The 57671-nt window shown below is 41.8% G+C and carries 56 protein-coding genes and 1 tRNA gene (2 of these 57 cut by a window edge); 37 read left to right on the forward strand and 20 right to left on the reverse strand.

The window, feature by feature from the left end:
* A protein-coding gene (locus tag FHW88_RS12130; RefSeq protein WP_176625629.1) for a hypothetical protein crosses the window boundary here: on the reverse strand, positions 1-27 show its 5' end (the start). Its footprint begins 240 nt before the window's first position; only the first 27 of its 267 coding nucleotides appear in the window; it begins with the start codon at positions 25-27; the stop codon falls past the left edge of the window.
* A 140-nt stretch (positions 28-167) separates the two neighbouring features.
* Positions 168-1712 carry a hypothetical protein gene (locus tag FHW88_RS12135; RefSeq protein ID WP_176625631.1) on the reverse strand — a complete coding sequence of 515 codons (1545 nt, stop codon included), beginning with the start codon at positions 1710-1712 and terminating at the stop codon, positions 168-170.
* A gap of 111 nt (positions 1713-1823) precedes the next feature.
* Here FHW88_RS12135 and FHW88_RS12140 point away from each other — a divergent pair, with 111 nt between their 5' ends.
* The 5 genes from FHW88_RS12140 to FHW88_RS12160 all read left to right on the forward strand — a co-directional run bounded on the left by FHW88_RS12140 (position 1824) and on the right by FHW88_RS12160 (position 5839).
* Positions 1824-2222 (forward strand): hypothetical protein, encoded by a 399-nt coding sequence (locus tag FHW88_RS12140; protein WP_176625633.1) that lies wholly within the window; start codon positions 1824-1826, stop codon positions 2220-2222.
* 64 nt (positions 2223-2286) lie between these two features.
* The gene (locus FHW88_RS12145; protein ID WP_176625635.1) at positions 2287-2919 is read left to right on the forward strand and encodes a hypothetical protein; all 633 of its coding nucleotides are present in this window, start codon (positions 2287-2289) and stop codon (positions 2917-2919) included.
* Between the two features lie 83 nt (positions 2920-3002).
* Positions 3003-3854 (forward strand): hypothetical protein, encoded by an 852-nt coding sequence (locus FHW88_RS12150; RefSeq protein WP_176625636.1) that lies wholly within the window; start codon positions 3003-3005, stop codon positions 3852-3854.
* 7 nt (positions 3855-3861) lie between these two features.
* Positions 3862-4545 carry a hypothetical protein gene (locus FHW88_RS12155; RefSeq protein WP_176625638.1) on the forward strand — a complete coding sequence of 228 codons (684 nt, stop codon included), beginning with the start codon at positions 3862-3864 and terminating at the stop codon, positions 4543-4545.
* A gap of 13 nt (positions 4546-4558) precedes the next feature.
* Entirely contained in the window at positions 4559-5839 is a 1281-nt protein-coding gene (locus tag FHW88_RS12160; protein WP_176625640.1) for a hypothetical protein, read from the forward strand.
* Positions 5840-5841: 2 nt separating this feature from the next.
* Here FHW88_RS12160 and FHW88_RS12165 read toward each other — a convergent pair whose 3' ends face one another.
* The gene (locus FHW88_RS12165) at positions 5842-7254 is read right to left on the reverse strand and encodes a protein kinase domain-containing protein (protein WP_176625642.1); all 1413 of its coding nucleotides are present in this window, start codon (positions 7252-7254) and stop codon (positions 5842-5844) included.
* Between the two features lie 51 nt (positions 7255-7305).
* Here FHW88_RS12165 and FHW88_RS12170 point away from each other — a divergent pair, with 51 nt between their 5' ends.
* Positions 7306-7869 (forward strand): hypothetical protein, encoded by a 564-nt coding sequence (locus tag FHW88_RS12170; RefSeq protein ID WP_176625644.1) that lies wholly within the window; start codon positions 7306-7308, stop codon positions 7867-7869.
* Positions 7870-7960: 91 nt separating this feature from the next.
* On the opposite strand, the gene FHW88_RS12175 is transcribed toward FHW88_RS12170, so the two are convergent.
* Positions 7961-8107 (reverse strand): hypothetical protein, encoded by a 147-nt coding sequence (locus tag FHW88_RS12175; protein ID WP_176625646.1) that lies wholly within the window; start codon positions 8105-8107, stop codon positions 7961-7963.
* A 382-nt stretch (positions 8108-8489) separates the two neighbouring features.
* Between FHW88_RS12175 and FHW88_RS12180 the strand changes: the two genes are divergently transcribed.
* From FHW88_RS12180 to FHW88_RS12195, 4 genes are all read left to right on the forward strand, one after another.
* The gene (locus FHW88_RS12180; protein WP_176625648.1) at positions 8490-9137 is read left to right on the forward strand and encodes a hypothetical protein; all 648 of its coding nucleotides are present in this window, start codon (positions 8490-8492) and stop codon (positions 9135-9137) included.
* 434 nt (positions 9138-9571) lie between these two features.
* Positions 9572-10690, forward strand: coding sequence for a hypothetical protein (locus FHW88_RS12185; protein WP_176625650.1), 1119 nt, complete (start codon positions 9572-9574; stop codon positions 10688-10690).
* On the forward strand, positions 10690-11481 hold the full coding sequence (locus FHW88_RS12190; RefSeq protein ID WP_176625652.1) for a hypothetical protein: 792 nt from the start codon (positions 10690-10692) through the stop codon (positions 11479-11481). Before FHW88_RS12185 ends, FHW88_RS12190 begins: the two co-directional genes overlap by 1 nt.
* A 542-nt stretch (positions 11482-12023) precedes the next feature.
* Positions 12024-12503 (forward strand): hypothetical protein, encoded by a 480-nt coding sequence (locus FHW88_RS12195; RefSeq protein WP_176625654.1) that lies wholly within the window; start codon positions 12024-12026, stop codon positions 12501-12503.
* Between the two features lie 109 nt (positions 12504-12612).
* Here the strand turns inward: FHW88_RS12195 and FHW88_RS12200 are convergent, their stop codons facing one another.
* Genes FHW88_RS12200 through FHW88_RS12210 form a run of 3 tightly spaced genes read right to left on the reverse strand, consistent with a single transcriptional unit; the run spans position 12613 to position 14932 of the window.
* A complete protein-coding gene (locus tag FHW88_RS12200) occupies positions 12613-14100 on the reverse strand; it encodes a ThiF family adenylyltransferase (protein ID WP_176625656.1) in 1488 nt (495 codons plus the stop codon).
* Positions 14100-14477, reverse strand: a complete 378-nt coding sequence (locus FHW88_RS12205) for a hypothetical protein (protein ID WP_176625658.1) — start codon at positions 14475-14477, stop codon at positions 14100-14102. Before FHW88_RS12205 ends, FHW88_RS12200 begins: the two co-directional genes overlap by 1 nt.
* 5 nt (positions 14478-14482) lie before the next feature.
* On the reverse strand, positions 14483-14932 hold the full coding sequence (locus FHW88_RS12210; protein ID WP_176625660.1) for a multiubiquitin domain-containing protein: 450 nt from the start codon (positions 14930-14932) through the stop codon (positions 14483-14485).
* 149 nt (positions 14933-15081) lie between these two features.
* Between FHW88_RS12210 and FHW88_RS12215 the strand changes: the two genes are divergently transcribed.
* The 10 genes from FHW88_RS12215 (at position 15082) to FHW88_RS12260 (ending at position 22670) form a co-directional block, all read left to right on the forward strand.
* Complete coding sequence (locus FHW88_RS12215) at positions 15082-15663, forward strand: hypothetical protein (protein ID WP_176625662.1); 582 nt, start codon at positions 15082-15084, stop codon at positions 15661-15663.
* A gap of 1 nt (position 15664) precedes the next feature.
* Entirely contained in the window at positions 15665-16075 is a 411-nt protein-coding gene (locus tag FHW88_RS12220) for a hypothetical protein (RefSeq protein WP_176625664.1), read from the forward strand.
* Between the two features lie 237 nt (positions 16076-16312).
* The gene (locus FHW88_RS12225) at positions 16313-16615 is read left to right on the forward strand and encodes a hypothetical protein (RefSeq protein WP_176625665.1); all 303 of its coding nucleotides are present in this window, start codon (positions 16313-16315) and stop codon (positions 16613-16615) included.
* 16 nt (positions 16616-16631) lie between these two features.
* Entirely contained in the window at positions 16632-17762 is a 1131-nt protein-coding gene (locus FHW88_RS12230; protein WP_176625667.1) for a hypothetical protein, read from the forward strand.
* Positions 17759-18379, forward strand: a complete 621-nt coding sequence (dcd, locus tag FHW88_RS12235; protein ID WP_176625669.1) for a dCTP deaminase — start codon at positions 17759-17761, stop codon at positions 18377-18379. Before FHW88_RS12230 ends, dcd begins: the two co-directional genes overlap by 4 nt.
* 769 nt (positions 18380-19148) lie before the next feature.
* Positions 19149-19910 (forward strand): hypothetical protein, encoded by a 762-nt coding sequence (locus FHW88_RS12240; RefSeq protein ID WP_176625691.1) that lies wholly within the window; start codon positions 19149-19151, stop codon positions 19908-19910.
* Positions 19911-20120: 210 nt separating this feature from the next.
* Positions 20121-20390 carry a helix-turn-helix domain-containing protein gene (locus tag FHW88_RS12245; protein ID WP_176625693.1) on the forward strand — a complete coding sequence of 90 codons (270 nt, stop codon included), beginning with the start codon at positions 20121-20123 and terminating at the stop codon, positions 20388-20390.
* Entirely contained in the window at positions 20387-20704 is a 318-nt protein-coding gene (locus FHW88_RS12250) for a hypothetical protein (protein WP_176625695.1), read from the forward strand. Before FHW88_RS12245 ends, FHW88_RS12250 begins: the two co-directional genes overlap by 4 nt.
* Before the next feature lie 381 nt (positions 20705-21085).
* Positions 21086-21652: a BfmA/BtgA family mobilization protein gene (locus FHW88_RS12255; protein WP_176625697.1), complete on the forward strand. Its 567-nt coding sequence runs from the start codon at positions 21086-21088 to the stop codon at positions 21650-21652.
* Between the two features lie 43 nt (positions 21653-21695).
* Positions 21696-22670, forward strand: a complete 975-nt coding sequence (locus tag FHW88_RS12260; protein WP_176625699.1) for a DUF5712 family protein — start codon at positions 21696-21698, stop codon at positions 22668-22670.
* A 439-nt stretch (positions 22671-23109) separates the two neighbouring features.
* On the opposite strand, the gene FHW88_RS12265 is transcribed toward FHW88_RS12260, so the two are convergent.
* Positions 23110-24111: a helix-turn-helix domain-containing protein gene (locus tag FHW88_RS12265; protein WP_176625701.1), complete on the reverse strand. Its 1002-nt coding sequence runs from the start codon at positions 24109-24111 to the stop codon at positions 23110-23112.
* A gap of 91 nt (positions 24112-24202) precedes the next feature.
* Positions 24203-24628 (reverse strand): helix-turn-helix transcriptional regulator, encoded by a 426-nt coding sequence (locus tag FHW88_RS12270; protein WP_176625703.1) that lies wholly within the window; start codon positions 24626-24628, stop codon positions 24203-24205.
* 185 nt (positions 24629-24813) lie between these two features.
* Here FHW88_RS12270 and FHW88_RS12275 point away from each other — a divergent pair, with 185 nt between their 5' ends.
* Genes FHW88_RS12275 through FHW88_RS12295 form a run of 5 tightly spaced genes read left to right on the forward strand, consistent with a single transcriptional unit; the run spans position 24814 to position 29987 of the window.
* The gene (locus tag FHW88_RS12275; RefSeq protein WP_176625705.1) at positions 24814-26241 is read left to right on the forward strand and encodes a hypothetical protein; all 1428 of its coding nucleotides are present in this window, start codon (positions 24814-24816) and stop codon (positions 26239-26241) included.
* A 23-nt stretch (positions 26242-26264) separates the two neighbouring features.
* On the forward strand, positions 26265-27167 hold the full coding sequence (locus FHW88_RS12280) for a HEPN domain-containing protein (protein WP_176625707.1): 903 nt from the start codon (positions 26265-26267) through the stop codon (positions 27165-27167).
* A gap of 35 nt (positions 27168-27202) precedes the next feature.
* On the forward strand, positions 27203-28099 hold the full coding sequence (locus tag FHW88_RS12285) for a tyrosine-type recombinase/integrase (protein ID WP_176625709.1): 897 nt from the start codon (positions 27203-27205) through the stop codon (positions 28097-28099).
* Entirely contained in the window at positions 28096-29151 is a 1056-nt protein-coding gene (locus FHW88_RS12290) for a hypothetical protein (protein ID WP_176625711.1), read from the forward strand. Before FHW88_RS12285 ends, FHW88_RS12290 begins: the two co-directional genes overlap by 4 nt.
* A gap of 47 nt (positions 29152-29198) precedes the next feature.
* Complete coding sequence (locus tag FHW88_RS12295) at positions 29199-29987, forward strand: metallophosphoesterase (protein ID WP_176625713.1); 789 nt, start codon at positions 29199-29201, stop codon at positions 29985-29987.
* A 70-nt stretch (positions 29988-30057) separates the two neighbouring features.
* On the opposite strand, the gene FHW88_RS12300 is transcribed toward FHW88_RS12295, so the two are convergent.
* The 7 genes from FHW88_RS12300 to FHW88_RS12330 form a co-directional block, all read right to left on the reverse strand.
* The gene (locus FHW88_RS12300) at positions 30058-30615 is read right to left on the reverse strand and encodes an ORF6N domain-containing protein (protein ID WP_255485322.1); all 558 of its coding nucleotides are present in this window, start codon (positions 30613-30615) and stop codon (positions 30058-30060) included.
* A 71-nt stretch (positions 30616-30686) separates the two neighbouring features.
* Positions 30687-31904 carry a site-specific integrase gene (locus tag FHW88_RS12305; RefSeq protein WP_176625715.1) on the reverse strand — a complete coding sequence of 406 codons (1218 nt, stop codon included), beginning with the start codon at positions 31902-31904 and terminating at the stop codon, positions 30687-30689.
* Between the two features lie 250 nt (positions 31905-32154).
* Positions 32155-32228, reverse strand: a tRNA-Asp gene (locus FHW88_RS12310).
* A gap of 186 nt (positions 32229-32414) precedes the next feature.
* Positions 32415-34799: a hypothetical protein gene (locus FHW88_RS12315; RefSeq protein ID WP_176625717.1), complete on the reverse strand. Its 2385-nt coding sequence runs from the start codon at positions 34797-34799 to the stop codon at positions 32415-32417.
* A 47-nt stretch (positions 34800-34846) separates the two neighbouring features.
* Positions 34847-36022, reverse strand: a complete 1176-nt coding sequence (locus tag FHW88_RS12320; protein ID WP_090531222.1) for a DUF4249 domain-containing protein — start codon at positions 36020-36022, stop codon at positions 34847-34849.
* Between the two features lie 9 nt (positions 36023-36031).
* Positions 36032-38806 (reverse strand): TonB-dependent receptor, encoded by a 2775-nt coding sequence (locus tag FHW88_RS12325; protein ID WP_176625719.1) that lies wholly within the window; start codon positions 38804-38806, stop codon positions 36032-36034.
* Between the two features lie 80 nt (positions 38807-38886).
* Positions 38887-39618, reverse strand: a complete 732-nt coding sequence (locus FHW88_RS12330) for a hypothetical protein (protein WP_176625721.1) — start codon at positions 39616-39618, stop codon at positions 38887-38889.
* 387 nt (positions 39619-40005) lie between these two features.
* Here FHW88_RS12330 and FHW88_RS12335 point away from each other — a divergent pair, with 387 nt between their 5' ends.
* From FHW88_RS12335 to dinB, 8 genes are all read left to right on the forward strand, one after another.
* Positions 40006-40581, forward strand: a complete 576-nt coding sequence (locus FHW88_RS12335; protein ID WP_090531232.1) for a TerD family protein — start codon at positions 40006-40008, stop codon at positions 40579-40581.
* A gap of 4 nt (positions 40582-40585) precedes the next feature.
* Complete coding sequence (locus FHW88_RS12340; protein WP_176625723.1) at positions 40586-41251, forward strand: TerD family protein; 666 nt, start codon at positions 40586-40588, stop codon at positions 41249-41251.
* Positions 41252-41383: 132 nt separating this feature from the next.
* A complete protein-coding gene (locus FHW88_RS12345; protein WP_176625725.1) occupies positions 41384-42079 on the forward strand; it encodes an HAD family hydrolase in 696 nt (231 codons plus the stop codon).
* Positions 42076-42921: a phosphoribosyltransferase family protein gene (locus tag FHW88_RS12350; RefSeq protein ID WP_176625727.1), complete on the forward strand. Its 846-nt coding sequence runs from the start codon at positions 42076-42078 to the stop codon at positions 42919-42921. Before FHW88_RS12345 ends, FHW88_RS12350 begins: the two co-directional genes overlap by 4 nt.
* Entirely contained in the window at positions 42911-43465 is a 555-nt protein-coding gene (locus FHW88_RS12355; RefSeq protein WP_176625729.1) for a TerD family protein, read from the forward strand. Before FHW88_RS12350 ends, FHW88_RS12355 begins: the two co-directional genes overlap by 11 nt.
* A 4-nt stretch (positions 43466-43469) precedes the next feature.
* Complete coding sequence (locus FHW88_RS12360) at positions 43470-44084, forward strand: TerD family protein (RefSeq protein WP_090531247.1); 615 nt, start codon at positions 43470-43472, stop codon at positions 44082-44084.
* An 87-nt stretch (positions 44085-44171) separates the two neighbouring features.
* Entirely contained in the window at positions 44172-45338 is a 1167-nt protein-coding gene (locus FHW88_RS12365; protein WP_090531250.1) for a toxic anion resistance protein, read from the forward strand.
* A 401-nt stretch (positions 45339-45739) separates the two neighbouring features.
* Positions 45740-46858: a DNA polymerase IV gene (dinB, locus tag FHW88_RS12370; protein ID WP_176626794.1), complete on the forward strand. Its 1119-nt coding sequence runs from the start codon at positions 45740-45742 to the stop codon at positions 46856-46858.
* Between the two features lie 379 nt (positions 46859-47237).
* On the opposite strand, the gene FHW88_RS12375 is transcribed toward dinB, so the two are convergent.
* On the reverse strand, positions 47238-49067 hold the full coding sequence (locus FHW88_RS12375) for an FAD-dependent oxidoreductase (RefSeq protein WP_176625731.1): 1830 nt from the start codon (positions 49065-49067) through the stop codon (positions 47238-47240).
* 90 nt (positions 49068-49157) lie between these two features.
* Here FHW88_RS12375 and FHW88_RS12380 point away from each other — a divergent pair, with 90 nt between their 5' ends.
* Positions 49158-49694 (forward strand): YfiT family bacillithiol transferase, encoded by a 537-nt coding sequence (locus FHW88_RS12380; RefSeq protein ID WP_090532080.1) that lies wholly within the window; start codon positions 49158-49160, stop codon positions 49692-49694.
* A gap of 325 nt (positions 49695-50019) precedes the next feature.
* Here FHW88_RS12380 and FHW88_RS12385 read toward each other — a convergent pair whose 3' ends face one another.
* The 3 genes from FHW88_RS12385 to FHW88_RS12395 form a co-directional block, all read right to left on the reverse strand.
* A complete protein-coding gene (locus FHW88_RS12385) occupies positions 50020-51072 on the reverse strand; it encodes an acyl-CoA dehydrogenase (protein ID WP_255485323.1) in 1053 nt (350 codons plus the stop codon).
* A 362-nt stretch (positions 51073-51434) separates the two neighbouring features.
* Positions 51435-52067 carry a nicotinamide riboside transporter PnuC gene (gene pnuC / locus FHW88_RS12390; protein WP_176625735.1) on the reverse strand — a complete coding sequence of 211 codons (633 nt, stop codon included), beginning with the start codon at positions 52065-52067 and terminating at the stop codon, positions 51435-51437.
* Positions 52068-52137: 70 nt separating this feature from the next.
* The gene (locus FHW88_RS12395) at positions 52138-54591 is read right to left on the reverse strand and encodes a TonB-dependent receptor (protein ID WP_317171365.1); all 2454 of its coding nucleotides are present in this window, start codon (positions 54589-54591) and stop codon (positions 52138-52140) included.
* 471 nt (positions 54592-55062) lie between these two features.
* On the opposite strand from FHW88_RS12395, the gene aspS reads away from it, so the two are divergent.
* The 3 genes from aspS to FHW88_RS12410 all read left to right on the forward strand — a co-directional run.
* On the forward strand, positions 55063-56808 hold the full coding sequence (gene aspS / locus FHW88_RS12400) for an aspartate--tRNA ligase (protein WP_176625737.1): 1746 nt from the start codon (positions 55063-55065) through the stop codon (positions 56806-56808).
* 63 nt (positions 56809-56871) lie between these two features.
* The gene (locus FHW88_RS12405; RefSeq protein ID WP_090532088.1) at positions 56872-57336 is read left to right on the forward strand and encodes an FKBP-type peptidyl-prolyl cis-trans isomerase; all 465 of its coding nucleotides are present in this window, start codon (positions 56872-56874) and stop codon (positions 57334-57336) included.
* A 79-nt stretch (positions 57337-57415) separates the two neighbouring features.
* Positions 57416-57671: the 5' portion of an FKBP-type peptidyl-prolyl cis-trans isomerase gene (locus tag FHW88_RS12410; protein WP_176625739.1), read on the forward strand. The gene runs 200 nt beyond the window's last position; the window shows 256 of its 456 coding nt (coding positions 1-256); the start codon lies at positions 57416-57418; its stop codon lies beyond the right edge, outside the window.

The raw sequence follows: 57671 nt of genomic DNA on the forward strand, positions 1-57671 counted from the left end.
AGATTCAATGATCTCTGCAAAAATCATTAGGTCATAGATGTTAATAATCCAGGGGTATCCATTTTTTGTATCGATCAAAGCAGCATTCTCCAATACCGATGCGCCTGCCAGTAAGCCTGCAAAAGTGTCTAACGTAACAACTATGCGAAAAATTGGCAGTGATTTATCTATATGTATTTCCTTATCGCCCTCTTTGAAAACAGGGTCGGCATTGTCTTGAATATAATTTGTGCGCGATTGCTTTGAAAGTCTCCTTCAGAAACATTTCTTTTTAAGCGGTTCACCAGGCTATCAATGGCACCCCGTTTACCGGCAGCATTTAATTCACCAGCTTTGACCTCGATTAAGTAGGTATAGCTTTTTCCGACACCGAGTAAATCCAATTCGGTGTATTCGATGTTTTTCGCATTCGGTTTTTGATCCGGTAACGGATACGCTGTGTTTGGCGCGAACTGAACAGATAGTAAAAAATTCTTGAATAGACGCTCGACTTTTTCCTCTAAAAATCGATCCCGCGAACCTGAATGCTGCTTGTTTTGATAATATTTTTTAAAGTATTTTTTATCATCGTTTGGAGCATGTTCAAGCAAATATTGGCCAATGGTCAGATAATTTCTTGACAATAATGGTAATGCGAAATGATAAAAATGGTCATCCCCCGATTGCAGGAATAGCTTTACCCGCGTTCCGCTATCAGCTAGCATATGGGCATTTGCCGGCGGCAATAAATAAGCGGCATTGTCGCCAAACTTCATGGCCAGTGTGCGTACTACTTTTTCCTGCACTGGTTTTGTAAAACGAACTCGGAAAAGCCCTTCAAAATCTTTAGGGTCATTAGTGGCATAGGTTACTATCCGGCCATTCTCAACGACGTATTCGGGATGATCAATTTGAAATGCCGCAAGGTTAGCTTCATTCATAACGGGTAGACGCATTTTATTAAAGGCCCAATCGGCGAAAACCATCATCACATTAGGATGCGGAAAATCGCTATCAAATCCCAATCTTGCTTTCCAGGCATCTTCCAATTCCTTCTCGGTATTTACAATATCAGTTGCTGCAAACCCATAATGTTCCAGCATAAAGGCATCATGCCCTGAAAATAGTTCGAGGAACAAATCACGTACATGGAAAAAGTAGCCATTGCCCCGGATGGCCAGTGTTTCCAACATGGCCTGGAAACGCAGTTCGATCATCTTATCATCTTCCGGACGTAAATTCCTGCTATTAACCGATTCTGCAATAACGCGTTGATGGTAAACCATTTTGAGGTTTCTTAAATTGAAGATCAATTCTTCAATATCCTCCCAACTGGGGAGTGGCTTACTTTTAACAGGTAATGCCGCGCAAATATTGATAGCATATTCCAATATGGTTTCAGCCATACCGTCATCATCTTTGTCTGTTTGATTTTCGTGATGATTTATGGCCAGCCCTCCTAATAACGCGATGTTATCAAATGCTTCAAAATAGGCGAGAATAGCTTCAGCACCTTCTTTTATACTCAGGTCTATTTCGGTTAAAATGGCCGGAAGGCTTTCTAGATACGCTTGATGCTCTGCTTCGGTACGCGTATTATGCAAATAAGTCACTTTACCCCGCCGCTCCATTCTCATTCCATCTCTTTCAAATACCTCGTCAGACGCTGGTTTCTGATGATGAACAGGCTTTGTTTTTTTATGTTTCTTCTTTCGTCCTTTGCTGACCGGCATATACTTAAATTATAGTTAAAGATAAGAAAATGTGTAAAGTCCGGCGCTTAAAGAATGTGTTGTGCATAACTAAAAGTAGCGATTTCGTTACTTTTAGTTATTTTTACGAATATGAAACCAACAAAAATAGAGGTGCAGATCAGGCATAACGGACAGGCTTATTTTGGCTTTTTCAGGTATGGAGAATATGGTGATGAAATTGCTGCGGAAAATATCAGCCGCCTGGATGAAAAGGTAAGGGCTGCCTGCAAAAAATATTGCAGTTTGGATAGTATTATTATTGAGCATACTTATGACGTGACCGCCGTTTTTGAAGAATTTGACTTTATCAATAAAACCGGCTTTGCACGGTTTATTGACCTTAACCCGAGCCTGATCCGACAGTATGCTTCAGGCGTTAAAAACCCGTCAAAGAAACAAATGAACAAAATACTCAACGGATTTTTTGCGGTTGCCAGCCAAATGAATAAGATCGCTTTAGCGGTTGATGGAAAGCCTTTAATTGATTAAAGATAACACTACGCAAATAGATTGCGCACTGCGTGAGTTTCTTTGTGAAAAAAGATAGTTATTAATGGGAACTACAAATGAAATTTTAAAAAATGAGGACCGCTCCATACCGGTAACGCTTTCCCACGAGTTTTGGTGCTGCAAACAACAGCTTCACCAATTTGGGTCAAGTGCCAGCTTGCTATTGATGGCAAATAATAATAAAGAAATGCGGCTGGCTGCATTTACAGCCTATGGAAATTTTATCCGCCACCTCTATGCTTTTTATGAAGGAGTAATCAAATACCGAAACGCAGATCAATTGGAGGGTGCAAAGGGCGCAGCAATTGGCCCGAAGATCAGCAATTTACTTTTTAAGGAAGTAAAGAAATTGATCCGAAACAAACGCATGGTATATAATGCCAGGCCGGAGCTGGACAAGAGGGAAATCCAGCACCTGATCGAAAGTGAAGTTCCGGCTGACTTCGGTAAAGATTTCCGGCAAATGCGAAATCGGTTTTCTCACCCTGCAATCAGTAGGGTCAATAAAAGCCAGATTACCTTGCAAGAGTTTTATGTTAGGTACCATAAATATATGCTGCTGCTTTATTATACCTGCGCATTTAGCTGGGATATCAAAAACCCCGATGTATACGATTGGCAGGAAATCGATTGCTTTTTTAATTATGTAAATAAAACAAGTTGTACCGCTATCTAAATAATCTGCTTATGGACTTTCCTTTATTGACAGACGCGAAAGCAATCATTGTAAAATACCTGAATAGCTTTGGGTTGGAGCCTGTGGGTAATGCTACACAGCAGATTTTACAAAGTTACTTCAATTTCAAGCATAAGTATATCAAGACCCGACCCAGAGCAGTAGTGATAAGCGCGGGTTTGGAAAAGAAAGCTCAACAGCTTGGATTAGAAATAGTGTTAAATATGATCAATCAGAAGTGTGTTGCGGGAGAGGATATTAATCCTTTTTTAAGCAAGGGCACTTTTCGGTTAGGCGTTCATGATCACCTGCTTAACGATTGGAAAATCCACCACTTGCACCTTAACCTCAATAAAGCCAAACCAACGGATTATTTTAATGACCGGTCAGCTTATTTGCTGTTTGCACATGTTACTGACGAAAGTATTTACTTCATTGATATCAGGCCGCATCAGGAAGATGATGTTTTTGCACAACGGGAGTTATTGAGAATTGTCCGGGATAACTGGCCGCAACTCGACCAGCAGTTTCGGGTGCAACAGGAGGAAATAGAAATATTCCCGAAATTCAATGAACAAGAGATTGCGATCATGCGAAAAAAAGGACATATGTTCTTGACCCAGGTGGACGATCACGTATACGCCCCTGGTTTAGGATCAGCGGTTAGCGGCTTTAGTTTAGAGGCGGGAATGGAAATGGATGAATTTTTAAGACAGCTCTATAAAATTCATAGCTATATTACAGATCATCACGATGATTTAAAAGCTAATTTATCGGCGAAGATCGGACGGCAGCTCTCCAAACTCCACTTTACATTAGCCTTTAAGGATTGGCTTTTTTATGTTTACGAAGTCAACAGCAATCAATTTGTCAATTTTGAATTATCGGGTTACCAACCGCGTTACCCGGATATGCAAACTCAACCTTTAACTTAAGATCGCCATGGAGCAAAGCTTAAATATAGTTGGAGAAACGTTGGAAACGTCCGTGGCAAAAGAAGATTTGCTGGAAATTGTCGGTGAGCTATCGGATTATACGATAGAACAATTAATGAATGTAGGCGAAAATATTCCGATCATTTCTCATTTGGTCAAAGGCATCAAAGCTACTCAAGCGATCCGGGACGCTATTTTCTTAGAAAAAGTCGTGGTCTTTTTGCAAACTATTGGTAAAACACCAAACGATAAAAGACAGCAGATGATCGCTAAAATACAGAGTGATGAAAAATACCGCACCAAGTTTGGCAAGTTCTCTATCAAAGCACTGGATAGGTATGATGATGAACAAAAAGCAAAATATCTTGCAATGGCGGCGCAATATTTGGCAAGGGAGGAAATTACCTTTGATTTCTACCAACGCTTTAGCCATATCATTGACAGTTTGACCGTTGCTGACCTGGAAAGCCTGACTGATAAAACGTTCCTCAACTTTGGCCGGAATACTTTTTATGCATTCGAATCGCTTGGTTTGATTTCCATTACTTTAAAACTACCCACGGAAAGCGATCGAAAACTAGCCTGGAAGCAAGACCCTAATATCATTCAGGTAAGCCATCGTCGTTTGACCGATTGGGGTGACACCGTTAAGAGTATATTGTTAAGCTTGCCCGTACCCGGAAAAATTTGAAGATCAGACTGATATGAAAGCAAAATTTCAATTACCGCCGCCGGAGGACTGGGCTATTTTTGAACAGATATGTTTACGCGCATTCGGTTTATTGTGGGAAATTCCGGATCAAATAGATTTTAACTCGACTAACGCACAAGGCCAGGACGGAGTTGATATTGTCGGTGTTCCCAAAGGGAAAGTAACGCCGTATGGGGTTCAGTGCAAAAACAAACGGCTGCATTTCAAAAGCGGGGCTTTCAATAAATTGGCAAAAACTGAAATTGATTCAGAAATTGAAAAGGCCATAAAATTTAGGCCAGCTTTGGGGCACCTGGTTATTGCAACATCATTGTATCGGGGCAAGGAAATTGAGGAATATGTTAGGGAATGTTCCCAGGCAAGTCAAGAAAAAGGTTTGTTCTCCATACAAATTTGTTTTTGGGAGTTTATTTCAGATGTGATACAGCAAAATTCATTGTTGCTCAATTGGTACCTGAATAACCAGGATTTGATAGGGCAATTTGCGGTCGCTGTAACGCTGGACAATGGCGAAACCTCCAAGGTATTTCATCCGGAATTTTTGATGGATGTGCAGATTCACAGACAACAAACCCCACAAGAGTACGAAGAGGAAACCGCAGGTTTTGGAGAGGCTTTTAGGAAAGCATATAAGGAAATTAATAAATCGTTACCCTTTTATCATCGGGTCAAGAACAACCTGCGGTCGCTGATCCCACAAAGGAATTTCAAAAAAGGTGATGTGACGATTTTAATCAACGGGCAGCCACCTAAGCTTTTTCCGCGAAAAAAAGAGATGGATAAAATGGATCTCTTTAACGAAACATACGATTACAAACCGGTGTGCCCCTTTAAGATCTTTATCAAAAACACTGGGGCAAAGGTAATTGAAAATTATAAATTGGAATTTGAACTTACAGGTTCTTTCCAGGACTTTGATATCGAAGGCCCCACCATTACACAAGGGATCAATAAAACTTACCAAACCCACAGCAGGAAAACCGGGACAAATAAGGGCAGAATAAAGTCGTTTGATGACACTTTGGTTCAGCAGGATAGCTTTGAATCCTATACTTTCTTTATTCATCCCCAAATGATCGGCGAATCTACAGTGACAATCAACTGGAGACTGATTGCGCGCGATTTCCACACTAAGGGTGAATTAATTATGGTTATACAACCGCACTATGAGAAAAAAGAATCAATATGGTATATCGCACCTGGCGATAAGGCAATGACCAGATGTGTGTTTACCTACATCAAACAAAAAGGGGGCTTTCATGTAAATATATAGTGCTAAATATTCCATAGTGCAGGATCGGCTATCCAGCTATTCAAAATTTCAATAATTCTTTCAAAGGACAACTTCCCCAAATCGCGGTTAAATGGTGATCCGTTTTTGTCAATTGCAATTATCAAGCTGTTGCTTTTTCCTCCAAAGTGTGCTTGAAATTGAAAAAAGAATGGGTTTTCTCCCGCCGCAAACCAATCATACATAAAGCTGCTATAAAAGTTCAATGTAAAATATACATTCTCCTCAGCGACTATCCTGTAGATGCGGGTTGTTTGCAACTGGTTATGGCCTTTCTGCCCGTTCTTGCATTTCGTAACAAATGGACCTGGCGTGAGACCATCGCTCTGCACTACAAAACTACTTAAGTTTACTTTTTTAAGTTCATTAAGTAATGATTGTATTACGGTAAGTAATTCATCATGAAATTTGATATATAACGTCGAATAACCATCAATCAACTGTAGCTTTTCTAATCGTTCAGTTGTGTCGTTGGCAGTTTTGATCGTGTGGTTTAATTTTACGTTTTCAACCGCAACCTTAATAGTATCCAGGTTCTCGGTGGATAGATTGTGTTTAGGGAAATAAAACAGGCTGTCGAGTAATTCAATAGCGTTTCCCGCAGCCTTGGGAGCGATGGACTCATCGGCACAACTACCTGTAAAAGCATACAGGGAGTTGATATATTGTGTTTCGATATTTGGCAGATACCTTACATACCTGTAATCCAACGGTCTTTGCCAGTTTTTTACCGGGTCTTGAGATAGCATCCAAATTAAAACCTGTGAAAGCTGGAATATATCTAACCACGGTGAGACTTCATCTAAACGGTACATCATACTGTCATGGCTAAATCTTCTATTACCAATGGCATCATCCGTATGCGTCAATCTGGTGTCATCAGGTAAAAACACGGTCCCAAAATCGATAAGTACTGGTTGCTTACCGATAACCACAATGTTACCGGGTTTAATATCACGGTGAACAATCGGGCTGGTCTTTGAGTGTAAATTTGTTAATCCATTTAAAATTTCTTTTACAATAAAAACCGCCCTATTTACCAACTCTCCAGGCTGATCGTTATGTTTTTGCTTAAAATCAACCCAATATTTATCTAATGGGATGCCTAGTTCTGATATATACCACAGGTTGTTGGGATCATCAGAATGAGCCAGAATTTTTACGATGTTTTGATGATGATATTTGCTATCTGATAAAAAGCCAATCTCTCTCATAAACCGCTGGCGACTTAAGTCATTGTCGGCTTTTAGCAATTTGAATACACCTTTTTGATCATCATGAGTATTGATGACTTCAAAAGTAAAGCCCTGCCCGCCAGGTTTTAATATCCGTGTTACTTTCCAAAACGGTGCACCTAATCTATTTAGCAATTTTTGAGCTTCGGAAGCTGATCTCATATTTTAACAATGACTTAACTGGTAATATCCGTAATTTGCAATATAAATAAAATGAGCAGTCACCAAAAATACTGGCCGGAGGATATAACGCATTGGGATAAAATATCTCAAAAGAGCGCAGAATTGACACTGGCACAAACAGAAAAGTTGCTTGTACATTCCATAGAATCGGCAAAATCTATCAGAGACAAAGCTGATAAACTTACTTCTCTATTAGTGCCTGTAATAACCGGCTTAGGGGTTTATATATTAACGGACCTGAAAAAGATCACGGATTTCCAGCATTTCACCGCCGTTTGCTGTTTGCTAACGCTTCTGACGGCATTCATTTTACTTTTTAAGAACTTGACCGCTTACACGATTAGAATTCCAGGTAATAACCCCGAGACGCTGATCAACAACAATATGATCAATGCGGAAGATTCTGCTGACGAACAATATCTTCAACTCATATTGCATATATGCAAAGAGAATAAAGTCCGCAGTGAAAAGAATGATACGTTAAACCTTAAAATGTCCGCCAGAAACCAGCGGGCATTAAAGATTACTGTAATCGGACTAATTTTATCCCCGACTATCGGATTCCTTCTGGACGTTTATGCGCACCATTCATAACTTTTACTACGTCAGTTACCGGCTGTGTCTTAATAGCTTTGACTTGTATATTCGCCGCAACGACTTTAGTTTGTTCCTTAGCCATAATCTCTTACAATTTAATATCAGGTATAAAGGTATCACCTCTTACATTCGTAATGTCTGTAGGTGGTTGTACCTTGATTGGTTTAGTAGTAGAAACAACTTGTGCCTTGACCACTTTCACCACATCTTTTACATTTATATTTTGGTTAGCCATTGTCTAATAATAATATAGGTAAAGATACGTACATATCGACTTTCAGAAAAAGCTATTTTTCCACATGGCAATGTCGAGTATAAAATGTGTATCTCATCAGTGACAGCCAACGAATATTTAAAACAATCCTACCTATACATTGCACGGATTAAGTTTTAGTAGCCGATTACTTAATTTAATAGGATATTAAAATTTCCCTTGTTTTTATAAATGCGCTTTCCTATTTTCGTTATAGGAATCGAGCGCCCCAGTTGTGAATGACTGAAACGCGAGGCCAATAAATTATTCACAAGTCAAAAGCAAATTTTTTGTTAACCATTGGCTTGGTTGTCTTTAAACATTCACGGTAGCCGTATGAGCCAAAATATTAACAAAAGTTGCTATGAAACTTGAGATCACAAAACTTTGCGCAGATTCGTTACGCGCTTTCACTCAAAACAATTACGGAATTCAGTTAAAATCGTCCCACGCGCATGAACTTGTGGCGGCGTACTTTGGCTATTCCTCTCGTGCCTCTTTACTGGCAGACAAAGATTGTTCAATGATTAACCTGAACGAGGCGGAGATCATCATTCTGAACCCTCCCACACTGTTCGTCGATGAACGGAGGAAAACCTTGGAAAACCTGCCACCGGAGCTCCCGGCCAGCAATGTACTTGCACAAGGTGTCTACGCGCCAATTGTCGCCGGTAAAGAGTTTGATGGTAAAATATGGCCAGGTTTTCACGAGGTGGCACTGGCCTTTGCAGAAAATCGCGCCTATGAAAATATTCGCATGATGGGAATGGACCCAAAAGAATTAACCTGGGTTATCGATGTAGACATCAAAACGACAGAGTTGGAGGTCTTGATGACTGTCATATTCGATTACCCGGCAGGCGCAAAAAAGCCCGTACGGCATTCCAAAGTCCAAATAAGGCTTCCGCGTGTTGCAGGTGATATCGGTTATAGCGAGCCAGAGGTGATGCCAACTTTTTATCACGGAGATATGACCGACCCGGACTTCCGGCTAAAACATGGTATCGATTGATTATCGTCGCGAGATTTAAACATTAACTACCTCCTTAAAGCCAAAATTTTTGGCTTTAAGGTTGGTCTTACACACTTATATCGTAGCGTATATTTACAGTTTATCTAAGCTTATCTAATGGATATAATAGCCCGTATTAAACCACTTTATGACGACCTTATCGCCATTGGATTTCCAGCCTTGATGGAGGATAGTGAATTTATTCGTATCGCTAACGACACCGGCTATTGATTTTTAATAAACAGAAATCACTCACCATTTTTACTTCGCTTGATATTGCCGCAAATACTTATAATCAAGTATATAAAATTTCAATTATTCTGAACATTAGATTGCTTTAACTTGCAAAAGTTGGAACTTAAGAATTCTGTCGAACATATTATTATAAGCCTTAAATTTTATAACTTTACTATAATCAATTTAGAATTCATTCAATGGTGTATTTATTTAATTCGGGGTATAGACTTGGTTATCAGGTTAATTTGCTAAATACCTTGTTTTATCCATCGGGGTGGATTAATGAGTACAGATACACTTATTCAGACACTGAGCATTACTTTGATGGGACTCAATTAGATACATACTTAAAATTGAAGAATGAAAAGGCTGTAATAATAGCTGTTGATCGTTTTTATGTGGCAGGCTATTCGTATCATCCTGTTCGCGAGGGAATTTTGAAAGGATGCTATCAAGATGGCAATAGATTATTGTTTATGGTTGAGTTAGGAAACTACATTTACCCAAAAGACAACAACAATTTCACTAATGAACTTATCAACAACTTTCCATTTAGGCCTAAGCTGACAAATGGCAATCCTGAATCTACAAATGATGGATTTTATGCCTTTGCTGGAAAAGATATTATAGGTGATAGCGGAAAGTTTATATATGGGGTAGAGGCATGGGAAAAAGTTACTGATCAACTTGCTTCGACGCATACTTATGTTGCGAAGCAGGGAGATGAAACAGTCTTCGCAAGAATAGAAATGGACGTTTCTCCAGCTATTCAAAATTCAGGCACAGCTGATCAACCAATTTATAAATCATATTACAAACTTGTCAAGGGTACAACCTACACGATCGATTTTAGCTTCAAATATCCTGGTCAAAAAGGAAATGCAACAGTTGAAACCATTTTAAAAGGCAAGGATTCATTACGTTTTGATTCTAACGATAGGATAGAATTGACTACAAGATCCGATTATCGGATTATCAAGTTCACCCCTAAGCGTTACACCGATGAGAAAACCGAAAACCTAGGCTTCGTATTCTCACGTATTACTACCTCACTCCCATTCAACTTTAACAGCCCGCGCATCAATATGGACTTAAAGCTTGAAGATGGTTCATATTTTTGGCTTCAAGTTGTCCTTACCACACTGCTGTGGGTTATATGCACGCTTTTGGTTGGCCTGGATTATTCCAAACTAAAGCAACAAAACTTACAACAGATAATATTTGCCATCACTTATTGGAAAATTGCGGCTGCTTTTTTAAATGCAGCTATTTTGATCTGGATATTCCGACTTTGGGGGGGGAAAAAGCCGTACTGATGTTAAAAAGCCACCAAAGGATTATTAGAGATAAGAAAGCAGAACAAGATATTGATTGTAAGCCATTTGATGATCTTGGAGATTGTTTTGTTCGTAGAATCACTCGAGACGAGTCGAAACGAATAATTTTAGAATACGAATGGTTAGGGACTATGGGCAGGGCTTTTGCTTGCTACGGACTTTTTAAGAACGGCGTTTTGCTTGGCGCGATTAACTTTGGTGTTCCCTCAAGTCATGAAAGCAGAAATATATGTGGTTTAGCATTATCACCAAAAAGTATTTGCTTGGAAAGGGGCGCATGTTCTCATCTAGCACCACCCAATGCGGCGAGTTTTTTTATTTCGAAGGCCGTAGCCATGGCACAAAAAGAATTTGGATGGGAAATATTTTATGCCTACTCTGATCCAGAAGCTGGCGAAATTGGAACAGTATATCAGGCATGTAATTGGTATTACATTGGACAAGGAGTTGGTAGGGAACCAGGAAGACTTAGAGAATATTTTGAAGACTTGGCAGGAAATGTTATTTCTGAACGATCTTTGAGAAGGCGAAAATTAAAGAAAAAAGATTTGGTTGCTCACGGATGGAAAGTTCACTATAGGCAACCCAAACATAAATATGTTTGGTTTCAAGGTTCTAAAAGTAGAAAAGCGAAATTAATTTCGCTTTGTCGTTACACAATTAGACCATATCCTAAAAGGGCAAATCCGTCTTTAGACCAAAATCAAACCGATCTCAATAACTTAAATATTGCATTTCAAAAGTCGAATATTAAACAAAAAGTTGCATAACCAGCAATTTCATTAGCAGGCAACTCACGGGTGATACAGACCGTTGAAAGGTGAAAAACTCTGTTAATTTTTCTCTTTCTTAACCCCTTCCTCAAAAGTCTTTTTAACAAAGAAAAAAGGATAAAAAAGAAAGCATCAGAAGCCAGGGAGGCAGGCCCGGAGCAACATAAGTCCCGCAGGTGGCCGGGAGGCCATTATGGTTGCGCAGGGGCTGCCGGACAGTAGTTTCGCTTTTCTTTTTTATCCTTTTTGCGAAAAGCCTGTTTTAAATGAGTGTGAAAGCAGGGGTATGGAGGGCGGTAAGCGCCAAAGTGCCTGGATGTAGCAACGCGAAATCGTGGCAGGGGTAAAGCGTGGGGTAACCGCCAGCCATACTCCCTGCTTTATTGTCGTACAGGTGGGTGAAGTAATGAATGAAGCGATAGCGTAATGAATGGATAAACCTGCCTGTACTAATCCGCCTTGCCGATCAGTAGCTAATCACAATAACAGATTTCATTGAACAGATTAAGTTATATTTATCAGGTAAAACATATGTTATTATGAAAGTGGTAGCGAGCACGATAAAAGATTGTTATTGGAAAATTTTATTAACAGAGTGGCGGCTTAAGGGAGGCGATGGGCTCACGATTCCCTTCCTTATTGGGGCGCAGAAATACTTTGCCAATTGTGAAAACCCACAGGAGATTAAAGACCTGATTGTAGATATTGCAACGAATAAGGATTTGGATGTGTATATCGGTTATTGCATGACTATCAAGGAATTGATTTTAGGTGTTCGATCCGGTTCAAAATTGAATATCGCTGGCAATCATGTCATCCTTGGTAATGGAACCGTTTCTTGCTTTTTCTTAACTAAATTTGTGGATGATCTCGGAACCTGTTTAAGTGAAATTACAAATACCTTAACCGAAAAATACCAGCCATTCATTGCGGCAAAACAGTATTCGGTCAATCAAACAATATGGGGTTCATATACTGCTGACGAATTGGATTTTATTCAAGATTGCTCAAATAAATAACAACTGTCTAATAATTTTAATCTTTGCGCGTTACGGATAGGAGCGGCATCCCGCGCAGCGGATATAGCGGATAGCCGGGCCCCGGCAGGAACCGGAGAACGCCCAACTATTAATTACGCTTTAATAAGCCCGCAAAGAAATTCTTTATTATTGTAAAGACACTAACTTTTTTCGGTGCCGGAGAAATCAAATAATTCGCCCGATGGCGCTCTGCAATCTCATGCACCCTCGTCAGCCCCTGCGTAGCTATATCTCCTAAACCTAACATCAACAAGTATTCACATTTATCATTACACACAAAAGGGAAATCGCTATCAATCGTACCAGAATTAAAATCAAATTCTTTAGGGCCATAATACTGCCCCCTGGGTTGCAGGCAAAAAGATAAAAATTGTTGCATCTCCATCGCTGCTACCCCTACGCTAAAAGCAAACACATTTTCACCCCGATGAACAAAGTGATCTTTAGGCAAAGACTTAATATAATTCTGATCTTCCAATAATCCCGATTGTTCCAAAGCAACATCTTCGGGCGAATACTGTCCCAAGCAGCACATACAACGGCGCTCAGGGCCGACTACATGAGTTTTCCATCTCGCCTGATCGAGATTGGTTACCGACTTATTTGGATTCGTATCTATGCCACCATCAATTACTGGGATCATATGGGCATACGCTATACAGTTAAGAATAAATCTTGGCCACGGTCGGTCTACGCAGGAAAATAAAATATCACAATCCAGCGCACTTAAAAAACCCTCGTTTTCGACTATGCTATACGGCAACGCCAGCACTTTTACATTCTGATCAACTTTCACCCGGTCTAAATGAGCCTTTAATTCATAGGCCTTGGCTTTACCTACTGAAGCCGGGCCTATACCTTGCAGCCGGTCAAGATTTTTCATTTCTACTGTATCGAAATCAATTAAAACAAGGTGCTGTATGCCTGTCTTTATCAAGGCTTCAGCGATGACAGAGCCAACACTACCACAGCCAATAATTCCAATTTTTAATCTTGCGATATTCGACTGTTTATTATCCCCCCAGGCTGATATTGTTCTTGAAAAGGCTTCGTTGAAATATGGTTTAGGTATTAACTTATCGTAATAAGTTAACCTCAACCCTTTACCAATCACCCGCACAGATTCACAAAAAAAACGATCATAGGTCTTTGGTGCTGATTTTATCCAAAAACGCGCGCTCCACGCCTCATCTGTACCTATTGTCATCCCAACTAAAGGTTTCCCTGTAACCGCTTTAACTCTCGGGGATAACATTTCTTCGGCTTTTATATCGTCATTACTCATAGGCTGCCAGCCGCTTGACGGGTGACTATGAATAAAAACGATACCACAGCCTCTTTTTAACGCTACTGAGCTGATGCGGTCAAAATATTCGGCATTGAAACTTACATTACCGTGTACGTTACGATCTCCAACATCGGGGAGTAAGACTTCGGTTATCAAAGCTGTGGTTCGCTCCAAACCGGTAGACAAATTAAACAAAGCAAAACACAGGTCTTCCTGGCCGTCAGCCCTTATCAAATGTCTTTTTAATTTAACTTGCAGTTCTTCACTTATTACTACACTGTATTTCATCAGAAATCAAATAAAGTTCTTAAAAAGCATATATAATCTTTAACCGTCTTACCCGATTCATTCCAACCGTGAAATGGCCTGCTCCAATATTGAAAATCATTTGTCGGCACCATGCGGGCATGAATGCCATCAAAAGGAGGTTGCGGCCCAAACGGTTTGATCGGCAGTAAATGTGGTTTAATATAGGGCCCCGAAGGTGGAATCATTGGAAATTGAGGCGCGTTTAACGCGACCTCAACCTCCTGGCCAATAAATCTACCGTGTGGCACCTTAAATTTGAACGACACAAAACCTCCAGGGTAATTGGGTGATTCGGGATAAATCTGAGGTTCATAGCCTAATTCGATAAGCTGCTGAACGATGTCCTGTATGCCCATCTTAATTACGAAACAGTGGTGTTAGCAATTTTACAGCTGCTGAATTTCATGCAATCAACGATACCAATAACGTGGTCAGGGTCATTTTTGTAGGTAATATCGGTATGCCCAATGATCTGTTTCAGGTAATGCTTCTGCGGGTCAAGGCCGGCAAGTACCATAATCTCCTTTGGGGTCATCAAAACTTCTGTCACCGGGTACTTTTCGTCATCCACTTCGATAGATACATGATGGTAAGGCTTAACTAAAAAAGCTTCTATCCCCGGTTTTTTCAAATCAACATCTTCTTTTAATTCAATTGGCTCAAACTCGCGGTCTGTCAGCTTCATTAGAATTTCGTAGTCAGTGGAATGGCGTAACCCCAGCAATTCCAGAACAAATTCGCCGTTGATAATTGCACGTTCTGTGCGGTACTGTTTACCATTAATGGTCAGATCAAAAACTTTATTTTCCATGATTTTTAAATTTATTTGTTTAAACTGGCCGGACATCCGGGCCCTCTGTAAGTAAATGCTAAGTCATAGAGTGTTTTTGCCATCAACGCTATGAAAAATAAATTTCATTCAGCACGGCAAAAAATGCGAAGTTTATAGCATAAGTATATATGAAGGACACAGAAAATACAGGGACAATTTCGAGTGAAGCTTTATTGGAGAGATTAAGGGGGGCAAATTGGGAGAAGCTTATCAAACTGCTACATCTTTATTCATTAAACAGGTTAAAAAGCTTTCCGCAGCTTGCTGAACGTTTTGATATTAAAAACCTGGCGTACCAGTTTGCTGATGAAGCGATACGACAATTATGGATGGAAGAACGGGTTTGGAACATTGTGGAATATCCCGACCTGTATGACTTTTTGAAAGGAGCAGTGGATAGTATCAGGTATAACTTCTTGAAAAAGAAAGAGGTTAACGCAACAACTTATATAGACGAAGTTATTGAAGATACAGTCCCTAACCAGTCGCCTGACCCGCAACAGTTATTAGAAGCGCAGGAACTGGAGGCACAAATAAAAGAGATATTCAGTGATGATCTGGAGGCCTATCAAATATTCGATTGCCTGCTGAATAAAATACCACCGAGAGATATAGCCGCTGAAATGAATATGCCGGTAAACCAGGTTTACAACACAACCAAGCGGATAGATAGAAAATTAACAGAATTACGGAAACAACTTAGCAATTAATATGGACAGGGTTAAAAAAATTCATGACTTATATCTGAAATCGATTTTAGATATAGGTGAAAATGATGAGGAAAGCGCCTCACAGCTATTGCAAAACGAGGGGATAAATCCAGACCGCCTGGTCAATGATACTTTAAGAAAAATAAATGGATATGAATTTGAATTAATGAAAAAGGCGGCGTCCCGTGAGCAGGAAAACCTATTCAATGCGGTAACTGAAAAAATCGCTTGGTTGATGCAAAAAGCACCGGAACGCATTATTACATTGGTTAATTCATTTGTGCAACAAAGAGTTCCAGCGTTCAATTTCAAAGGCACAACTGCCGATTCAGATATTGCCGCTATTTTCGATCAAATAGATGTCGTGGCCTTGTTGGAGCGGCTGGATGCTATAGAACGGGAACTTGCTTAAAAAGGCAAATTTTTTTTAAGACAGGCGCACTTTGTTGCGCCTTTTTTATTTATATTCGTTCTATACAAGTTATTAACAACGTTCTTTTTGGCATAACATCCTATTAATCAGAATTTTATTCTGATTTTTTATTTTGATGTTGGCAAAAATTTGTAATTATTTTTTAATATACTTGAACCTTTGTCGTGAATGATTGTTAAATTTATGTATCAAATTAATTAATGCTAACGTTAGTCTATGTTAAGATCACATAACCAGCAGTACGTTGAGCTTGATTTTTTTACCTCGTTTCTAAATCATGCGATCAATGGAAATCAAGCCTATTTCCGTATCGTGGAACCTATCATCCTTGATGCCGCCAGCTTAGCTCGTCATGAAAAGAATATCGCTGATATTGACCGCACTGGTTTAAATATTAAGTTATTCCTATTTGATTGGGGTTCGACCAACCTACAACCTATCAATGCCGATAATTTGAATGATAATTTGCCACTGATACTTAATATCATCAATGATCACCGAAATACGGTAATGGCATAAACGCTTTGTTCTTTCAATGGAATATACTCAATTATTAGATCTTCATCTATCGCAGTGCGAAATATTCCTGAATAAAGCCAAAAACAACAGCTACTCGGATACTGATAAACAGACTTATCAGAATACCTTGTTTACCCTTTTTGATGCTATAAAAGCCAGCATTCCTGATCCGCTGGATGATTCAGACTTGTTCGTTCTACAGGAACAACTGAATTTTATCGCAAAAAGCTTAGAGTTTCTGATGGATAGTACGTTGAATACAATCCCATTTGAGGTTGTATCATGTTTAAACCTGGCCATGGAAGACTGGATCGAAACAAAATCATTCATTATCGTTACCAGCCTGAACAACGATATAGATGCCTATAGTTTCGACGAAAAGCTGGCGAGTGAAGATTACATTTACAGCTCTATGCAGGCGAGTTATGGAATTACTTTTAATAAGCGCCTTGTTCAAATAAACCTACCCGAAATTTTAGCGAGGGATTATTTTTCCTCGGTAATACTTTACCATGAGTTAGGGCATTTTATAGACCTTTACTTTGGCATTTCGAAAAGGATGGCAACCGAAATGATCAAATATCAGCCGCTCGAATGGACGGCTATCCAGCCATTCTTCGACTTTTCGCAAAATCAAATACACGTAGAAAAATTGCGTAACCATTTATGCGAATATTTCTGTGATCTTTTTGCAGCACAATACATCGGGCAAACTTCAAATCATTACCTGAAATATCTCGAATCAAAAGGTGCTAACCGTACTTCGTATAGCCACCCGTCCAGCGAAAATCGTTTGAAAATTGTTAATGATTTTCTCGACGGCACGACAAACGCGTTGGGAGATAAAATAAAAACGTACACAAAGAACATTACCAAGCAAGAACTAATAAAGCGGTTTAAACCCATTAGTTCCGACGATTTTTACAATTTTCTTCCTTTGGAAATTGCTGATTCCGCTGAACTACATGGTGTTTTTCCATATGCCTGGAAAATTTGGCTTAAAGGGGCCGAAAGCTTCAAAACAAATGCTGGTATTGCAGGCGACTTGCCAAGTAAAGTGATCTATAAATCACTGAACAATCTTATTGAGAAATCGATTGGCAACTATTTTATATTAAAAGATTGGAAGGAGATGAGCGGTAGATGAGTGGTTTTGCCTCGAAAAAGAAAATAAAGGAACTTTTGGGCACTCAAAAAATGGTCATCAGGCCATTATTGGATGAAGCCCAAATCTCTCATATCGGGGTAGATTTTCGCCTCGGCTGTAATTTTTTAGTGTCAGTGCATGGGCGCGAAGCATTTATCAATACTTCATTAAATGAAGAAACGGGTACAGGCCAACGAGATGTAAGACTCTTTTTTCAGGAATCGCGCCGCCAAATCGGTGAAACATTTATTCTATACCCACATCAAACGGTACTTGCCAGCAGTCTTGAATATGTCAAGATGCCTAAAGATCATTTACTGACGCTTTATATGCGCAGTTCCTATTCAAGGTTAGGTTTAACCGTATCTACAATTGTGCAACCCGGTTATTGCGGCTGCTTGTCGATAGAGTTAACCAACAACAATAACAACCCCATCAAGCTTGTGGTAGGCGCACGGGTATTTCAAGGGGTTTTAGTTCCCTCGGATGAAGAAAGCGATTATTTCAGCAACCCGCGAAAATACGTTTGCAGCGTTCGCCCAGAACCTTCTGCGGCAATTTCAGATGAAGATATAAAAACGCTTTCCGAACTTTGGCGGCTTAAAAACAATCGATAGCATCTCATTGAACGAAAACGCTTACCGATAAATGCAATGCCTCTATCCTAAATTCAGATTTTCCAAAAACCCTTTGACTTCGGACGTGCTTTTGGCTTCGCCGACTTCTCCTACCCGAAAGTGCCAAATTGTATTGCAGGATTGCTATAGGAATTGTCCGACACGGTCAGATAAACTTAAGGGTATAGACGGTGTATTTCATAGTGGCAACGGCAGTTATGACTCCAACTTTGACGAATATCTGAATATTACAATCCGCCGACCAGCGATAGACGTGAAGTTTGTGCGATATTAGTAACATCAAATGCTACAAAATTGGTGCATCAAAGGTTTGAAAGTGACACATCTCCCTGATCGAAAATAAATTTTATCGCTGAGCAAGGGTCATTTACAGCCTGATCGGATTGGATGAACGTTACAGATTGGCAGGTATGGAAACGAAAAGGCAGATCGTGTGTTCGTTATTCCCCGGAAAACTCGTCTTCGATGGCGTTTCATATCGAACACCCCAACCCAATCTTACAGCAGAGGCTATCTTACTGATTAACAAAGAATTAGTAGGCAATAAAAAAGGAAAAGAAGCTTACTGTAAGCATCTTTCCCTTGTGGTAGCCCATAAAGGCATCGAAGACCTTTTATAGATTACTCCAATTCCGTCCAATAAGGCATAACACTGTCAATAAAAACCTAATTTTTAAGATACTGTATTATTTCGTTTTGGAAATGCGAATTTTACTTAAATTATTAACTTGTGGTTAAAGTCCAATCTATGCGAGAACAATATTTTAAACACCGGGCACCGTTCGATTTTAATAACGATTCTCTTGATATAGGCCGCCCATTTTTTTGGAATAAAAAAGTTGAGGATAACCACTTTCTTAACCTGCTTTACCGAAAGAGGGAACAGGAATTTGATGAACTATATAAGTACCATCTGCAATTCTTTTTATCCAAATACAATGATGCAACCGAGCAGGAGTTCTTCAGGTATGTGTGGGAAGTCATACAGGATGCTATTGCACAGTTAAGACAAAAAGATAGGTATACTTCAAGTCATGCCCAAAACTTTCGATACAAGTTTCACCTTAATCGGTTTGCAGAATATCTTCAAAGCATCGATGAGTGGAACCTTGGTCGTACCCAGGCGGAGATCATTGCAGAGAAGGAAGGCCAGATCAAAATACTCAAAGAACAAGTGCAACGCTTGATGGATGAGCGTAGAGAGGCTGAGAAATTGGATACCGACTATCCGATCAACATTGCCAGCGGTTATTTCCTCACCGTAGTTGACCTGTTCAAAAAGATCGAGGCACTAAAAGTAGGCGATAAGGAACTGGTATTCTCGCAGATGCCTATCACCTGGGCCAAACTGATCTGCCGGTACTTTCAGGAAGACGGTGAACCGATAAAGTTTGACCGTGTACGGCGCTATTATCCGCGTGACGCAGGTAACCCGAGCGGCAGGTCATCTGCTATCCCCGCCGAAAATCAGCATTTTAATATCACTCCGGCAAAACGCAGGGCAAATTAAGTTCGGGTTTTAAGTTCATTTTCTTTTTGCAGGCAAACGTTAACAATTGCTTCAAAACTATTCAGCAAGCTCTTTTTCAGCACTAAGCTTTGGCTGCCATTACCATGGCTTGGTTTATGGTAATGAATGATATCGCTTTGCTCACACCTTTGCTCGTACCCGTTATCGGCGGTACAAGTATTAAGTAATGATTTAACGAAGGAGGCGATTATGCAAGCAAGTGAACTGATCACTAAAGGCGATCTCAATGAATTTAAAAGCGAACTGTTAACAGAAATCAAAAGGCTGGTTCAACTGGATGGCCAGGGCCAGTCCAAAAAATGGCTTAAAAGTAACGAAGTACGAAAGCTGCTGAAAATATCACCAGGCACTTTACAGAATCTGCGAATCAACGGGACATTGAGTTATACCCGTATCGGCAGCATCATGTATTACAAGCTCGACGACATCAACAAGCTACTGGAAGGGGGACTGCAATGAGTGATCCTAAAATTGCGGCAAGTGAACTTGCCGGTTACAGTAAGCTGCTCAAACGCATGAGCACGGATGGGCGGCTGAATACGACACACATCAGCTTGTTCAGCGCATTATTTGTCCAATGGAAACGCGGTGCGTTCAAAAGCCCGTTTTCTGTCACCAGGAAAACGCTGATGGCTTTTAGCCGGATAGCGTCAATTGCAACGTATCACAAGTGTATTAAAGAACTCGACGAATATGGTTACATCCGTTATCAGCCGTCTTACCATCCCAAACTCGGCAGCCAGGTTTACTGGCCTGCCGATTGGGAAGTGTAGCCCGATAGTTTATATCGGCATAGTTGCATATCGGGCTATACTGATAGCTGCATATCTGAATAACTTGTTATTCAGATATAGGTAAAGAAAGATATCCAGCTATATAATCTATAAACCCGGTGCAGCCAATAGCTGCACCGGTAATGATTTGCTTCGCAAATCAGCAAGAAAAGCGGCGGTCGCTTCGCGAAAGCGGAGGGAGCAAGCGGAAGTTGGGCAGAGCCCTACTTTGCTTGCCCTCCGCTTCGCTACGGGGGATTTACGTATCCTCCGGGGATACTTTAAGGCGTTTCCGCTTGTGAAATAAAAGAAAACAGGATACTTGGGAGTATTCTGTATATAGAAATTATGGCATAACTGTATAAGAGCTATGCTATCAATATGGAATATATGAGTGTAGAAGATATTAATGTAAGATCAGTTCGATACCCGGTTGCCGTAGACCAAAAGTTCGAAAAGATCGCCCTTAAATTGGGCAGGACTAAGCGGCAGGTGTTTATTCAGATGGTAGATTACTTTTATAAAAGCAAGAAAGATCCACTGGACCTGAATGATGAATTATTAAAAAATGCTTTAATGAAGAATCACCAGCAGTATATCGGTTTTATCAGAAACCAGGAGAATATGTTGCTCATTCCGATCAAAACGGAAATGGACAGGATATTTGTGTCGCAAGGCAAGATCATAGAAAGTTTCAATACCCAGGTTCTCAAGGCAAATACTGATTTACTGAACAATCAGTATGCTTTGGCGCAAAAGCTAACTGGAATCGATGGGCTGATGGATACGATCTCGAAAAGCCAAAAAAGTAAGGAACATCTAAAAAAGCAGTTCCTGTTTATTCTGGACAGTTACATCAAAGCCAGGGATGCTTTCGGGATGATGACCTCTGGTCGGGAAAAAGATGAACTTATCGCTCTCTCCAGATCGCAGGTCAGTTTGCTTTAATCATTATCTACATTAATTCCTCTTAAGGGGACAAGGAGATGTTATGTTTATCAATATCACGGACAGCAAGGAAGCGGCAAATAAAGGCAGCAGCGCTGGGCTGGTAAATTACCTCGAAAAAGAAAACCGGATTCATCAAAAGCAGGAGCCTGAATACTGGTTCAATGGCCAGCAGATCAGGATTGAACCTTATCAGGTCATGCACAGTGTCGATGGCAATGTTGCCAAGTTGGGTAAAGATGATGCTAAGTTTTTCCTGGTCAATATCAGTCCGAGCCAGAAAGAGATCAGGTTTTTAAAAGAGCAGTATGGCGAACAGGGCGCTAAAGAACAGATGAAGGGATTCGCGGTCAGGGTTATGGATGCTTATGCAAAAAACTTTAACCGGGATGGTGTGCATAGTAATGAAGATTTATTATGGTTCGCCAAGCTGGAAAACTATCGGTACTACAGTCAAAATGATCCGGAAGTAAAACAGGGCTTGAAAGAGCGGGGTGACCGTAAGGAGGGAGAGCAGATGCATGTGCAGGTTATTGTCAGCCGTAAGGATATAATCAATAAGATCAAGCTTAGTCCGATGAACACTTCAAGAGGCAGAAACGCGGCGCATTCCAAAAAGATGGGCCAATTTGACCGTGTGGCATTTAAGCAAAGTGGGGAGTCTCTTTTTGACAGTATGTTTGGATTTGACAGGCAGCTTAAAGATACGATGGCATACGCTAACGTGCAGAAGAACGGGGAGTTATCACAGCGGGAACAGCTGGGCATGTTAGCAGAAGGTGCTTCGCAGAATTATGAAAGCAGGTCGGTAGCTAATGAGCTTGCTCAAAGGGTAGCTAATGGTATGTTTACTACGACGGGTGACATGTTCTCCGCAGTAGGGAAGACAGCAGCAAGCTTCCTGGAAGTAATGCTGGAACCAATGTATACAGGAGGAGTTAACAGTGTTTCAGAAAGTGAGATCGAGGAAAAGAAAAAACGAAAGAAGAAATCCAAGAGCAGACAGATTTCACGTTGACATAAGCATTATTATAAACAGATGATTTTATTTACCAGGTGATCGGCCATGCGGCTGCGGCAGGCGGCTTTATTACACCCTGCGCTTCGCTACGGTTTTCATTGCGCCGCCAGCCTCGCCGCCGCACGTGCAGGAGTGTATTCGTTCCTAATACACACCTGCCTTTCCCTGCCCGCAGAATAACGATTAGTCACAGCACCGCAGCCACAAAGGTAGCTACGCAGGAAAACAGTCAAGGGCATGTAAACCACGGCTATCGCCGTGGCCCTTGACAGTTTTCCTGCTAACAGCTCCGGTTGTTTAAGCGGTGATATGACTGGGTGTGCGCAGATGATATTTGCGTGTGAGATAAACTTCTGCTCAACAAGTCGTTACCATAGTTAAGCACCATTCGCCTCTTTCTTGTCTTGATCATCAAACAGAAATACGCTGCGTTGGTTCAAAGTGTTGCGGGAGGATTGGTTGGAGGTTCTTTATATTTCATGTATTTCAGAATGGCATAATCTTTCAAGTATTCAAATGGATTGACGTGTTCATACCAATGCGAATTACGAATGATTATTTTCCCGTTCTCTTCTTCTTCCACGAGTCCACCGATCCGCATCATCGCAATAGGCGGCAGAAAGGTAGAGTGATCACTAACTAGGAAAACCTGATAATGCTTGCCCTTGCCGTCTGACCTTGGTATAACTCTGGGTTTTAACAAGCCTTTTTTGATCCAGTCTTTGAGATCTTTCCCTTTTAAGCCAAAATAGTGGTCCAAGTTAAATTCAGTGTAAAACAAGCTATGATTGGAGACAATCTCACCAGAAACTATGCCTTTATTAACCGCGCTCTGGCAGGCCATACATTTCAAACCGAAGCGGTCATACCAGCGTTGATTCTCATCGCTGCCATTGCCGCAAAGTTGGCATGAATATTTTTTGCCTTTGATGGCAAAACCATTCGGATGATCTCGAAGTTTTTGCTGCCATTTAATCTCCCGCACGGCTATACTGATCGCGATCGGTGCCATTTTATAGATGAAATCCAATACTTTTTCTGCTTCCTCTTCATTTATTTCCGTCCCCTTCTTCTTCAAAATTGCTATGGCCTGTTTTGCGCTGATCTTACGCTTGGATCGGTCAAGGTCATATTTAGGGGGATAGTCATGCCCGTCATCTTCTTCACCGTCGGATATGGTAATAACTTCATGTACGAGATCATGCTTATTATCAGCTAAGGGCTCTGCTGGTTTTCCGGGTTCTTTTTCAGGATTAGATTTTAATTCATCTGGTTTGATCCCGTAAAACCGGCAAAGTTTTATCATTAGCTTTAATGGCAATTCGGAAATGCCATTTTCCATATCCGCGTAATTGGATACGGGTATTTCCAACATGAAAGCTACATCCTCGTATTCGAGATCATTTTGCTGCCGATAATAACGTAGTTGATCCTTCATAAACTTTAGTTGAGTGCATGAAGTAACAATGTGGTAACCAGAAAGCTTTAAATCAATTAAGTTACATTGCCTAAGAAAGTTTTATTGGCTATTAACCTTTGTTCTTAAGAATTTCAATCTTTTCTCGCTCACTCTCTAGCAGCCGTTCGTAAAGCTTCTTGTTTTCCTCAATAACTTCAAGCCATTTTTCGATAGGGTTAAAATTATAGATTCCATAATTGCCCATAAATGGACCGTGATTGACACTGGTATCGTTAAAAGTGTTAAAATATGTTACTGCTGCCTGCTCATCAAAATTTTTAATAGCTTCAACGGGCACTTTAAGTATAGCGGCTACTTGCGCAAGAATATCATCTTCTATAGTGTCCTTAGCTTCTAACAACGAAATACGCCTTTGACTCCAGTCTTCTCCTAATTCCAAAGCCAAAGCCTCCTGTTTGATACCCAACATTTCCCTGAAACGCTTGATGTTACGGCCGTGATGGATTTGAGTTGGTTTTTCGCTGGTAGTACTCATAGGATGTTGTTTTGGTCAAAAATAGCAAAATAATATATAGGTGCAGTTATGCTAAAATAGAAATAATAACTGGTAAAATATCGCTTGGCGTGTTTAAGATAAACCTTTTGCAGATGGTTTAGCATGTTATGCTTAATCAATTTTGTACTACCGGTCAATGTAGATCGGTATCAAATTGTATGCTTATGTATTGTGGTGTTTATGCTCCCTGGGACCATGCCCCGAAGTTCCTTCGTTTTTCAGAAGTGATGGATCCAATGATACCGGTGAAATATTTCTTTGATGCCGATGACGTAGAGGGGCACCAGGAAACCTTGAAAACCTGGCGTCACCATGTTGTTAATGATGGATTCTATAGTGATAAACGCTTTGGTCCCGGAGTTTTGTTCCATGATTATGAGCTTAATATTCGGCTTATAGAAGGACTTTACCTGCTTTTTTTAGAGCATCAGGAGTTTTCCTATGAGAAAAAGAAAGTTGATGTGGAGCAGCTTAGCGCAGAGAAAGAGGAATGGCTTTGGTTTCCTGCTGAGCTTTCGGAAAAAGAATTATTAAATCCATACGTCATACTTGAAGCTGCATTTGATGAGGTAAAGCCGCAAGAGTTTCGCGATCACCTTGTCGAATGGCTCGCTGCTGCATTGTCCACCCATGCCATCGATGAATCCATGTCGCCGGGAGAGATTATTACGGTATACGAACATCTCAAAAAAATGTACTCCGCAGCCTGGTTGATTTTTCAGCGGGATACAGAGCATGCATTTTTCAAGTTTAAAGCTACTAAGGTTAAACCTCAACAGGAGGATATTAACCATACAACCGAAACAGATACAAATACGGCACCCCCGGCGATAGAACAATCTCCGGCATCAAAACTTGCTCTGAAAGAAGTTGTAAAGGCAATCTTGAATATTGAGCCCGCCGTAAGGGCAATCATACAGATCGGCACATTGGAAAATCCGTTCGGTTATATACTATATATCATGATCGATGAACCACGACATGAATTGGACTACCTTGTCAATGAGTTGATCGAGAACAGCCTTAAACCATTAATTGATATTTCTACGATTGTTGCAAGTGTATCAAGTATTAAAAATGGAAATACTTCAGAAAGAAAATTTTTGACATGGGTACTTACTAACGGTATAATTATTTACGAGACGGATGGGCTTGGTTTAGATAACCTGAATGCCGGGAATAATAAATTAACCTTAAATACCCTGCAACATGAATCACGGCTCAAATTTGCAAGACTGTATTATACTGAAATAAGCTATCACTTTAGAAAAAAGGACTTTAGGGATGCACTTCAGGCCGTGCATAGGTCTATTGAGGCAACGTTAATGGAATATCTTGATGTTAAAGTTGGCTTTGAGACCACCATACCCAATCTTAACAGGTTGGTCACGATGACTTTGATTATCGATTCAAAGGTATCAGATTGGTTTCTTGAACTAAAGTCTGCGCGCCCGGAATTATATGATCTTTTGCAAAGCGTGTATCCCGAGACGATTAGAAACAGCTTAAACATTTCAGAACAAGAGATAATGGATCTGATGGGTAAAGCAGCAGATTTAATGATACTCATCCTCAGTCTTTTAAATGAATAACCCGGTCTTAAAAAGATTTAACAATGAAGAATAATCCCATTAAATTGACTGAATACCAAAATAAAGAATTGCAGGCAATAGCTGATGCATTAAACACTCAATACCAAATTGAAAAAATCATTTGTTTTGCCGCATTAAGTTCATATAGTTCGCATGAAACTGTCTTTTGTCCAGCACAAACTAATTCAACAAATGATTATTACTTACTGGTATTGACCACTGAAATCACACGCATTGAACATGTGATGCAAGATTATATCAGTAAGCTGTTTCCAGGTGTATTTGTAATCGCTCATGGACTTGAAACGGTAATGAACCTGGTATATAACTATGATACCTTTTTTCTGAATGCCTGTTTGAACGGAGTTCTCATTTATACATCCGATGGTTTTACAATGATCCCTGATTATGAAGAATCAAAAGCGAAAGAGGCAGTATTGAAAGACAATGAGGCGTTTGAAAGAATTTACAAACTTGCTTCTGGGTTTTTGGAGAGCGCCTTCATTTGCCTCGAAAACAACTTTGATAATAACGTTATTTTCTTACTTCATCAGGCAGTAGAACAGGGTTGCCGCGCGCTGATCCGGTTATTTACAGGTTACCGTTCCGATATTCATAATATTAGCCGTTTGATTGACTTTAGCAGATCCTTTTCGCCGGAGCCATCAGCGTTATTCCGAAGGCATTTTTCAAAGGAAAAACATCTTTTTCGTGTACTGTCTACAAGTTACTCAGACGCCCGCTATAAAGATAACTATCATGTAATTGACCATGAAGCTGACCTGCTGTGTACACAGGTAAAAGCTTTTCTTGATCTTGTTGCCGAACTGGCAAAAAAAGAGACCGCACAGGGCACCGCTAGGACCACAGTTGAAGTTCGGGCAGAGGTCGTGGATTATTCCCCGGCCCTGCCAGCTTCGCTGTGATGCCGTTTTGACTGTCGGTGAAAGACTTTTGCTTAATGAACGAAAAAATAAAAAATGATGCAATTGGCCTGCTATTCCAGCAGGCCTTGAATAAAAAGCTCGAATCCGATCTAAGCAAGCACCACAAAAACAATTTACGCTACGCTTTTAACCATTTTATGGAATTTCTCGGAGCAGAAGGACGTGAAATGTCGATCCGGGAATTGACCACCTCTAGGATCGAAGAGTTCTTACAGCTTTTCAGTTCCTCCGCAACGTATTATATGAACAGGCGGCGGGAGCTGAACATACTTTTTAACCTCGCTTCAAGAATGATCGACGAGGATTTGATGGCTGCGAAAAGAACAGAGTCCAGGAGAATCAAGGCAACACTCCATTTAGCTTACGAAAAAGAACAGTTAGAGCCTGTGTTTACTTTCCTGAAGGCTAACCATACAAATCTTTACCGGTGCTGCCTGATGACTTACGGTTGCTTATTACGCCCGCATGAAGAGATCAGGTTGTTAACCAAGAAACACTTCAGGAAAGACAATACAGAAATTCATTTGGATGGCTCAGAAAACAAAGGCGGCAAGATCCGTGTCGTTTACGTGCCAGATTACGTCAGGGAAGAACTGGATCCGGTATTACAGGCGTTAAAAAGGGAAGACAATATCTTTAGCGGTGTTAGCGAACCTTTTAATCAAACCTATTTCGGAAAGCAATGGAACCGCGAAAAAAAGAAAATGCTAAGCCACGGCCTGATCTATCCCAAACAAACCCTTTATTCTTTCCGGCATACTGCTGCAATTGACGTGTTTCGCCGAACAAAGGATGTTTATATGGTGCAAAAGATCATGGGACATTCCTCAGTGGTCATCACATTGAAATACTTGCGCAGCCTGGGTGAGTTCGATACGGAGGAATTAAAAGCAGCAGCCCCGGTATTATGATCACATTTACACGTGAAGAGTTGTACCGGCTTGTTTGGGAAACACCCATGACGCTGATCGCGAAGAAATATATCATATCTGATGTGGGCTTTCGTAAGTTATGTATCCGCATGGACGTTCCTGTTCCCAAGCGGGGACAATGGGCTAAGATCCAGGCAGGGCATAAACTGAAACAGCCTGTGCTGCCCGTAACCGGCAAAATCTATAAACCAGCTGTATTTGAAGAAAGACCCGCCGGTGCACCTGTGAAAAAGGCTTGTCAACTAAAAATTCATACCAGGAAAATAGCATCCGAAAAGCTGCCTTTCAGAGTGCCTGATCGTCTCGTCAGGCCCGAGCCGGTCACGCTCGCTGCCAGGGAGAGCTTGAAAAGGCTGACCGATCCGAATTTTCCGGGCATGGTAATCACGGCAAAGCGGGAACTGGATATCAAAGTCTCACCTGCTAACGTAGGGCGTGCACTCCGCTTTATGGATACGCTGATCAAATGCGTGAGGGTATGCGGCTATTTCTTTGAACTGCATGACGATGGGAATTATGTTGTGATACGCGATATCAGGTTAAAAGTGACATTTCGGGAGCGGACGACCAAGGTGAGGGTATATGATAAATCCTATCGTGATTATGAATGGCACCCGAACGGGAAAGTCGTTTTCAGAATTGATACGAGGCTAAAATCGGAATGGCAGGATCTCAAAGCTGTTTTGCTGGAAGAGCAATTACCCAAAATACTGGCAAAGTTGGAACTGGCTGCAAAAGAGGAAGAACTTTACCTGGAGAAAGCGCGGATCTGGCAGGCAAACTGGGAACGTGAAAGAAAAGAAAAAGCTGAATTTGAAGCCAGAAAGAAACAGGAAAAAGAAGCTTTTAAAGAATTGATGAGGGATGCCGAACGCTGGAAGCAGTCTCAGCTCATCCGGGAATATACATTGGCTATGCCGGATCCCGATCCGCAATGGTTTGCCTGGGCGAATGCTAAAGCAGACTGGCTGGATCCTTATAATCCGGCCAACGATGAATGGTTAAAAGATGCGGATAAGAATGATTTCTGAAGCTTGAGTGTGCCATCGTTAAATAAATACTAAATACATTTACAATTATGCAACTACAGATAGCCTCAGACCTTCACCTGGAGTTTCCGGAAAACCGGAATTATATGGCTTCAAACCCTTTGCAGGTAAATGGAGATATCCTTTTATTGGCGGGCGATATAATACCATTGAAAGATATTGACCGCCATAGCGATTTCTTTAGTTTACTTGCCGACAATTATGAGCATACGTATTGGGTTCCCGGCAATCACGAATTTTACCATTTCGATCTAGCTAACAGGTCAGGCGCTTTTCAGGAGTCGATAAAATCCAACGTGACGCTGCTTAATAATTCTACTATTGAATTGAACCGGGTCAAGATCCATTTTACGACACTATGGTCGAAAATATCGAAATATAAAGCCCGTTATATTGAACGCGGGATGATGGATTTCAGGGTGATCAGAGATGAGGGCAGGTTGTTCTCGGTCGAAAAATACAACCAAATGCATTCAGATTCCCTGGCATTTCTCGAAACTGCATTGAAGGCTGGAGCGGATAACCGGAATGAGGATGTCAGGACCATCGTTGTATCTCATCATGTGCCCACATTTCAGCATTATCCCAGGCAATATTTAGACAGCGTTTTAAATGAAGCTTTTGCTACAGATTTAGATGTTTTTATCGAAGACAGCGGTGCTGACTACTGGATATACGGCCATCATCACGACGGTACTCCTGAGTTTAATATCGGGAAAACTAAGCTGCTGACTAATCAACTCGGATATGTACACCAGGATGAGCATAGCAATTTTGATCGCGGCAAGACAATAACAATTGATGCACAGATAGCGTAAAGGATTCACTGGCATGGAATCCATGCCAGTGTTCCTGAAATACGTAGAGCTAAAATAGGATGCCTGTTTTTTAAAAGCTATCGGTATCCGGCATATAGCCGATTCTTTTTCTGTCCATTGGCTGCGATTTTTTTTCGATCAGTTCATCGAGATAGCCGAATAGCAAGTCAATATTTTTATCCTGGCTTTCCAGTTTTGTTCTGATACGTTCTATTTCCAGCTTCAACTCTGTGTTATCTAAGAGTATTTGGCGTAAGCGAATAAAAATTCGCATAATCCTGATGTTTACCTGAATTGCAGATGCACTGTTTAAAACACTTGAGAGCATGCTGATACCTAATTCAGTGAAAACCATCGGGGCATATTTAATATTATAACCTTGTTTCATGGTGCCATTTTGGCTCCTTGAAATTAAACTATACTCATCTGGTGTAAGTTCAAACATAAAATCTTCGCCTGGAAACCTTTCGATATTCCTTCTGACCTGTCTCTTCAATTGTTTAGTCTCTACCTGATAGAGCGTTGCCAGATCGCTGTCCAACATTACTTTTTGGCCTCTTATGTAGTAAATCTGTTTTACTACGATCTCCTCGGGTATTAAGTCATTATTTACCATTGTTATCTTCATTTTTAAATTACCAGAATCTTCTTATGAGTTAGGAAACACGGGATAGCAGACTATCCCGTATTCGATATAGATCAACTTGCAGCTAACTTTTGCTTCAGCAGACTCATATCCTCACTGATCTTATGATCCATCACCTTAGCATAGATTTGTGTGGTTTTGATATTGGTATGCCCCATCATTTTAGCAACGCTTTCTATCGGCACCCCATTATTCAGCGTGATGGTGGTGGCAAATGTGTGCCTGGCAATATGGAAAGTAAGTACTTTAGTGATCCCAGACAAATCGGCGATTTCTTTAAGATAGGCGTTCATCTTCTGATTGCTTAATACCGGCAATACCCTGTCATCGCATTGACATTGCGGGTTTTCCTGGTATCGTTCCATAATTTCGAGCGCAGCAGGGAGCAAGGGAATCCGGGATAATGTATCGGTTTTTTTCCTGTTCGTATATATCCAGTTTTCACCATCGATTCCCCTTAGTACTTCAGAACGTTTAAGCTTACTCACATCTACGTAAGCAAGACCGGTATAACAACTAAACAGAAAAATATCCTTAACCAGTTTCAGCCGCTCTACTGGCATTTCTCTCTCCAAAATGGCTTTGAGTTCGTCTTTCGTTAGTGCTACTCGGTTAACCTTTGAAGTTTTTGGTTTATAGTTGAGATAAGGGTCGACGGTTAACCATCCGTTACCAAGACAAATTCTAACAATCTTTCCAAAGTTTTTAATGTATTTGATAGCTGAGTTGTTACCGCATCTGCGAATACTTCTTAGATAGTATTCGAAATCATTTAAAAAGGAAAAGCTAATCTTGGTAACAGGCAGGTCCGATACGTTGAACTGCCATTGCATAAAATCCTTGATGTGCATCAAGCAAGTTTCGTAGCGCTGCAAAGTGCTTTTCTCAAATTCCTGCCCTACCAGGTTTTTCATTTTTTTGTTATGATCGGCGAAGACAGCTGTAATTGTTCTTACGTTATCTGTCTTTCCGATAAACTTGTTTCTTAAGGTTTCGGCAGTGATTAGTTCATCATGCAGGGTCATGATCCGGTGGCAATCAAATGCTTTAGATTGTAATCCATCGAGATAATTGTTTAAAGCACGGACATCTTCTTTCATTCCGGTAAGTCTTCCGGCTTTGTTGTTCCAGCGGGAGGGCTCACAGGTTCTTCCGCTGGCGGTTTCTGATCGTTTACCATCAACAGTAAATCGGAGGTAAACGGGCATGGGGCCTGATTGGTAGTGCTTTGGCTTTTTTAAATAGAAAAGCAGACTGACGTTTGTTCTCATAATAATGAGGATTAATAGTGAAACAAAATTAATTTTCTCATCACTTGAGCGCAAGATGTTCATTTACCGAACATGCTGCATATCAAACAGTTGCAACAGAATTGGTGAGTCATTGAGCTACTTTAATTGACTCACCGGATTACTCACCTGAATTATGGTTTCAGATGAATAATTTGGAGTAGTCTAAAAACAAAAAACCCTTCAAATGATATCATTTGAAGGGTTTTGCTCAATTTCAATATTGATTTTGCGGAATGGACGGGACTCGAACCCGCGACCCCATGCGTGACAGGCATGTATTCTAACCAGCTGAACTACCACTCCTCCGTTTGGGTGTGCAAATATACAAACCATTTTATTCTACACAAATTGTTTTTTCAAAAAAGTTCATTATTTTGAAAATTAAGCACTTTTTTGTGCGGTGTGCCTTTTTTGGTGGCTATAAATTACTGATATTCAACATTAAATCAGGAATCACAAAATATAAATCCTGTAGAAATTTAATAGTAGTTAATTCACTTCAAAGCTAAAATATTGGCTTGCGATGTCACCTTGTAACGTAACCCCTTGTACAATTCCTATATATTTCCCTGTTTGATCAGACGTATAAAACGACAACTGATTTTTACCAGCGGCTGAAGTATTGATATCCGGCCCCCAATAAAGCAGGTTTCTGAAATCGGGTAACCTGTTTTTTACTGACTGTTCAGTGTCATATACCGGAGAATAAAACTCACGTTGTAATTGCAGACCTTCATAATCGAGCACTACTGCCTTTGGGTCTATTTCAACACCGCCAAGATCGCCCTTATAAGTTGTAAAGCTTAGGATTCCTTCGTAAACAGATGGTCCCCAATAATACCGGTACGGAACATCTTCCAGCTTACGAACTTTCAACGGGTCAATACCCATAACCTTATCTATGTTAAAAACAGGTACGTCATCAAGCATCACTAAGGGGTCGCCATCTAAAAATCCATTACCATTCAATACTTTGATGTGATACCGTTTTTGCGATCTGTTAACCCAAACCTCCTTTACATACTCTCTCAATACCTCTTCCATTGTAGTAAAGCGGGTATAGTTATCCAAAAGGTAGGTTTTATAGGGGGTTGTATAAAAACCCGAACTATCAACCTGCGGCTCATAAAAGTGCTTGATCTTATTGCCTAAATAAATATTTTGAACCTGCGTGCCCAGGCTTCGTTCTTCAATGGCACTTTGCATGCCCCGGGTTAGGTTAAATTTTAATATTGGGGATTTTGCGAATTGTTCAGAAAAAGGGCTTAAAATATCAATATGATAGGTGGTATCCCGTTCTGAATTGGTTTGAACTACTATTTCGCCGGGACCATAAAGTTGTCTTGTATTAAAAATCAACCTGCCTGTCGAATCGCTTTTTGCGGCATACAGCTGTACCCGTTTTCCCGGGACACTTAAATAAGCTACTACATCTTTGGCAATACCACCGGTTTGCGTATTGGTTATTTTACCGGCAATCAGGTGCCCGTCATACTCTGGCAAAAAACTAAATGCCGCCTGTTTATTACCAAATACATTATCCCATTGAAACCTTCGCCACCCTTGTGTTAGCATGAGGTTATCAAGGGCCGTGTCGGCTTCAGCATCGGAATTTTTGAAATAGTAGCCTGGCGATTCAATATTTCCACGTAAATCTGACTTGAGCCACAGATAGCTGAATATTTCGCCGGCATCAATATTTTGTAATGAGTCAATCTTATAAACCGACATTGACAGGTTAGCAGGTTTTACGCGCCCCGAAAAATCTTTGGCAGCGATGTCCACACTTACCTTTTTACGGCGGGTATATGAAGGCTGATCAGCAGAGGCCTCGATAATGAGGTTTTGTTTGGGACGTTTAAAATAAAGCCTTTCGCACACGGGTTGTCTGGCGCTATTGAAAATTGTTAAGTGCGACACTCCTTCGCCCAATTTAGCTTTATCAAGCGTAAAAATGGCACTGCCGTTGTTAAAAGGTGCTGTCATGCCGGCTTTAACCGATTGGCCTGTATGAGCAAACAGATATAATTCGCCAGCTTCAACGCCGGCGCCTTTTACTGTGATCTCCACCCGTGTGCTACCTGCATCTTTTACAGCCATTACATAACCCCGACTTTCAACGGCAGGTAACTCTTTGATAACAGCCGGGGTATTGCCCGATTTAATAACAGCCGTATAAACATTCCCGGCTATCGGGGTGAATAAAAAGCTGCCAATACCAAATTTCAATGGCCGGAAGCGCGCTACCGTATCGTGCTTCTGATCAACAATAAAACCTCTGCATTCACTTAAGCCTGTACCGTCTGATGCCGTAACCTTAAAAGCAACTTTACTGTTAATACCCGCGACCAAATCTCCCCCTTCCGGGAAAAACTGAACATCGTAGCCCGGTGCCTGTACTTTAGTTATGGCTTCGGGAGATTTTAGAGGATTAATAATGGTAATATTCTTTTCGAAATAATAATCAGGAGTAAAATTTTTCATCCAGTTGGTATAGGCCCTTAACTTATAATTACCATTGCTTACCGATACTGGTATATAAACAGAGCCACTCCCGAGGCCGTTTTTCATTTCTATTTTAGTTTGGATTATGGCATTTTGCTTGTTGTCCAATACATCAACATATACAACTTTGCTAAGGCCAAGCGGCTTATGATAAGTAGCGTCAACGTTATACGCTTTAAACCATAAAATTTCGCCGGTCATATAGGCGCTTTTGTCAGTATGTACAAAAATCTTTTCCTGTACAGTAGCCTGATAGTATTTGTTAAAGCTGTCGGAGATTTGGCTTATAGTTTGCGCCACCCCGTTCACTGACAACAGTAACATGCCGGAAATCATCGGAACCACAGCAAGTTTTTTAATTTCATTCATAGCCAAACCTTATTGATTTATTTTCATGGCATCATTCATAAACTTTTTTATCTCTCTTTCCAAAATGAGGGAGTTTGTACTCGTCCCCTGATCCTGCAATCGGTACATTCAATTGATGAATAAGTATAACCTATTACGTTCATTTTCTCGGTTATATCAAGCACAGGTATTGCATTACCATTAATTATGATGCCCAGTACATCATTTTGTTTGGTTTTGGGATTAAAAAAGAGTGCAGTATCAAGGGGACCGCAATCATATGGATATGTAGGCGCCCAATCGCGAGGGAGATCGGCATTGTCAATAAATACTCTTTTCGATTGAATGTTGGTTACACTTATATAGCCAATAACAGGCTCAGCCGGATCTTTAAGATTGTGGATATTCCCTGTTAACTGCGATGGCTGCGCATCAAATATACTTCCTAATTGCTCCGTGTTTTTCTTCATATTTTCCCAAAACTGGTAAGCTTCTTTGGTTAACGCATACTGTTTCAGAAAAATGGAATAACGCATTTCAATCTTTTCAGATGTTGAGGCTATGGTTGTTACCGGTTGCTGGTATATTACATCTTGTGACAGCTTAGCTGATGATCCTATAACTATGGTACTGGATTTGGCCCCCGCAAAGCAGTAATAATTATACTCACTGGGTGGCCGAAAAACAACTGCTTTAGCCACAGGATCAACCATATAGGCCGATTGATATTTAGCATGAAAGCGCCACGTTTCTTCATAACTCCACCTATAATATCGGGAGCTATTGGAAGCATCGTGCGTATTTGCATAAACCTGCATGTTGCCATTTTTAATATTAAACCCTATGCTATCAATTGGCTGTGTCTTTTTTACCTCAACATAGTCAGACGCATACTCTTTATTATCGTTAGTGATAATATGCACACGGTACTTTTTTGACACATCCAGGTTAAGCGCCGGTATAACATAAGTCCCATTTCCCCGGGGTGTAAGTGAATATGCTGTTCCCTCCTCGGCTTCAACAGATACCGCGCAATTATCAACTCCGCTTGTGCTTACATTGCCTGAGATGTTAACCGTTCTGCTTAATTTTATTATGGTTGAATCGCTGCCATTGTTTATTACCCCTTCAACAACCAGGTAATGATTGGGAGAGTCAACAATTTTAGGGTTATAAGGCTTTTTACAGGCATTGTATATGCCCCCCAGCAATAATAAAATTAATATATATCGTTTTCCTTTCATCGCTTTCAATTAAAACCTGATATTGTAATTAATAAATGGAATAGGCTTGGCAAATATGGACAGCTTATACCCGTTAATGACCCCTCCCTGCTCTGTAAAGAATGTCGAATACGCGTTTTGCCTGCCGGTTAAGTTATACACCCCTATTGTAAATGAGTTATGGGTTAATTGGTGCACTTTATGGTTGCCCTCTATGTTCATTGAAAAATCCGACCTGAAATAATCCGGGATGCGGTATTGGTTCCTGTCCGAATAAAATACCCGCTCGGAACCACCATACTCATACTTGGCAATAGGCAGGGTAATAGGCCTGCCCGTGCTGTAAGTAAGATTTAAAGAAACACTGAACCTATGTGAAAACCTGTAGTTACCAATAAAATTAAAAGCATGTGGCTTATCAAAATTTGCAGGATAATAAGCCCCCCCATTAATCAAATCGCCGGCATTAGGATCATTTTGTCTTAAAAACGTGCGCGAATAAGTATAGCTGATCCACCCATTGGCTTTCCCGGTGGCTTTTTTTACTAAAAACTCAATTCCATATGCTTTGCCTTTTGTACCTACCACATCCGTTTCAATATGATGGTTTAATACGAGGTTAGCGCCGCTCTTATAGTCGAGATAATCCCTTAATCGTTTGTAGTAAACCTCGACCGACGTTTCAATGGTGTTTGATTTTAAATTATGATAAAGGCCTAATGATACCTGGTCACCATATTGAGGTTTGATATTGGGATCACTTAGTTGCCAAACATCAGTGGGGGATATAGCTGTTGTGTTTGATAACAGGTGAATATACTGCCTGAGTGTGTTATAGCCGCCCTTGATCGATAGGTTATCGCCCAGTTGATATCTGGCCGAAAGCCTGATTTCGGGGCCCGAATAAGTTTTAATAAACTTACCATTTGCGTAATAGGTACTATCCAACAGGTTGGCGCTTGTTTTGGGCAGGTTAGGCGCATAGTTATACACTGTTTGCGGCCCCAGGAAATTATAGATCGAATACCTTACACCACCACTTATTGACAGATCGTCGGTCACGTCAAACTTATCGCCGAGGTATAAGGCGCTTTCCAGCGCCTGTTGGGTGGAAATAACATCAGGAGCTACCAATGATTGGGGGCCAAGAGGCTGAAAGCTGCCCGGATGGAGCTTATAATAAATGGAACTTAACCCAAAATCGACAGTGTTTTTGCGGTTAAGGTAATAGGTAAAATCCGTTTTAAAATTACTTTGGTTAATATCAAAATTCAGCTTATAAGCATTTACCGGGTTATCGGCGCTTGAAACATCATATTGGTACTTGTCTATCCCGGCCGTAATAACACTGAATAGTTTGTTATTAAAATTATGCTTCCATTTTAGGTTGATATTCCTGTTGCTGTAACTATAAGCAGTATCGCTATTAAGCCTGAATTTATCTCTGCTTATATAGCTGGTTAGATACAGGTTGTTTTTATCATCAATCTGGTGGCTTATATCCAGGTTAAGATCATAAAATGAAGCCGAACTGTGCTTGTAGGCATCGGGCAGGAGTTTAAGGAGCCAGTCGGAGTACGTGGTACGGCCTCCGAATGAAAACGAGGTTTTATCCTTGATGATAGGCCCTTCAACATTAAGCCTGCTGGTGATTAAACCAATGCCTGCCGAACCGGTAAATTTCTTTTTATTACCCTCACGATTGGTAACATCCAACACCGATGATAAACGCCCGCCGAACCTTTCGGGGATACTGCTTTTATATAGTTCGATATCTTTAACTATATCGGGGTTAAATGATGAAAAGAAGCCGAAAAAATGCGAGGGGTTATAAATGGTGGCGTCATTCATCAGGATCAGGTTCTGATCGGCCGAGCCCCCGCGTACATTAAAACCCGTGGTAGCCTCGCCTACTGATTGAACGCCGGGCAGGGTAAGCACTACCCTTAATATATCGGCTTCGCCAAATACCGTAGGTACCTGTTTAATGCTTTTAATATCAAGCCTGTTCACCCCCAATTGAACATTACGTACATTAGCCACTTTCTCGGCAGAGATCTTTACCTCTTTAAGGCTGGTTACCTGCTCCTGCATTTCAATAATGATCTTACCGTCCGAGTAAAGGATGATCTGCCTGCGGGTATCGCGCATGCCAACGCCCCTAACGCTTAAAACCTGCCTGCCTTTGGGTAATTTGATAGTGAAATAGCCAAACTGGTCGGTAGCCACACCCGTTTTGGTATTGGTTACATATATGCTGGCACCTGTTACAGATTCGCCCGATTTTGCTTCCTTTACATATCCCGAAAGCGTTGCCGTACCCGCCTCAATAGTGTTGGTTTTGATCCCTATTTCGTATAGCTTATTTTCAGTTGTTGCTTCGGGGATCTTTTTATCTTTATCAAGATCAACATTAGCGGGGGATACACTTATATTTGCTGCAGTTGCATTGGCAGTTGTAATGCCAAAATAACCTACCGCCAGCCCGGTTTGTATTTCGCGCCCTTTAGTTAAAAACACCTGCTGGTGTTTGGTTATGGCGAAACTAAAACCGGTGTTTTTAAAAGCCTGGCTCAATATGGTTTCAATAGGTTTATTGGTTGCCTGCAGAGTTACTTTCAAACTGTCAAACTGCATGGCGTCGTAAAAAAAATGAAAGCCTGATTTTGCTTCCAGCTCTGTTACAAACTGCTCAATAGTAGCTTGTTGAAAATTTACGCTGATTGATTTTACCGGACCCTGCTGGGCCTGGCACAGTTTAATTAAAATCAAAAAACAGAAACTTAGAAAGTAAATTTTTTTCATCCGGTTATTTTATTTTCCTGCCGTATACATTAATGCTATATTATTTTTTGCCCTGTTATTAAATAATAAGGCACGCCGCATTAATTAGTTAAATGATCATAATAAGTAGTTACATCCACTATAGCCTGTTCCTGATTTTCGCGAAAGTCGATATGATTGGCTTTTATATATTGCCGCAACTCCTTCTTTTTATCCTTAAAAATATCTAACAGTCCGCTCTTTCCGCTAAAGCTGAAATAGTTATCCCCTTTTTTAACATAATAATCTTTGGTTTCGCTAAAAAAAGATTCGATGGTGTTGTTTCCCGTGCTGGTTTGGATGCTCTTGGCCCTTTTTACAATGATCCCGATCTTTTTTCCCTGGTATAATTGATCATAAAAACCGGTAGCAAGGCGGGCCTGGCCTGTCGAATCGGTAGTAATGCGTATAAAATGATGGTTAAGCAGCCAGAACTCCGGCACACGCTCGCTTAGTAATGAAATTTTTGTAAAGTGATTATAAAGCAGTATAACCACCAAATCTTTATTCAGGTCATATAACATCGGGACGTCGCGATAAACCGCTGCCCCGTATTTTACATCTCCAGCCGTAAATGACTTATTGTCAAAAACATATGCGTTACCTTTTATTATGGGATCATAAAACTCATATTCGGGCCCGTTATATAAGTGTGATTGTTGCCCTATAGCAGTGTGATAATTGGCAATTACGAGGCCTAAACCCGTGCTATCGGGACCCGTTTGTGCAGAAACATGACCGTTTGCCATTATGCCCCAGGTGATAACTAAGGCCAGGAGTGATTTTTTTACCATTTAGGTTTTTATAAAAACGGAATTTACATGACTTTCACTTAATTACCAAACCACTCTCCCTTAATATGCTAAAGCAAGTGTATTAATCATGTTACATAAAAAAGCGACTGGGCGACTACAACGTACTATTACGAATGAGCTAAAACAGATGCAACAACCATTGTTAAATAATTGCGTATTACGCAACTAAATTATCTCCCCTCTTCTGTAACAACCGCCCCCTGTCATCGTCTTATTTTTGTGTAGACAATTTTACAATATCACCTCAATAAAACATCTACCTTAGATTAAGCGTTTAATTGCCGGTTTGTCTCCGGCTCAATACCTGCAGCGCCGCGCAAACCCAATAGGCTACACAGGTTTTACCTAAAAATAACACATACTAAAATGGCTATTAACTTACAAAAAGGGCAGAAAATTGATATCGGCCTTTCAAAAATGACAGTTGGCTTGGGCTGGAACCCAAACGAAGGCACAGGTTATGACTTCGACCTTGACGTATCGGCTATCATGATCGATGCTAACCGACTGGTACCCCAGGATGAATTTTTTGTATTCTATAATAATGTCGACTCGCCCGAGCAATCTGTACATCATACCGGCGATGACCCAACAGGCGGTAACAGCGACGGCGGCGATGATGAATCGATCACTGTTGACCTCACTAAAGTAGATGCCCGCATCCAGGAGATCCTGTTTGTGGTAACTATTCACGAAGCACAAGCCCGTCGTCAAAATTTTGGCCAGGTGCGTGACTCATACATTCGTATCTTAGATAACCAAACGGGTGCCGAAGTATGCAAATATGAATTGGGCGAGGATTTTTCTATCGAAACAGCCATTGAGTTTGGCAGATTATACAAACGCGGTGGCGCATGGAAATTTGAAGCATCTGGTGTGGGTTACAAAGAAGACCTGGCCTTCTTTTTAAGTAAATATTTTAAAGGGCAAATAATCAAATAAGGCAATGGCTATAAATTTGGTAAAAGGTCAAACAATTGACCTGCGTAAAAATGATAAAGGCGAAAGCTTCGACTTGTCGTCAGTAACTATAGGTTTGGGCTGGGACGTTAGGAAAACACATGGCGGCTTTTTAGGCAAGCTGTTTGGCGGTGCCGAAGAGGCAGAATATGATTTGGATGCGATTGCATTTTTGCTGGACAAGAACGGTAAAGTAGCGAATCGCGGCTATGCCAAACAAACCGCTAACGGGCGTACTATCAATATGTTCGAGGGAGATGTGATTTACTTTAACTCGATGCGCCATCCTTCGGGACACATCTGGCTTACCGGCGATAACCGCACCGGGGCCGGTGAGGGCGATGACGAGCAGATCATCGTAAAGCTTGATTCGCTCGATCCGAAATATGACCGCATCCTTTTCCTGGTAGCCATTTACCAGGGGCGTAAAAACAATCAACACTTTGGCATGGTGGAGAATGCTTTCATCCGCGCGGTTGACAGCCATGGTAAAGAGATTGCTAAGTTCAGTCTCTCCGGCGATTCAACCTATAACGGTATGTGTTCGATGACCTTTGCGGAAGTATACCGCAAAGACGGCACCTGGAAATTCCGTGCCATAGGTGATCCGCATAGAACTGATAGTCTTTCGGAATTGCTTCGAAACTATTAATATAAAAACATGTCATTGCGAGGAGGAACGACGAAGCAATCGCACGTAAGCATAGCCGCTCTGTATAGCAAGCGATTGCCACGCTACGCTCGCAATGACATTTTGGTTAAGTTTAATTCTACCTAAACATAAATGTACCAGCACTATTCATTTGATCTGTGGCTCACGCTGATCAAGTCAAACCCGTACTTTAAGATAGAACGCACTAAGATCTTTCACCGGGATTTTAATCCCGGCGGTAAAAGCATCGACGATGTAGCAAGGGCTTTCAGGCAGGTTGACCTCATGTGCAATGCCGTGAACGAACGTACTGGTAAAAACATTGACGCGGACGAAATGTACCTGATGGTGATCGGCGCAATTAATGATAACCAGTATCCGCTTGCCGATGTTAATATCGATAAGCTGTATGCCGACATGGAAACCCTGCTGTTTTACTATCTGCCGGTGCTTTACTCACCTGTAACAATTGAGGTGCTACAGCATCTAAAACAAAAAGGTGATTGCTCATTGAGTATTTTAAGTAATACAGGCTTTATAAAAGGACAAACGCTCCGCAAGGTAATGGTTAAATTAGGGCTGGATACGTTCTTTAACTTTCAGATCTATTCGGACGAGGAGGGGATGTCGAAACCAAACGGGGATTTATTTAAGCTGATGGTGCAAAAAGTTAAAGAGTGTAATAAACCAAAGCAGATAGACCGGTCAGGTATCATACATATAGGCGATAACCCGGCGGCAGATATAGCGGGGGCTAAAGATGCAGGCCTTGATAGCCTGCTCATCAATTCAAACAACTTATCCATTTTAACCTTATTAAGTTTATGAAAGCTACCTACTCATTACATCATATCAACAGCGCAACACATTTTGGTTTCGATGCCGATGATTACAGTCGCTTTAAATTTGGCGATGGCGAGGTATCCCGCTACTTCGGCACCGATCTGGCAGATGGCTTTATCAGCGAAATCTTAACTAAACAGCCAATAGAAAAACAGATCGTAGTTATATCAAGCCCATACTCATTTATTCCTACGGCTACTTTTGCAATGAAAAACCACTTTGTGTGCAGGCTTAACCGCTGGCTGGCCCATCATGGTTACCCGGTTGTACAGGAAACGAAGGTTCATCGCACCATAACTTATAAGGAAGATTATGGCGAGCTGGATGCCGAGCAAAGGATTAATTTAATAGGTAACGATTCGTTTCATATTGATAAGGATTTTCTTAAAGACAAAACCCCGCTTTTTTTAGATGATATCAAGATCACCGGCAGTCATGAGCGTATGATCATGAAAATGGTAAATGAATACGGTTTACAGAACGATATTTACATGCTGTACTTTGCCGAACTGGTGAACAAAAACATCCACCCCAATATTGAGAATTATCTTAACTATCATCATGTTAAAAACATTTACCATTTAAATGATATCATTAAGGGCACTAATTTTTGCATCAACACCCGCATAGTAAAATATATTTTAAATTACGATCACGAAAGTTTTTGCATCTTTATACAAGATCAAGGCAGCAATTTCATAAACTTGCTGTATGATATGGCTTTGGGTAATGGTTATCATACCATTGAAGCCTATACACCTAACTTAAACTTTATTAAACAAAACCTATTAATAAACAATAATAAACTAATTCAGCATGGCAATTAACTTGCAAAAAGGCCAAAGGGAAACCATTGGTGCCCCTAAATTTACGATAGGCCTTGGTTGGGATACAAACAGCTCATCAACAGGCTCGGCCTTTGACCTGGACGCTTCGGTGTTCATCATGGGCGATAATAAGAAAATACTGTCCGACGATTTTTTCGTTTTCTATAATAACTCAAAGTCTCCGGATGGCGCTGTTGAGCATACCGGCGATAACCTGACCGGTGCAGGTGACGGTGACGATGAGCAGATCATTGTTGATCTTTCAAAGATCGATCCGCGTGCTACTGAGATCTGCATTGTGGTAACCATTCATGAGGCCGAAAGCCGCCGCCAAAACTTTGGTCAGGTACGCAACTCTTTTGTCCGCATTTTTGACTCGGCTACTAACGTCGATATTTTGAAATACGAACTGGAAGAAGACTTTTCGATAGAAACCGCGGTTGAATTTGGCCGTATCTATAAAAAAGATAACAACTGGAAATTTGAAGCTGTGGGTGCCGGTATGAAAGGCGGCTTACAGGATTATTTAAACAAATACAACTAAAATTATGGCTATCAATCTTCAAAAAGGACAGCGGATCAGCCTTGAAAAAAGTAACGGCAGCAAATTACAAAATGTATGCGTTGGGATAAACTGGGGCGCGATAGAAAGAAAAGGCCTGTTTGGCTTTGGCACTACCAAAGAGGCCGTTGACCTTGATGCCAGCTGCATTTTATATGATGAAAGCAAACGTTTGGTTGATGTAATCTACTTCGGAAACCTGCGTTCAAAAGACCACGCTGTAAGGCACAGCGGTGATGACCTAACCGGCGATATGGCCGGCAACGACGGACTGGACAATGAAGTGATCACCGTTGATTTTGCTACGCTGAGCCCAACCATAAGCTATGTAGCCTTTGTGTTAAACAGCTTCCGTGGCCAGGACTTCGGCACTATACCGTTTGCCTCTATCCGTATTTATGAAGGTACGCCAACCCGTGTTAACGAAATCTTCGCTACTTATGATATTGCGCACAGCAAAGATTTTGCAGGCCATGTATCTATGGTGATGGGCGTGTTTTACAAAAAGAACGGCGAGTGGAAATTTAATGCCATCGGCGAACCAACCCGCGACCGTAAATTGGAAGAAACAGTGAAAACTGTAACCGCAACTTACTTGTAAAAGTTTAATTCATTGATCTTAAGTATTAAGCCGAATGGCGCTTAAGATCAGCCAATAAAGTACTACTAAATCATTAATAATAAGATTATGGAAAGTGCACCAAACAATGATGAACTAAATCTAAATATACCACCGCTGATCACTCCAACCAATCTGGATCTTCCGGCGGCAGCCGCACCAACCGGCAATGTGCCTATGAAGGTGGATAAGCAAGGTAATGTCAACCTTGACGCTATACCAAACCAGGACCTGCAAAAGTACGGTGAAATGGGGAAAGATATCAATCCAGCCGATGTTAACTCGATACTGAACTATGGTGTTGAGGTACAAAACTCCATGGAGAAATACAGCAATAACTTCCTTACTTCGGTACGTACCTATAACTCTGGCGAAGTAGGCGGGCTGATTAACGAGTTACTTACCGAGCTTAATTATATTGACGTTGACGAGCTGAACCAAAACGCGTTCACTTCATTTATATCACATATCCCGTTCATGAAAAAGCTGGTGGTTGATACCAAAAAGCTTTTCCAGAAATACGATACTGTGGTTAATAACATCGATAAGATCACCAATAAGATCAAGGCAGGCCGCGTTAATTCGTTAAAGGATAACAGCTCGCTGCAAACCATGTTTGACAGCAACGTTACTTATATCAAGCAAATGGAAGACCTGATCATTGCCGGGCAGCTCAAATACAATGAGCTTAACGAAAAACTGGCTGTGATGGACGGTAACCCGACAGGCTACCAGGACTATGAAATTGCCGATCTGCGCGATTTTGTGAACCGCCTTGATAAACGCCTTGCCGACCTGAAAGTGGTTCGCTTTATTATGCTGCAATCCCTGGCACAGATCCGTGTAGTGCAGAACAACAATACCACCATTGCCGAAAAAGCACAGTCTATTGTATCAACCACAATCCCGGTTTGGAAAAACCAGCTCACCATAGCTGTTGCCCTCAACCGTCAGAAAGAGAATGTGGAGATGCAGAAAAAGATCTCGGATACCACCAATACCATTTTACAAAAGAATGCCGAAATGCTGAAACAAAACAGTATTGATGTAGCCCGCGAAAATGAAAAAACGGTAGTATCGTTAGATACACTGAAAAAGACCACTTCATCTCTTATTGAAACCCTTACTGAGGTAAAACGGATCCACGATGAAGGCACGGCCAATCGCCGCACGTTAAATACCGAGCTTCAAAACCTGGAAACAGAACTGAAAAAAACGGTAACGAGTGTGAGTTAAGGCCCACCCAACTCCCTTCCGGGCATAACCGTCAATTTAAGCGAAAGCAATAAAAATGAGTTTGTTTTTTTGAGATTGAGGGCAGAACGTAGTTTGCCCGTAAAGGCAAACTTTATGTATTTTTGCTCTCATAGTTTTATTTCTATTTTTTTGAAAGGCAGACCGGTGAAGGGTTCTGCCTTTCTTTTTGCTTAAACCTAAAGACAAACATTTAATCTATTGATTATCAATAATTATTATAACTTTCTTTGTTTTGGGCCGTCCTTTTTTCTGCTCTTTAAGCAGTTTATAAAATGGAAGCTGTTCGAGCATATCCAGCCACTTTCTGCTCAATCCCCACAATTGCAGCCTTAGCTCAATTGCAGCAAACCTGCAACCTGCCTATATTTGTTCTTATCACCATGACCGAGCAATCACCCAATACCCATCGTAAAATTATCCATATTGATATGGATGCGTTTTACGCGTCGGTTGAGCAGCGGGATTTTCCGGAATACCGGGGTAAACCTTTGGTGGTGGGCGGTTTGCCCGAAGGCCGGGGAGGGGTGGTAGCCACCGCCAGTTACGAGGCCCGGAAGTTTGGCATCCGATCGGCAATGTCATCGAAAAAGGCATTACAGCTTTGCCCGCATGCTTTGTTTGTAAGGCCAAGGTTTAATGTATACCGGGAGGTATCACAGCATATCCGGGAAATATTTAGCCGTTATACCGACCTGATAGAACCGCTCTCTTTAGATGAAGCTTTCCTGGATGTAACCAACGATAAGCAGGACATCGGCTCGGCCATTGAAATAGCCAAACTTATCAAACAGGCTATTAAAGACGAACTGCAGCTCACCGCATCGGCAGGAGTGTCTATCAATAAATTTGTAGCCAAAATAGCATCTGACATCAATAAGCCCGATGGCCTGAAGTTTATCGGACCATCAAGCATCGAAAATTTTATGGAGCAGTTGCCCGTCGAAAAATTCTTTGGTGTAGGCAAGGTAACCGCTCAAAAAATGAAACAGATGGGCCTGCACACCGGAGCCGATCTGAAACGAATGGAAGAAAGTGACCTTGTAAAACACTTTGGCAAGGTTGGCAAATTTTACTACCAGATAGTGCGCGGCATTGATAACCGCGAAGTGCAACCCCACCGCGAAACCAAATCACTGGGCGCCGAAGATACTTTCGCTTATGACCTGACAACTCTTGAGGAAATGGAGGCTGAACTGGATAAAATAGCGATCACGGTACATAACCGGCTGCTTAAATATGAATTGAAAGGCCGCACCATTACCCTCAAGGTAAAATACCACGATTTTAAACAGATCACCCGCAATCAATCCTTCCCCACACCGGTAAACGATCTGGAAACAATCAGCCATACGGCCAAACAATTGATGGCTGCCACAGGTGTTGATGATGTAAAAGTGCGGCTGTTGGGCATTTCGCTTTCAAACTTTGGCGAATTGCCGGTTAAGCGGCGGGATGATAAGGAGCTTGGGCCGGGAGATCAGTTGGAATTGGAGTTGTAAAAACTTGGTTATGCAGGGGCATGTTAACGATTGCCGAGACAGGTTTATCATTACCTGTTTTTTGTCATGAGTAGCGTTTAAATCCGGTGGGCTCTCAAAGCGAAATGACAAAAGAGGGCCTGTCACCCTGAGCCTGTCGAAGGGTCGCGCGCAGAGGCCCAGCCCACCATGCTTCGAGAGCCTCAGCATGACACCCGTTTTTAATCATGTCACCCCTACTGCCCGAAGTCTTTGACTTTGGACCATTATATTTGTAGTTTGTAACTACAGGAAATGTTTTGGGTTCTGTCGTTTCAGACTACAGGCATACTTAATTCGAAGTCAGAGACTTCGAACAGCACTTCTCTTTTTAGGTCAAAATGATATTTTTAAATGATCGTCAATTCACCATCCTCCCCGCAATATCCACCGACCGCGCAAAAGGATTAAAAAACCTGTTGGCCAGTATAGCAAATTCACGACGGGTTACCGGCCGTTTCATATCAAAAGCAGAACTGAATTTATATTGATCTTTCCAGGCCTTTTGCATGGCAATTTCTAAAGTATGCGGATCGGTTAGCGTGGTTTCGCTGATAAACGATAATAGGTTTCCTACCGTGAACACCGGGCCGGGCTTCTCTTTATTAAACCATAAAAAGCCCCGGGTATAAATCTCTTCCAGTGTTGGTTTGATTTCGGCTGTGGCAACTAAGGAATCAGGCTGAAATAACAAACGCGCGGTATTGCCATCTGCCTTTTGTACGCCTTTTAATAGTCCGGAAGCACCTATTTGTTGTATCGCCCTGAAATACGGATCGGTTGGTTTAACATCCGCAAAAGGCATGATCCAGGCTTTAAAATCAAGTAGTTCACCCTGGATTATCCGCACATTTAAATTTTGTGTGGTGGTTTTAAAAAAAGCGCAATAGGCTGCGGTTGCACCGGCACCCTGCCCAATAGCCATTTGTACTGAGGGATACATGGTGCTGGCATTTACCAGGTGCGTTACCGACATGGCTTTTTCCGTTACCAGTAAATTATCCAGGTCTTTAAGCACAATAGCCCCCAGCGGTACGCCATAGGCAGGAAAAGGCGGGTAATTAACTTTCGATGCATTGGCATCGGTATAATGCTGGCCCGGGGAAGCATCGCCAACGGCAATGGCTGTACGGTAAAGCTTTGATTCGCGGTCGTAAGGTTTGTACACATCATCCAGCATCATCCTCACCAATCCTTTTGTCGCGCGACCAGCTTCGCGCAAATATGGGAGATATGGCAAATGATCGGGTGTAGTAAAGCCTTCGTCCAACCCGAGGTTTTTATAGTCCAGTTCGGTTTGCAGATAGTAGATCAAACCTAAAGTATGCAAGCGTGCTTTGGCATAAAAAGCTTCCCGGTTTTCCGGCTTTAAATTATCAGGGGTAACAGGGAATTGGTTTCCGCATTCGGCCCATTTGATCATGTATTTATCGTTGGGCAGCTTGCCATCATTGAGCATTTGCTTAAGATCCTTTCCTTTTAGACAGGCATAAGCAGAGGCATCATAGCCTTCGGGCCTGGGAATGGTCTTATCTGCCGCGGCACCAAAATCTTTCAAAATAGCAATCCAGCTAAGGTCCTGCAACTGTGCCGATTCATTATCAGGCGCAAGGGCTTCGTTAGTTTGCTTTTTACTCTCAAAACCATAAACGTAGGTTTCGCCTGCTTTGGCAGCCACATCGCCGGTTTCGGTAGCATCAATAACTACTTTAGCTTTTACTGTAGCGGTTTTCCCGTCGAGGGTGATAGTTACATCCCAACCGGTGCCATCTTTTTTAATACCTGTAAATGGGGTGTTTAATTTTACAGTGAGGTTTTTTACCGTATCGGTTATTTTTTTGAGGATAGCGGCCCCGGTATATGGTTCAAATCTTAGCGTAGCATTGTAAGCAGTATCATAACCCGGGGTTTTGCTATAAAAATCCCGCACCCTGCGCCTGAACTCGCCCCAGATGCCTGTTGGTAAATTGCGGTTACCTTCAACTGTGCTCATCCCGCCAGCTGTCATGCTGCCGCCAAGCCAGGGGCCCTGTTCAACCAGCATGGTTTTCAGTTTGCTTCGTGCACCTTGTATGGCGGCGGCTGTTCCGCTTGCGCTTCCGCCTACAACTAATATATCGGTTTTAATGGTTTGCGCAAAGGATAGCGTACAGTTAAAAACTAAAAGTACCGCCAGTAACTTTTTTATCATTAGTTAAATTAACAATCTACAGAACGCTAAAATAGGTCAAAAGCTTGTGGTAGTATAAAATAATACCTAATTTAAATTTTTTTAACATTTATGATGACAGACGAACAAATGAAATACCCTATTGGGAAGTTTGCGCCCCCGGCTTCATACACTACCGAAGATATGCGCGGCTGGATTGAAGATATTGCTACCCTGCCGGGGAAGCTGCGTCATGCAATTGCCGGCCTTAATTACCAGGAACTGGATACGCCATACCGCACCGGCGGCTGGACACTGCGCCAGGTGATTCACCATTTGGCCGATAGCCACATGAATTCCATTACCCGCTTTAAGCTTGCCCTTACTGAAAATAACCCAACTATAAAGCCATATGAAGAGGCCGACTGGGCGCTACTACCAGATTATCGCCTGCCGGTTGAGCCATCATTAAAAATGCTGGAAGGCATCCATCAGCATTTTGTAGCCCTGTTTGAAAGTTTCACCGAAAACGAATGGGCACGCACATTTGTTCACCCGGCCTCGGGCGAAACGATATCGCTGAAAAAAGGACTGGCCCTGTACGCATGGCACAGCAACCATCATTTGGCACATGTAACCGAAACGGTGAAGAAGTTTGCGAAGGTTTGATTTGAGGTGAAAGGATAAAGGTAAAAGGCGAAAGGTGTGTTTTACCGGAATAAAGTTTATGTTCCCTCAGGGTCTCTCTGCGAGAGGCTCTGAAGGGACGTTATGACGTAAATGTAAGTTATTGATTATCGGGTGCGTTTTTTAATTGATTTATAAATATGGGCGTTGCCTGCGGCCCGGGCTGTACGCTCATACTGCACAAGGCCTTAGCCACAGGCCGGTATCCGCTCCCATCCCTAACGCAGCCCCATGCACCATCTTTAAATAAATTTCAAACGTCATTCCGATTTTTTACGGGGTTACGAACGAGCTAACTGAATATCTTTTAATCAATCGATTCAAAGGTTAACAGCGAATGCTGACCTGCGGTATGAAGGTCCCGCCATACCTGGTTAATTTCCGTATCCGGGTTGGCGGCAGATAAACCACAGTAGGTATAAAGTTTATCCACACTTTCGCGCGAAACTTTGGCCAGCTTCCGGCTCATTAAACTTACTTCCTGTAAGCAGTTATTATCGGCCGAGTCAAAGTTGTTCCATGAGTAATCAACAGCCTGGTAAAATTCGGCGCGGACTTCATCGAGTAAAATGATCTGATCGGCCAGAAGTTGTTGAATGTATCCTTTTTGCGGCTCGGTTAAACGCGGGTTTTTCATCCGTTCATCAAAGGCCGGTCCGCACAGGTCAAGAAAATGAACAGCTAATCCCGAAAGGTTAGCAGCCAGCGTTGCTTCGGCTAATTGCAGAAAGGGATAGCGATATAAAGGTTCGTTTACAACCGTATACTGCGGGTCGATCTTAAAACAACGATTTTTATCAACGTACAGGTCTTTTACTTCATAGGCATCACTTCCGGTAGCCATCATGCCAACATATTTCCAGGCCGGGAAAACATGTACATCTTTTTTATCAAAAATAAAAGGTAATATCAGTGGCTCACCATCATCATTCAAAACAGTTTCATCGCCTTTTTTAATGATGCAATTTGCAGTGATATGTGTGGCATGATGTGCACCGCTGGCGTATTTCCACGTTCCGTTGATCATATAGCCATCACCACTGATGGTAGCTGTACCTGTTGATGCACCGCTACCTGCCAGGCATAATTGCGGATTGGCCATGATCTCTGCGGCTAAAGCCGGATCCAGAAATCCACCAAACCAGCCCGCGCCGCTGCATAAAGTTACCACCCAACCCAGGCTGCCATTGGCCCAGGCCAAACTTTCTTCCAGTCGTACCATTTGCGGCAACGCCAATTGCAGACCGGAATAAGCCTGCGGCACCAAAAATTTAAACCAGCCCTGCTCATAAATAAGCGCCAACTGGCTGGGCTGCAGCCTGCCGGCCTGCTCAGCTGCAGGAGCTCCTTTCCGTATCATATCTACCCATTCGGGTTTTAAATTTTGTGATGGATGCATTTTTATTTTAGCTTAAAGCTGAAAGCAAAAGGCTTAAAGCGTAACAGACAATACTCAATTTACCATCAGGATAACAAAAGATACTGACAGTATATTGTCAGTGTTCAATTTTTAAAAAACGGGTGTTCAACGTTTCGGCTCCTTAAAAACACAAAGCGCTGATTACCAGAACCAAGGCGTTCAATTTGATTAAAATTGAATTTCAACCAATTCGTAAAGCATTGACTATCAACCATGTTTATTTTTCAAAAAACGCCGGGTGTTTACACTTTTTAAAATTGAACACCTGGTACAACCTGGCCATTGAACATTCTTCCTAACCTCTAATCTCCAACCACCAACCGCTCTGCCTCGACTTGTTTCTTCCATTCAAAATAGCCCCATATCGCTATAATAAACAGGAAGATGGTGAGCATGGCAAACATAGGCAGCTTTTTGTAAAACAGAAGCGGCACCGCGAAGAAGTTGGAAATGTTCAAAAAAATCCAATTCTCCATTTTACGGCGTGCCAGTAACCACATACCTGCCCAGGCGGTAGAGGATACCAAAGCATCCCAGCCGGGCACATTTGACGGTGTAAAATACTTAGCAGGTAGGTTTTTGATCATGTAATAAAATACCACCCAACCCACAATGCTGATCGCCAAACTTATTATCCATTCATTTTTGGTGGAGTAGGTAATTTTTACCGGAGGCTCGTTACGCTTCTTTATCCAGTAGATCCAGCCATAAACGCTCATTACAATGTAGTAGCCGTTCAGTACCGATTCGGCATATAAATGAACTTCCATCAGCAGAAATATCGAGATGGCCGTACCCAATATTCCTGCCGGGTACAACAATATGTTATTTACGCGGGCCAGCAGCACCTCGGTAACACCCAGCGCAACAGCAAGCCATTGCAGCCAGGTGGTTTCCTTTATTTGTTCAATGAATAGGTCGAGCCAATGATTCATATCCTAATCCTCAATTCGTGAAATTCGATCCAATTCGTAAAATTTGTGTCGATATAAAATTAGTGCTCATTTAAAATCCTAAACTCAACGATGCCATAAAGTTTCGCGGTGCCTGCGGGAAGTAATAGTTGTAGTTAATTACATGTCCGCCCTCAATATCCGGGTAGGTAGCCCCATTGTTTTCATACTTCTCGCTGAAGATATTGTTAACCTGCAAGCCTATAGTTATGTTTTTAACTGAGTGCACACTGAAGCTGTACCTCAACCTCACATCGTTCACAAAAAAGCTGTTCAGCAAACGGTTGGCGGCATAAGGATTAGCAGCATTATCAGGCGCAATGCCAAAACCTTCGGGATTACGGTTCATGGTATTATCTAAATATTGCTTACCTACATATTTGCTGATGAAAGCAATTTCCCCGCCTTTAACAGGGCTGTAACTGATTACGCTTGAACCGGTGAATGACGGCGAATAGGCAATATCTGTTTTGGCAAAAGTTTCCTCAACCAGCGAGCCATCGTCATAATTAGAGAAAAACTGGTGATAATTTTTAATCTTGTTAGTGCTGAGGGTTGCGGTAGCGCTCCAGTTTAACTGATCAGTGATTTTGACTTTTCCACTAAACTCCAAACCCGCTCGGTAACTGTCCTTTACGTTGGTACGCACCGGGCTGCCTACATCATTCAATGAGCCGGTTAATACCAGTTGATTTTTATATAGCATGTAGAAACCATTCAACTCCCCGCTAAAAACAGGTGAGCTGAAGCGGTAGCCGGCCTCAAAATCTTTCAGGTTTTCTGGTTTCGGCCGGTTTTGCGGAGGCGAGTCGACATAATCATCGCGATTGGGCTCATGGTTGCCCACCGCAAAGGAGGCATACACATTACTGTGCTCATTAAACTGGTAAGTAACACCTGCTTTAGGGTTAAAGAAGTTTAACTGCGCTGTTTGCTGGGCATTATTCAGGTTTTTGTCGATACCGTAAAATGAATAATTAATGTGACGGTATTGCATATCTGCATACAACAAAAATTTGTCTACATGCCATTCGGCGCGGCCAAAAATATTAAAGTCCTTCTTTTTGGCATCATCCCGATAGTATTGATAGTTAGGACCAACGCCTATGCTTTCTTCGGCAGAAATAATATTACCATAATGCGCACCTTTATATTCGTTATAGGCGCCGCCAAGGTTGAAGTTCAGTTTGGTAGTAGGCTGATATTTTAAGGCATAAGTAACACCATAAAAATCATTATTAAGCCACAGCCTGCGAACAAGATTAGTGGTTGAAATGGTATCGGTACCATAAATAACAGGTGATAAACCATAATTACTCACAGCATCTCCTTTCCTGTACTCTTCGTAATAACCTTCGCCATGAGTGTAATGCAGGGCCCCGCTGAACGACAGTTTATCCGAAAACTTTTTATCGTATAGCAACTGGTAATGGTTTTGCAGGTAATCGTCAACCTGGTCTTTATAAAAGGCTCCGTTACCCATATCTCCCAGTTCGTTATAAGTACGGTTATCCGGGCGGGTATCATCGCCTATTACATAATCGGCTACGCCGTTCCAGGCCTGGTAGGTACGTTCATGGCCCGAGAACACGTTTAATCTTAAAGTACTGTTATCACCATAATAAGCTCCGCTTACAAAAAAGGATTTTAACCGGGACGATGCACGGGCGATATACCCGTCGGAACGGATGCGCGATAAGCGACCATCTATGCTAAACTTGCCGCCAAGCAAACCGGTGCCTACGCTTACTGTATTTTTTAATGAACCGTATGAACCTGCCGAGTTATCGAGCTGAGCATAGGCGGTATCCCTGCGGGTAGCCGTTTGTACGTTGATACTACCACCAAAGGCACCTGCTCCATTGGTTGAGGTACCCACACCACGCTGGATCTGCAGGGTGTTGACAGATGATGCGAAGTCGGGCAGATCGACAAAGTATGCGCCCTGGCTTTCCGCGTCATTTAAAGGAATGCCGTTAACCGTTACGTTAATGCGTGATGCGTCTGATCCGCGGATGCGGATCCCTGTGTAACCTATACCTGTACCTGCATCCGAGTTGATCACTACCGATGGCGTTTGGTTAAGCAGGTAAGGCAAGTCCTGGCCAAAGTTGTTTTTTTCGAGATCTTTTTTGCTGAGGTTAGTGAATGCTGTAGGTGAGTTTTTACCTGCACGGGTAGCGGTTACAGTAACCTCATCGGCAGTAAATGTACTGCCGCCCAATAAAAAGTTAATTGATTGATTAGCAGCAAGCGTAACACTTTTGGTTAAAGGTTGATAGCCGATATAGCTTGCTTTAACGGCATAATTGCCTTTTTTCAGATCGTTAAAACTATACTTACCTGCAGCGTCGGTAACGGTGCTTTGCTGAGGGTTTGAAATAGTAATAGTTGCGCCGGGCAATGCTTCGCCGGATTGATTGGTCACTTTCCCCGAAATGGAAATCTGGGCCGATGCCATAACAGGCAACAACAGGGCCATAACAGCCACAAATAAATTTTTCAAAATGTTGTAAAACAAAAATTGAGTTAAACCATCTGCGCGCCAGGGTAACGCGGCAGTACACTTAACTTATTTACCTTTATCCCTCCGCCGGCATTATCCGGATCAGGTGTGGGAGGAAGTCGTGAGCCGGAAGTCGTTAGTCCAAAGTCGCTTTGACTTAAGGCTTAAAACTTAGTACTTATTGACTTACTCCCTGGGTATGATCTCAGCCCGTCTTTCAGTTTGGTAAAACAATCTGCAGTTTGTTTTGCAACCAAAGCAAGGCACCCCTTGAGAATTATTGAGGCAAAGATAGGATTTAAGTCCGAAAGTCAATGGTCAGGAAGTCCGAAAGCTGAATATCTGCACTCAAAAGCCAGTAAGCCTATAGATTATGCAGAAAGAATACTGTTACTTTCGGACTTTCCGACTTTCGGACTTCCAGACTTCCAACTAAAACCCTACTTTTGCAGACTTTTATAAAACATTGTTATGCTTAGAACTCATACCTGCGGCGAATTAAATATCAGCCATTTAGGCCAAACCGTTACTTTATGCGGTTGGGTACAAAAATCGCGCGATTTGGGCGGTACCACTTTTATCGATGTGCGCGACCGTTATGGTTTAACCCAATTGATATTTAACACAGATACAGATGCTACCCTGCGCGAAAAAAGCCGCGGGCTTGGTCGTGAGTTTGTGATCAAAGTTACCGGTGATGTAATTGAACGGGCCAGCAAGAATACCAAAATCCCAACCGGCGAAATTGAAATTGCCGTTACTGATATTGAAGTGCTTAATGCCGCCAAGCTGCCGCCGTTCCTGATTGAGGACGAAACCGATGGCGGCGAGGAACTGCGTGCCAAATATCGCTACCTCGACCTGCGCCGTAACCCTATCCGCAACAACCTGGTGCTTCGCCACAAAATGGCGCAGGAAGTGCGTAAATATTTAGATAAGCTTGATTTTATCGAGGTAGAAACCCCGGTACTGATCAAATCGACTCCAGAAGGCGCGCGTGACTTTGTGGTGCCAAGCCGCATGAACGCAGGTGAATTTTACGCCCTCCCGCAATCGCCCCAAACTTTTAAGCAATTATTGATGGTAAGCGGCTTTGACCGTTATTTCCAGATCGTAAAATGTTTCAGGGATGAGGACTTACGTGCCGACCGCCAGCCAGAGTTTACCCAGATCGACTGCGAGCTTTCGTTTGTGAGCCAGGAAGATATCCTGAATATTTTTGAAGGCCTTACACGTCACCTGTTCAAAACTGTAAAGGGTATTGATTTGGTTGAACTGCCGCGCATGTTGTATTCAGATGCTATGCGTTTATACGGATCTGACAAACCCGACCTACGTTTTGGGATGGAGTTTGTTGATCTGAATGATATTGTTAAAGGCAAAGGATTTAGCATTTTTGACAATGCAGAACTGGTTGTTGGCATCAACGCCAAAGGCTGCGCAGGTTATACCCGTAAACAGGTTGATGAGCTTACCGAGTGGTTAAAACGCCCGCAAATTGGTGTAACCGGCATGATCTATTGCCGTTACAATGAGGATGGCACCCTGAAGTCATCGGTTGATAAATTTTATAGTGAAGATGAGCTGACCAACTGGGCTGCTGCTTTCAATGCCGAAAAAGGCGATTTGATGCTGATCCTGGCCGGTGGCGCTGATAAGGTGCGTAAACAACTGAACGAACTGCGTTTAGAAATGGGTAACCGTTTAGGCCTTCGCGATAAAAATACTTTTGCGCCGCTATGGGTTGTTGACTTCCCGTTGCTGGAGTGGGACGAAGAAAGTGGCCGTTATCATGCTATGCACCATCCGTTCACCTCGCCAAAACCCGAAGACATTGCCATGCTGGATACCGAACCGGGAGCTGTACGTGCCAATGCTTATGATTTGGTGATCAACGGTACCGAAATTGGTGGTGGCTCTATCCGGATCCACGACCGCGGCTTGCAATCATTGATGTTCAAGCACCTTGGTTTCTCGCCGGAGGAAGCACAAAAACAGTTTGGCTTTTTGATGGATGCTTTTGAATATGGAGCACCTCCGCATGGTGGTATTGCTTTTGGTTTCGATCGTTTGGCATCGATATTTGCAGGTTTGGATTCAATTCGCGATGTGATCGCATTTCCTAAAAATAATTCGGGCCGCGATGTGATGATCGATTCACCATCAACCATTGCCGAAGCACAAATGACCGAACTAAAAATAAAAACAACGGTTTAACCAACCCAAAACATACACTGAGCCTCCTTTATTGCAAAGGGGGCTTTTATTTGGCCAACCCTCATGAAAAAATACGTTCTATTGCTAAGCGCGGTTATTATTACACTGATGATGTCATGTGATAACTCAGCGAAATTAAACCGTGCTAAACAAGCCCAAACAGATGATTCGCTGATACGCGTTTACCTGAAGGCCAACCCGCAGATCAAAGTGCAGAAACACCCCTCCGGTATTTATTACCAGGTTTTATCCGAAGGCAAGGGGAGAAATCCTAACGAAAATTCGTTGGTCACTGTAAATTATACCGCAGCGCTGTTAAATGATATGGTGGTTGATAAAGCAAGCGGTTTTTCAAGCTCGTTAGACCGTTTGATTAAAGGCTGGCAAATAGGCATCCCGTTGGTAAAAGCGGGCGGCACCGTATTGCTCATTGTACCCTCGGGCCTCGCCTATGGTGCCAATGGCGTAGGCCGCATCCCCGAAAATTCGGTATTGGTGTTCACCGTCGATTTAACAGAATTTAACTAATCTTCCCAAAATAAGTTCAATTATTGTAGCGTTCTGTAGCTTTTGCGCGTCAAATTAATCCAAACAGAACTATTAACTAATGAAGAAATTTCTATTATTCGTATTCGCCTCATTGGTGATCCTCACCTCGTGCTCAAAAGACAAATTCGATGCCTCAAAACAGGCAGCCACGGATGATGCCGCTATTAAAGCTTATATCGGTACTGACACTGCTTTTCATACTACTGCTGATGGCTCTGGTGTTTATTACAAGATAGTAACCCAGGGAACAGGTGCAAATCCAACCATTAAATCGACTGTTAAAGTAACTTATACCGGCAAACTATTGGATGGAA

Source organism: Mucilaginibacter sp. SG538B, assembly GCF_013376065.1.
Classification (GTDB): Bacteria; Bacteroidota; Bacteroidia; order Sphingobacteriales; family Sphingobacteriaceae; genus Mucilaginibacter; species Mucilaginibacter rubeus.

Bases quoted from the DNA above. Each gene is read 5' to 3' on its own strand.
- FHW88_RS12230 (WP_176625667.1), top strand. From the start codon at position 16,632: ATGGAATATACTCAATTATTAGATCTTCATCTATCGCAGTGCGAAATA.
- FHW88_RS12265 (WP_176625701.1), bottom strand. From the start codon at position 24,111: ATGAAGGATCAACTACGTTATTATCGGCAGCAAAATGATCTCGAATAC.
- FHW88_RS12275 (WP_176625705.1), top strand. From the start codon at position 24,814: ATGTATTGTGGTGTTTATGCTCCCTGGGACCATGCCCCGAAGTTCCTT.
- FHW88_RS12365 (WP_090531250.1), top strand. From the start codon at position 44,172: ATGGAAAGTGCACCAAACAATGATGAACTAAATCTAAATATACCACCG.
- FHW88_RS12255 (WP_176625697.1), top strand. From the start codon at position 21,086: ATGGAATATATGAGTGTAGAAGATATTAATGTAAGATCAGTTCGATAC.
- FHW88_RS12380 (WP_090532080.1), top strand. From the start codon at position 49,158: ATGATGACAGACGAACAAATGAAATACCCTATTGGGAAGTTTGCGCCC.
- FHW88_RS12240 (WP_176625691.1), top strand. From the start codon at position 19,149: ATGCGAGAACAATATTTTAAACACCGGGCACCGTTCGATTTTAATAAC.
- FHW88_RS12280 (WP_176625707.1), top strand. From the start codon at position 26,265: ATGAAGAATAATCCCATTAAATTGACTGAATACCAAAATAAAGAATTG.
- FHW88_RS12225 (WP_176625665.1), top strand. From the start codon at position 16,313: ATGTTAAGATCACATAACCAGCAGTACGTTGAGCTTGATTTTTTTACC.
- FHW88_RS12290 (WP_176625711.1), top strand. From the start codon at position 28,096: ATGATCACATTTACACGTGAAGAGTTGTACCGGCTTGTTTGGGAAACA.
- FHW88_RS12320 (WP_090531222.1), bottom strand. From the start codon at position 36,022: ATGAAAGGAAAACGATATATATTAATTTTATTATTGCTGGGGGGCATA.
- pnuC (WP_176625735.1), bottom strand. From the start codon at position 52,067: ATGAATCATTGGCTCGACCTATTCATTGAACAAATAAAGGAAACCACC.
- FHW88_RS12185 (WP_176625650.1), top strand. From the start codon at position 9,572: ATGGTGTATTTATTTAATTCGGGGTATAGACTTGGTTATCAGGTTAAT.
- FHW88_RS12165 (WP_176625642.1), bottom strand. From the start codon at position 7,254: ATGAGATCAGCTTCCGAAGCTCAAAAATTGCTAAATAGATTAGGTGCA.
- FHW88_RS12355 (WP_176625729.1), top strand. From the start codon at position 42,911: ATGGCAATTAACTTGCAAAAAGGCCAAAGGGAAACCATTGGTGCCCCT.
- FHW88_RS12340 (WP_176625723.1), top strand. From the start codon at position 40,586: ATGGCTATAAATTTGGTAAAAGGTCAAACAATTGACCTGCGTAAAAAT.
- FHW88_RS12170 (WP_176625644.1), top strand. From the start codon at position 7,306: ATGAGCAGTCACCAAAAATACTGGCCGGAGGATATAACGCATTGGGAT.
- FHW88_RS12200 (WP_176625656.1), bottom strand. From the start codon at position 14,100: ATGAAATACAGTGTAGTAATAAGTGAAGAACTGCAAGTTAAATTAAAA.
- FHW88_RS12175 (WP_176625646.1), bottom strand. From the start codon at position 8,107: ATGGCTAACCAAAATATAAATGTAAAAGATGTGGTGAAAGTGGTCAAG.
- FHW88_RS12285 (WP_176625709.1), top strand. From the start codon at position 27,203: ATGAACGAAAAAATAAAAAATGATGCAATTGGCCTGCTATTCCAGCAG.
- FHW88_RS12350 (WP_176625727.1), top strand. From the start codon at position 42,076: ATGAAAGCTACCTACTCATTACATCATATCAACAGCGCAACACATTTT.
- FHW88_RS12245 (WP_176625693.1), top strand. From the start codon at position 20,121: ATGCAAGCAAGTGAACTGATCACTAAAGGCGATCTCAATGAATTTAAA.
- FHW88_RS12135 (WP_176625631.1), bottom strand. From the start codon at position 1,712: ATGCCGGTCAGCAAAGGACGAAAGAAGAAACATAAAAAAACAAAGCCT.
- FHW88_RS12205 (WP_176625658.1), bottom strand. From the start codon at position 14,477: ATGGGCATACAGGACATCGTTCAGCAGCTTATCGAATTAGGCTATGAA.
- aspS (WP_176625737.1), top strand. From the start codon at position 55,063: ATGCTTAGAACTCATACCTGCGGCGAATTAAATATCAGCCATTTAGGC.
- FHW88_RS12195 (WP_176625654.1), top strand. From the start codon at position 12,024: ATGAAAGTGGTAGCGAGCACGATAAAAGATTGTTATTGGAAAATTTTA.
- FHW88_RS12250 (WP_176625695.1), top strand. From the start codon at position 20,387: ATGAGTGATCCTAAAATTGCGGCAAGTGAACTTGCCGGTTACAGTAAG.
- FHW88_RS12405 (WP_090532088.1), top strand. From the start codon at position 56,872: ATGAAAAAATACGTTCTATTGCTAAGCGCGGTTATTATTACACTGATG.
- FHW88_RS12295 (WP_176625713.1), top strand. From the start codon at position 29,199: ATGCAACTACAGATAGCCTCAGACCTTCACCTGGAGTTTCCGGAAAAC.
- FHW88_RS12375 (WP_176625731.1), bottom strand. From the start codon at position 49,067: ATGATAAAAAAGTTACTGGCGGTACTTTTAGTTTTTAACTGTACGCTA.
- FHW88_RS12140 (WP_176625633.1), top strand. From the start codon at position 1,824: ATGAAACCAACAAAAATAGAGGTGCAGATCAGGCATAACGGACAGGCT.
- FHW88_RS12190 (WP_176625652.1), top strand. From the start codon at position 10,690: ATGTTAAAAAGCCACCAAAGGATTATTAGAGATAAGAAAGCAGAACAA.
- FHW88_RS12305 (WP_176625715.1), bottom strand. From the start codon at position 31,904: ATGAGAACAAACGTCAGTCTGCTTTTCTATTTAAAAAAGCCAAAGCAC.
- FHW88_RS12260 (WP_176625699.1), top strand. From the start codon at position 21,696: ATGTTTATCAATATCACGGACAGCAAGGAAGCGGCAAATAAAGGCAGC.
- FHW88_RS12180 (WP_176625648.1), top strand. From the start codon at position 8,490: ATGAAACTTGAGATCACAAAACTTTGCGCAGATTCGTTACGCGCTTTC.
- FHW88_RS12220 (WP_176625664.1), top strand. From the start codon at position 15,665: ATGGACAGGGTTAAAAAAATTCATGACTTATATCTGAAATCGATTTTA.
- FHW88_RS12335 (WP_090531232.1), top strand. From the start codon at position 40,006: ATGGCTATTAACTTACAAAAAGGGCAGAAAATTGATATCGGCCTTTCA.
- FHW88_RS12160 (WP_176625640.1), top strand. From the start codon at position 4,559: ATGAAAGCAAAATTTCAATTACCGCCGCCGGAGGACTGGGCTATTTTT.
- FHW88_RS12345 (WP_176625725.1), top strand. From the start codon at position 41,384: ATGTACCAGCACTATTCATTTGATCTGTGGCTCACGCTGATCAAGTCA.
- FHW88_RS12210 (WP_176625660.1), bottom strand. From the start codon at position 14,932: ATGGAAAATAAAGTTTTTGATCTGACCATTAATGGTAAACAGTACCGC.
- FHW88_RS12215 (WP_176625662.1), top strand. From the start codon at position 15,082: ATGAAGGACACAGAAAATACAGGGACAATTTCGAGTGAAGCTTTATTG.
- FHW88_RS12155 (WP_176625638.1), top strand. From the start codon at position 3,862: ATGGAGCAAAGCTTAAATATAGTTGGAGAAACGTTGGAAACGTCCGTG.
- dinB (WP_176626794.1), top strand. From the start codon at position 45,740: ATGACCGAGCAATCACCCAATACCCATCGTAAAATTATCCATATTGAT.
- FHW88_RS12385 (WP_255485323.1), bottom strand. From the start codon at position 51,072: ATGATACGGAAAGGAGCTCCTGCAGCTGAGCAGGCCGGCAGGCTGCAG.
- FHW88_RS12330 (WP_176625721.1), bottom strand. From the start codon at position 39,618: ATGGTAAAAAAATCACTCCTGGCCTTAGTTATCACCTGGGGCATAATG.
- dcd (WP_176625669.1), top strand. From the start codon at position 17,759: ATGAGTGGTTTTGCCTCGAAAAAGAAAATAAAGGAACTTTTGGGCACT.
- FHW88_RS12300 (WP_255485322.1), bottom strand. From the start codon at position 30,615: ATGAAGATAACAATGGTAAATAATGACTTAATACCCGAGGAGATCGTA.
- FHW88_RS12270 (WP_176625703.1), bottom strand. From the start codon at position 24,628: ATGAGTACTACCAGCGAAAAACCAACTCAAATCCATCACGGCCGTAAC.
- FHW88_RS12325 (WP_176625719.1), bottom strand. From the start codon at position 38,806: ATGAAAAAAATTTACTTTCTAAGTTTCTGTTTTTTGATTTTAATTAAA.
- FHW88_RS12315 (WP_176625717.1), bottom strand. From the start codon at position 34,799: ATGAATGAAATTAAAAAACTTGCTGTGGTTCCGATGATTTCCGGCATG.
- FHW88_RS12145 (WP_176625635.1), top strand. From the start codon at position 2,287: ATGGGAACTACAAATGAAATTTTAAAAAATGAGGACCGCTCCATACCG.
- FHW88_RS12360 (WP_090531247.1), top strand. From the start codon at position 43,470: ATGGCTATCAATCTTCAAAAAGGACAGCGGATCAGCCTTGAAAAAAGT.